The organism is Streptomyces sp. NPDC127106, assembly GCF_042677605.1.
GTDB lineage: Bacteria > Actinomycetota > Actinomycetes > Streptomycetales > Streptomycetaceae > Streptomyces.
In genome coordinates, this window is the sequence record NZ_JBHXTC010000015.1 from 86,298 (window position 1) to 135,173 (window position 48,876).

A 48,876-nucleotide genomic window follows, 5' to 3' on the forward strand; every position below is an offset into this window, starting at 1 on the left:
GCCCGGGGGGGGCGGGGCGCGGCCCCCCCCCCGCGGCCCCCCCCGCCGGGCCCCCCCCCCCCCCCGCCCCCCCCCCCCCACGGCTCACCGACCGGATAGCCGACCTGACCGCCCGGCGTGACACGCTGCGCCAGCTCGCCGACGCCGACCGGCTCCTGCTGCCCGGCCGCGCCCTCGCCATCCTGGACCGGCTCACCGAACTCGGCTTCGACCCCGACTACACAGCCGGCCAACGGGAAGCCCTGGTGCTGGCCAGGGTAATGGCGCCGGAGGTCTTCGACAGCTTGCTGCCCCAGCTCGAACACCGGCTCGGTGACCCCGAGTACGTCGAGCTGACGAAGCGCTGCCGGGAGGCCGAGAGCTGGCCACCGGACGACCCGCGGATCGAGGAGCTGGCGTCCGCCCTGGCCGACAACCTGCTCGCCAAACCCGAGCTCCTCGCGATGTCGACGGACTTCCTGGCCCAGCCCGACGCCGCCGCACGCTACCGGCTGATCAACTCCCACCGGGGGGACGAATGGCCCACCTCGGCCCGGCTGACCGCGCTGGTCGAGGCCAAGCTCCGCGCGGCCGGCTTCGGTGTTCCGCGCCCCTGACGGCGGTGCCGGCCGCGCGAACGGCCGGCGGTGGTCGCCAGGTGGTCCCGGGAGCGGGCGGCGGGCGGGTCAGCCCGTGGTGTCCTCCAGGGTGCTGTCGGGGATCCAGGAGCCGTGGATCCCGGCGGGCACCCGGTGGGGCAGGTGGACGGTGGCGATCCGGTCGAGGTCGGAGGCGTCGAGGACCAGCAGCTGCGAGGCGTCCTGCTTGAGGTCGGAGACGACGGTCAGGAGATAGCCGTCGTCCTCGGACGTGGCCCGGTCGGCGGGGACGAAGACGGCCTCGCTGGGCAGCCGCGCGTCGCCGGCCCGGTGGATGCGGCGGGCGCCGGTGGTGCGGTCGTACTTGACGATGCCGTAGCCGCCGAAGCCCTTCTCGTCGGGGAAGGAAATGGCGTACTGGTAGCGGTTCTCGGCGCCGAGGTACGCCTCGTTGAGGGTCGGGAACTCCACGGGCAGGTCGTCGATGATCTCCTCGCCGACGGTGCCGTCGGTCAGGTCGACGATCCAGCGGCGGGTGTAGGAGCGGGCGGCGGGCTCGCTGCCCCGCCCGGGGGCGCCGACCCACCAGCTCCAGGAGAGCCGGAAGCCCTCGCGGTCCACGGTGGGGCCTTCGAGGACGATGCGGCCCTGGCCGTCCTCGTAGGCGTTGGAGACGTGCAGCATGTTGCCCGGTTCGACGGAGAACCAGCGGATGTGCCGGGAGCCGTCGCTCCCGCGCGGCATGACACCGATGCGCGCGGGCTGCCGGTCGCTCCAACCGTACGGGATGCCGGAGCGTTCGACGGGGTCGAACGTGACGTTGCCCTCCATGAAGACCACGTGGTGGCGGGTGACGGCGAAGTCGTGCTTGAGCGAGGCGGTGGCTCCCGGAACCTCACTGGTGTGGACGATCTCGCCCTTGGCGTCGGAGACGTAGTACGTCAGGAACGGCGGGAACGGCGAGGACCCGAAGAAGTGGAGCTCCCCGGTCCGCGGGTCCTCCTTGGGGTGGGCGGTCATCGCGCTGCGCAGCTTGCCGTCGAAGTCGTGGGCGCCGACCGTGTCCAGCTCCGGGGTGAGCTCGAAGGGGAGGTTCGCCTCGCACAGGGCCAGGAGGCGCCCGGCGTGTTCGATGACGTGGGTGCCGGCGGTGCTGGCGGTGAGGTCCGGGCCGTTCTCGGTCAGGTAGGGCGCGCCGTCGAGGGCGGGGGTGTGGACCCAGCGGTTGCGGTACCACTCGGCCCGGCCGTCCCGCAGGCGGATGCCGTGGACCATACCGCTGCCCTTGAACCAGTGGGTGGGGGTGACGCCGGGCTTGGGGTTGTGCCCGTTGCGGAGCAGCCGGCCGGTCAGCTCGGGCGGGAGGGCGCCCTCCACGGTGAGGTCGGTGGCGGTGACCTCCTCGACGACGGGGGTGTAGTGGCCGGTCAGGTACGGCTTCGCAGCAGTCATGGCAGGAACCTCTTCCAGTGGGTGTGATGTCTGTTCAGGCGTGCTGCTCGGCACGGGACTTGAGGTGGCCGAGCCAGCTCTCCAGCGAGTCGTGGAGGGCTTTGCGGAGTTCGTCGACCGCGGCCTCGACCGGGTCGCCGCTCCAGGACTCCTCGGTGCGTACGGTGACGTGGTCACCGTCCTGTTCGAACGCCCACACGTGCACGCCGGTGATGCCGGACGCGGGGCCGCCCCAGACGATCCGCTGTCCGGGGACCAGCTCGTGCACGGTGGAGGTGATGTCCAGGCCGCCGGTGCGCCAGCTGAACGAGCTGCCGAGTGCCAGCGGGCCGTGGGGCCGAGCCCGGTCGATGTCCGGATTCCAGGTGGGCCAGGCGGCGATGTCGGTGTGCAGCTCCCACACCGTCGCGAGCGGGGCGTCGATCACGGTGCTCAGCCGGACGATGGCCGGAGCGGTTTCGTCGATGGTGACCACGGGGGTCCTTCCTGTTCGGATGACATGAGTGGGTGGTGCGCGGCTGACCTAGCGGTTCAGCCGCAGTCGGGAGAGCCGGGAGGCTTCCGGGCCGGAAGCCCGGCGGGGGGCCGGGGCGGTGGCGCGCGCCCCGGCGCGGCGGTTGAGGAGCAGCGCGAGGACGGCCGTTGCGGCCAGGACCGCGGACGAGACCGCGAAGGCGGTCCGGTAGCCGGCGGTGAGGGCCTCCAGAGGGAGCCGGTCCCCGGCCGCGTGGGCCGTGACGGAGCCGGCCAGGGTGGTCAGGGCGGCCAGGCCGATGGCGCCGCCGACCTGCCGGGTGGTGTTCACCAGTCCGCCGGCCAGGCCCGCGTCCTGCGGTGGTACGCCGTCCACGGCGAGTGCGGTGAGCTGGACGAAGGCGACGCTCAGGCCCAGCCCGACCAGGACGCTCGGACCGAGGACGTCGGCGGCGTAGCTTCCGTCGGTGCTGATCCGTGACAGCCACAGCAGTCCGGCGGCCTCGGTGAGCAGGGCCGCGGTCACGGCCGCGGTGGCACCGATGCGCCGCGAGACGCGCGGGGCGAGGGAGGCACCGAGCACATGGGCCGCGGCGAGGGGGAGTTGTCCCGCGCCGGTGGCCAGCGGGCCCGATCCGAGGACCTGCTGCTGGTACAGCGGCAGGAAGAAGAACAGGGCGATCCACACGGACCCCAGCAGGGCCATCAGCACGTTGCCCGCGGCGACCCGGCCCGTGGTGAACAGCCTCGGCGGTATCAGCGCGTCCGGCCGGCGGCGCTCGAACACGGCGAAGGCCGTCAGCAGCGCGGCGGCGGCGCCGAGGGCGCCCAGCACCCGGGCGTCGGCCCAGCCGGTGCCCCGTGCCGTGGTCAGGCCCCAGACCAGGCAGGTCAGGGCAAGGGTGACCGTGACGGTGCCCAGCAGGTCGAACCGCCCGGCCCGCTGCCCCGCCGCAGTGCGCGGTACGAGCGCCACCACACCGGCGAGGACCAGCGCCGCCCCCACCGCGACCGAGTGGAAGATCCAGGGCCAGCCCCACGCCTGGGTGAGCGCACCGCCCAGCAGGACCCCGCCGGCCCCTCCCGCGCCGGACACCGCCCCCCACACGCCCAGTGCCCTGCCGCGCCCCGACCCGGACGGGAACAGGGCCATCGCCAGGGCGAGCGAGGCCGGGGCGATGGCGGCGGCACCGAAGCCCTGGAAGGCGCGCGCCGCGATCAGAACGCCGGGGGACGCGGCGAGGCCCGCCGCCAGCGAGGCCACCGCGAACAGGGCGAGCCCGGCGATCAGCACCCGGCGGCGGCCGAGCAGGTCGGCGACCCGTCCGCCCGCCAGGAGCAGCGCCCCGAACGCCAGGCCGTAGGCGTTGACCACCCAGGTGGTCCCGCCGTCAGAGAGGCCCGCCCCGGCCCGGATCTGCGGGAGCGCCACGTTGACGATCGACGTGGCGAGCATGACGGTGAACTGGGCGGCGGCCAGCGCCGCGAGCACCGCCCCCGGCCGGGGAACCCGGGGTGCCGCCCGACCCTTCTGTGTGCGTGCTGCGTTCATGGCGCACACACTCGCGTCGGACGCTGTCCACTCTCCAGGCCGGACGGGGCCGGCCACTGTCCACCCCTGTCCGCACCTGTCCACCCGGCCCTGCCGGCGTCATGCGTCCGCGGCGGCTATCGGGGGTCGTGCAACTCCTGTTGCCACAGGGCATCGCAGAGCAGGTCCAGGCCCTGACGCAGGTGGCGGCGGTACGTCCCGTACGGAAGGCCGAGGCGGCGGGCGGCGGCCTCCTGGGTGGGCGCCCCGGAGAAGTAGCCGGCGGTCAGGGCCTCGCGGGCGCGCACTCCGCGCGGGTCGCGGGCGAGGTCGTCGACGGCCCGGCGCAGCAGGGTGCGCAGCTCACCGACGGGCTCGTCGAGGTCGGCCGCGATACGGGCGCGCATCAGGGCACAGGCGGCGAAGGCGCCCGCGTCGCGCCAGTGCACCAACGCCTCGCGCACGGCCTGGTCGAACGCGGAACGCGAGACGGGCGACGGTCCCGACCGGACGGGTACGGCTTCGTCGGTGGCCGAGACGAACCGCATGAGCCACGCCTCCACGGGTACCTGGCGCCAGTCGACGGCGAACAGCCCGTAGGCGTGCGCACCGACCCGAGGGCGCGCCCCGGTGTCGACGAGCGTTCCCCGGACGCGTTCGGCCCAGGTCTCGGCGTCCCGGAAGACGGCGAAGCCGTATGCGCGCCCGCGCGCCCGGGCGCTCTCCGAATGGGCCCGGGAACTGCTCAGGTCGATGACGCGCGAGGGAACCTGGTACCGCTCGGGGTAGATCGAGAAGCGGCTGATGCCGATGTGCTCGCCGGGTCCCACCGGCGCGGTGGCACCGGTGTACTGCCATGCGGCGGCGACGACCGGGTCGGTGGCCAGGTCCTGGGGGTCGGGAGGGGCCGGCAGGGCCAGCCGGGCCGTGAACGCCACGATCCGGCCCGTGCTCACGAGGCGGTAGACGCTGAAGGCCCGTGGCTGGCGCTGCGCCCAGTAGCGGACCAAGTCCGCGGAGGCGGCGCCCTCGGTGTCCTCGGCCATGCGCAGGACGACGTCGAGGTCGTCCGGGTGCAGCGGGCGGTCGTGCACCTCGTCCTCCCGGGACCAGGTGCGCAGCCTGGCCAGGGTCTTCCCGTCCCGGAAGAGGTAGAACAGCTCGTCGGTGACCGTCCACACCCGGTCCTCGGGGCCCTCGCGCAGGATGCGCAGGTATTCGTCCGTCAGACGCCGGCGCATCGACTCGAAGGCGTTGGGCGCCCGCCAGCGCAGGTCGGCGGCGAGCGTCTCACGGGCGGCGTCGTGCGGGTGGAGCCCTCGGAGCGTGGACTCCATGAAGGGCAGGTCCCGCAGCCACGAGAAGAGCAGATGTGCGTCTTCCCCGGGCAGCACCGCGGCCAGCAGTTCCTCGGAGGTCGAGTGGGCCTGTGCCGCCACCTCCAGGGCACGGCGGTGGGCTGCCGTGGGCACCTCTCCGATCAGCCCCGCCAACAGGGTGCGCAGGACGTCGGCCGAAGGGGCCCAGATGAGCTCCTCCCTGCTGCAGCCCGCCGATCCTGCCGCGGCCGCGAGGGACAGGGCCAGCGGGTTGCCGCCGGCGAAGCGGAGCACCCGGTCCCGCAGTTCGGGTCGGATCCCGGCCGCGACCAGCAGCCGCCGGGCCTGTTCCGTGGAGAACGGCTCCAGCTCGGTGACGTGGAGGAGCCGGTTCCAAGCGGGATCGGTGGTCCACTGCGGCTCCGGAGCGCGCCGCCCGGCCAGCACGACCAGCGCGTCGTCCGCGGCGCGCGGCAGGAAGTGGTGCCACAACCAGCTCTCCAGCCACTGGCAGTGCTCGAAGGAGTCCACGAACAGGACCGTGCCCGGAACATCGAGGAAAGGACCGGCAGCGCGCTCGAAATCGGCCGGGTCCCGGCTGACGAACCGGCCGTCGAGTTCGACGAGCAGCCGGCCCGCCGCGCGGGCACGGTCCGCCAGCCGCCGCAGCAGCGTCGACTTCCCGATGCCGCCCGGCCCGTACACGTAGAACGCGAACGGTGCCTGCGGCTCGCCGGCCAAGGCCTCCCCGAAGCGCCCGAGTTCCTCGTCCCGGCCGATGAAGGCCCGTACGCGCGCTCTGCTCAGTCTCTCCCCGACGGACGCCACGGCGGCTCCCCACTCTCTCGTTCCCAGGTGTCGTGGAGGCGGGTCGCGCCTCCGGGGCGGGCTGTTCCGCCCGAGGTCGTCACGGGGCCGGGGCCGTCACCGACCGGAGCGGTGTGCAGGCCCCGCGCCGCGTCACTTGACGGTGCCGAGGTTCCTGTCGTCGGGGTGGCCGTCGACCAGGAGGGTGGTCTCCTCGACGCGTCGGAAGCGGCCGTCGGGGGCCGTCTCGGCGAAGAGGTAGACCTCGGTGCGAGAGGTGCGGCCGTTGTTCCGGCTGACGGTGACGGTGTGGCGGTCGGCGTAGCGCAGCCCCTCGCGGAGTTCCTCGTGCACCTCGATGTGTCCGCTGCGGACCAGGGTGCGCAGCCGTGCGATGTGCTGGGCGAAGGCGGCCCGGTCGCTCCACTCGCCGTTGGTGCGCTGGCGGTAGTCCGGGGTGAAGTGCCGGTCGAGGGCTTCGTCGAGGTCGAGGCCCGGGGTGAACAGCAGGTCGTTGATGGCACGGGTGATGTCGGTCGATGTCATGGCTGGCCGCCTTCGTCTGGGGGAGTAGGGGCAGATGGGGATCCCGGCTCCTGGAGCCGGGGGTTCAGGGGACCGGTCGCGGGGTGAAGTCCAGCGGCAGGGCGACGGGGCCCCGGGTGTACAGGCCGCTCTCCCGGTACCGGAAGCCGGGGCTGTGGCGGACGCGGTCGAGCAGGGGCAGCAGCATCGCGGCGACGGTTTCGATCTCGGCGCGCGCGAAGGCCGCGCCGATGCACTGGTGGAGTCCGGTTCCGAAGGCCAGGTGCCGGGCGGCTGCGGTGAAGGAGCGGGCGGCGCCGAGGTCCGGGCGGTGGATGTCGAAGGCGTCCGGCGCGGTGAAGGCCTCGGGATCCCGGTGTGCCGCGCCGATCATGCAGAAGACGGTGGCACCCGGCGGCACGGTGGTGCCGGCGAAGACGGCGCCCTGCTCCGCGCGGCGGGGAACGAGCTGGACCGGCGGGGTGTACCGCAGGGTCTCGGCGATCGCGGCGGGCAGCAGGCTCGGGTCCCGGCGGACCTGCGCCATCTGCTCGGGGTGGTCGATCAGATGTTTGAAGAGCAGGGCGAGGGTCTTGTCCGCGGGCTCGGTGGCGGCAGCCAGCACGTTGATGATCAGCGCGATGACGTCGCGATCGCCCAGGGCGATGCCGTCGAACTCGGCGGTGCACAGCTTCGATATCAGGTCCTCGCCGGGCTGGCGGCGCCGCTGTTGGATGAGGGGGAGGAGACGGGCCTCCAACCGCTCGGCGCACTCCAGGCAGTGCCGGCGGCGCTCGGGCGTGAGGCCGAGGCTGGTGATGAACTCGGCGATCCCGCTGTGCCACGCGGCCACCTGCTGCCGGTCCTTCCTCTCCAGACCGAGGACGTCGAGCGTCACCTGGACGGCGAAGGGCTTGCCGAAGTCGTTGACGAGGTCCACACGGCCGCGGGGGAGGAAGGGTGCCATGAGTTCGGCGGCGGTGGCCTGCACGGCGCGCATCTGGTCCTGGAGGGCCCGGCCCGTGAAACCGCGGACGACGATCCCCCGCTTGGCGGCGTGTTCGGCCCCGGTCATCTGGGCGAGGACCCGGCCCCGCATGACGGGCTCGGCCCGCACCTCCAGGATCCCGGTGGTGAATTCCTCGTGGTCGGTCAGGACCCGCTTGACGTCCTCGTAGCGGGAGAGGAAGTAGCTGTCGATCGTCGGCTCGTAGTGCACCGGAGCCTGCTCCCTCAACTGCGCGAAGTAGCGGTAGGGGTCCGCGGCGAAGCCCTCGGAGAGGACGCTGAACGTGTGAGGGAACACGGATGGGGCCTCTCGACGTGCGTGCGGTGCGGGGGAGGGCGGAGCAGGAGGGGAAGCCTCCGGCTTACAGGACGGGCGAACGGCGGTACGGGTTGAGCCAGTTGCACGGCCGAGGTCCGGCGCGGGGGTGGTTTGGCGGGAGGTGTCATGGTGTGCGCGCGAGGAGTTCATGTTCTGTTCATCGCGTATTCTGATGGCATGTGAAATATCACATGCCATACGACGCCTGGGGTCCCCTGGGCGTGCTCACAAGACACGGAGAACCACGATGAACCGCTTAGCCCTCCTCGCGATCGGTGTTGCAGGCCTGACCGCTCTCGCGACCGCCCCTGCCACCGCCGCCCCTGCCGCCGGCGCCGCCACCGGGACCGTGACGTCCTGTGGGAACTCGGGCCTCCAGGCGGGCTTGTCCACCAGGCTGTGCGCGGACGTCACCGGTAACGTCGTCGAGTTCTACGGCCGGGTCGCCCTCGCCGGCCCGCCCTCTCCCGGCAGCCCGGCGCCCGCGCCGAAGGAGCTGTCCACGACGCTGTCCGCCGGCGTCGTGGGCGGCGCCTCACCCGACACGCAGGACATGCGGGTCATCTTCACCTCCACGACGCTCGATGTGCGCGGCCCGGTGAGCACCGCCGCCTGCGGCTCGACCGTCCGCGGCACCTTCGGCGTGGCCTCGTTCCCCTGGGCGGCCCGGCCGGTCGTCCACGAGGTCACGATCACCTGCTGAGGACCCCGGCCGGCCTGTGCTCCGGTGCGAGGGCTGCTTGTACGCCAGCCGGTGCCGACACGGCCACGTCCGGCGCATATGCCAGGACACCGATGAACCGAATGCTAGTGATGTATTGCAAACGCACCGCACACAGGAGGTATGCAATGCGTTCACGTCTTCTCCGGTTCACCGTCGTACTGGGCGCCGCCGCGGCCCTCGGTCTCGGCGGAGCCGCAGCGGCCAGCGCCGACGGCATCGGCAACTCGGGCATCGGGAACTCCGGTATCGGGAATGCCGGTATCGGGAATGCGGGTATCGGCAACGCCGGTATCGGCAATGCGGGTATCGGCAACGCCGGCATCGGCAATGCCGGCATTGGAAACGCCGGCATCGGAAACTCCGGTATCGGCAACTCGGGCATCGGCTAAAGAGTGATACAGAAGGCTCGGCTCGGGGCGTTCTGCCCGTACGGGTGGGGTGTTGCGGGCCGAGCCGTGTGACCGGGCGTGTGGCGCTGCCGCTGCCGCTGCCGCTGCCGCAGCTGCGCGGCACGAAGTGCTCCGCGCGGCTTACGCCGGTGCGCTCGCCCCGGACCCCTCCCGTCGCGCGACCAGCCGGTAGGCATTGGTCAGGCCCCACCGCTGAGCGAGCGGCCGTGCCACCGTCCGGTCCAGCAGGGTGGCGGCCAGCAGCAGCGGAACCCCGGCCAGCAGGGCGGCACCGCGCAGCACGCGGCGCGCCGCCCCGGGCGGTTCCGGCAGCCAGGGCAGGTCCTCGCGCGGTGCCAGCCCGTCCAGGGCCAGCCACGCCGCCGCCACCAGGTCCACGGCGTCGTGTGCCTGGGCGTGTTCCTCCGCCAGCACCGTGAAACCCGTCTCGGTCAGCCGTCGGCGCAGGTTGCCCACCGGCACCAGGTGCAGGTGCTGCGGCTGGAGCCACGGCAGCCACCAGCGGCCCAGCAGCCGGGCCCATCGGCTCTCCGGATCCGGTACGTCGACGACCAGCAGCCCGCCGGGCCGCAGTACGGCCTGCGCCGCCTCCAGTTCGGCCTGCGGGTCGGTCGCGTGCTCCAGGTAATGGAACATGCTGACCACGTCGTACGCCCCGGGCAGCCGCCCCGCCAGCTCCGTGAACGCCCCGCGGTGGCCGTGGCGCACCCGCCCGGCCCCCTGGGCGAGCTCCGCCCCGTCCGACCGGTCGAGGCCGTCGAACACCACGTCGGGCAGGACCTCCCCGGCGCTCGCGCAGAAGTGCCCGTGCCCGGTGCCCACGTCCAGCCACTCGGCCGGGCCGGCCAGGTGCGGCCGCACCGACTCGGCCCGCGCCCGGTAGGCAGCGGTGCGGCCGGCGAACACCCCGCCGAGGCGCTCCTCGCCCAGGCCGTCGTAGAAGTCCCGGTAGTAGAAGGCGAGTCCGCGCTCGCTGAGCCGGGGATTCTGGAAGACGTGCCCGCAGTCGTGGCAGCGGTCCAGACTGAACTCGCCCGGCTTGTGCTGCAGGAGGTCGGTGGTGCGCAGTCGGCCGCCGAGCCGGGCCGAGCCGCACCAGGGGCACCGGTGCTGCCGGGCCTCGAAGAAGACACCGGTGCCCTCCGCGAGTTCCCGCCGGTAGGCGGCGCGCAGCGCGGCCACCCGCGCAGCGCGTTCCCTGCGGCCCGTACGGCCGGCGGCGGGAGGGCCGCCGGTGCCGCGGTCCTCACGCCTGCCCTCTGCCTGCGATGCGGAGCTCATACGGGGTCCTCCTGCCCTGCCAGCCGTTCGAGATGGTCCGCCGCGGCGCTCGCGCCTCCCGCCGCACGGAAGGCGGCAGAGACCTTCGCGGCCGCCGCACGGGCGTGCGGCTCGCCCAGTACGGTGTCCAGCGCCGCGCCGATCGCGGCGGCACCGGCCCGGCCGAACCGGATCCGGACCCCCGCGCCCGCGTCCGCCACCTGTGCGGCGATCACCGGCTGGTCGTCGCGGATGGGCGCCACGACCAGCGGCACCCCGTACCACAACGCCTCGCACACGGTGTTGTGGCCCGCGTGGCAGACCACCGCGGCGGCGCGCTCCAGCAGGTCGAGCTGCGGGATCCGGGGCAGCGCGATGACGTCCGGATCGTCCGTCCGTACGCCGAGCACCCCCTCCGGGTCGGCCACCACGGCCTGGACCCTCCCGGCCCTGGCCCGTACCGCGCTCGCCGCCTCGGTGAGGAAACGCCCGCCGACACCGGCGTTCGCGGTCCCCAGCGTCACCAGCACCAGGGCCCTGCCGGGATCGAGCCGGTTCCAGGGGAACGCGGCGGGGCGGGGCCGGGCGGCCAGCGAAGGGCCGACCCAGCGGACGCGGTCGCCGCCGCGCAGCGCGGGCCCGGCCAGTTCGGGGGTGCTGAAGGCGAGGACGAGGTGGGGGGAGAACCGGGGGTCGCAGGTGCCGCCCGGATGCCCGATCCGGCCGCGCAGGTCCCTCAGCAGGGCGTCGTTCCAGGCGGCGACCCGCGGCATCGAGGCGAGTGCGTCGGCGAACTCCGCCGAGGTCGTCGCCGACGTCGCCCACGCCAGCCCCAGGTCCTCCGCGACCAGCGCTCCAGCGAGCGCCTGCTGGTCGGCGACGACCACGTCCGGCCGGACGACGTCGACCGCCCGACGCACCCCCGGCGCCATGGCCTCGGCGAGCGGGACCAGGAAGCGCTCCCACAGGAAGCGCAGTGCCTCGGGGCCGCGCAGGTCCGGCGGCCGGACGGCGTCGGCCGCGCCCCCGCCCGGCCCGCCCGGTCCATCCGGTCCATCCGGTTCACCCGGCGGGCACGGATGGACTGCCGCGTCCGGTCCGGCCAGACGGTGGATCAGCGTGGGTTCGCCCGCCCAGGCCACCTGGTGGCCGCGGGCGGCGAGCGCGGACGCCACACCCACGAGCGGGTTGACGTGCCCGACCAGCGGCGGCACGACGAACAGGAAGGAACTCACCGGGTGCACCCCTGCGACCCGGCCGTGACCGGCTCCCTCGGGGGCGGGGTCCGGTCGTGGCGCCCGACCCACTCCCGGACCGCGTCCCGCACCCGCCCGGGCGCCTCCACCAGTACCGAATGGCGCAGGCCCGGCAGCAGCACCGTGGTGCAGTGCGGCAGTAGCGCACGCAGCCGGGGTGCTTGTTCGGCCAGGTCGGAGTCCGCACCATAGAGCGCGAGGACGGGGCAGCGGACGGTGCGGATCTGCGCGTCGTCGAGGACGGGGCTGGCCGGGATGTCCCGGGCGATGGTGGTGTCCCGCACGAGCCGCCCGGCGGACTTCGCCAGGCGGGCGGTGTGGCCGCCGTGGTGGGCGGCGATCCAGTCGAGGGCGGCGTTCTCGTTGACGCTCATCTCGTGGCGGACCCGCTCCAGCAGTCCGGCCAGCTTGACCGCCCACGCGGCCGTGGCGGGTTCCGACTCGACCACCACCAGGCTCGCCACCCGCTCCGGGCGACGCCGCGCGAAGGCGAAGGCGACCGTACCGCCGTACGAGTTGCCCACCAGGTGCACGGGTCCGGGCACGTCGAGCCCGGCGAGCAGGGCGTCCAGGTCATCGGTGGCGTCGTCCAGGCCGTATCCGGACGGGGGCCGTCCGCTGCGGCCGTGTCCCCGCTGGTCGTACATGACCACGTCGAGCCCGGCGCCGGCGAGGGCCGGGGCCACGGTGAAGTAGTAGCTGGCGAGGCTGTCGGTGAGCAGGCCGTGCACCAGCACCACCGTGGCCCGCGGCGGCCCGCCGTCCGTCGGTGCGAGGCGCTGCACGTGCAGCCGGACCCGGCCGGTGTCGAGGACGGTCATCGCGGGCCGGCTCCGTCCGCGGCCTTCAGGCACAGGCAGACGTGCTCGACCAGCCGGCCCACGTTCAGCTCGATGATCTCCTCCAGCTCCATGCCGGCCACGAACTCGGCGAAGTTCACCGCACCGCCGTAGCGCTCCTCCAACAGCCCGGCGAGCGCCACCAGGTCGATGCTCTCGAGTTCCAGGTCGCTTCCGAAGCGGGTCCGCATGGTCACCTCGCCCTCCTCCAACTCGTATCCGTCCAGCACCTGTTGGATCATGGAGGTCAGTTCGGCGAGCACCTCCGCCTCGTCGGCGCCCTCGGACGGACTGGGCCGGCTGGTCGTCACGACTCGTTCCCCTCGTCACGGTCGGCGCCCGTACCCGGCGGTTCCGGGTCCGGGCCGTTCGTCCACGCCACGACGTACGCGCGCGGCGGCAGTCCGGGCGGATTGGCGACGCGTACGCAGTGCACCCGGTACACGCGGGCCGGGCCCTCCGACACGTCCGACGCGTCCGGCGCGCCCGACCCCGCCGGCCGGCGGACGCGGACCGTCAACCGGTCTGCCTCCGCGGCCGTCACCGCGATGTCCCTGGGACGGCCCGCGAAGCCGGTGCCCTCGGCCTTGGCGACGGCCTCCTTGGCCGCCCAGAAGCGGGTGAACCACAGGTCCCGCGCCTCCTCGGAGTCCGCCTGGCGAGCCGTCAGGAGCGCGCGTTCGCCCGGTCCGAACGCCGTGTCCAGCGTCGCCCCGGCCGGCTCGGCGATCTCCTCGATGTCGATCCCCGGCCCGGATCGCCCGGGCCGCGCACCGTCCCCGCCCGGTGGATCCGGCGGACCTCCGGCACGGGCGAGCGCGACGCCCGCCTCGGCACGGTGCGCCAACGAAACCTCCAGCGGCGGCAGGGTACGGCCGTGCCGCCCGGTGACCCGGGGCCGTCCCGAAGACTCGTTGTCCACGAGGAGTTCGGCGGGGAAGAGGGGCCCCTCGCCGGCGTCCCACAGCAGGCGGCGTACGGCGTCCTTCGCGGCGATCCGGCCCAGCAGCCACTGGCGGCGGCCGCGCGGGGGCCTTGCGGCGTAGGCGGCACGCTCGGGTCCGCCCAGCACGTTACGCATGATCAACTCGCGGGAGGCCAGGTCCGGCCAGCGCTCGAACACCAGCGACCAGCCGCCGGGCATGGCCACCGACAGCGTGTTGCGGTCGGGGAAACGTTCCACCGGCCGGGTGTGCGGATCGTTGTCGAAGCGGCGGTCCTGCCATCCGGTCAGCTCCGCCCACACCCGGCCCGCCACGCTGAGCACCGCGTCGGCCTCCAGGACCGTGTCCGTGAGGGAGACGATCCGGACCAGGCACTCCACCGGAGTGCCGGGCCGCGGGGACGGGCCGAAGAAGCGCATGTGCCGCATCCGCACGGGGAAGACCACGGTCCGGTCCGTGCGGGTTGCCATGATCCAGTAACCGAGGACCTGGCCGACGTTGTCGAGCAGCGCCCCCGGTGCGGGGGGTGTGGTGAGGGTGGCGCGCACGTGCCGGTCGCCGATGGCGGTGAGCCGGCTCATGCCCTGGTAGGCCGGGCCGTGGAACATCCAGCGCTCGCGGTAGACCTGCTCGGCGGTGTGGTCGGGCTCCCGCTCGGAAGCCGGATCGGGAGGTCCGGGCGGCAGCGGCGGCGCGGGGTGGCAGGCGGCCAGCTCCACGACGGCCCGCGCCTGCGGTCCGAACGACACCGCCACCCGACCGGGCCCGCACGGGGTGACGGCGACCTCGACGTCCACCGGCTCGGATGCCGTCAGCCACCGGTCGAAGCAGGCGTCGTGCACGGCAACGGCCACCTGTCCCGGTACGGACCGCTCCGCCGCCGCCATCATGTGCGCCACGATCGTCGTCGCCGGCACCACCGGCCACCGGTCCGCGACGTCCGGCCAGTCCGCCCGCTGCGGAAAGAAGCAGTGGTCCAGCAGGTACGGCTGCTGTTCCACCGAGACGCGCACCGTCTCGCGCCGGGCGGAACCGGCGGCCGCGGATCGCGGTGCGGCCGGGCCGGACGGGGGTTCCGGCACGGGGCGTGCTTCCGGTAGCCGCCCGCGAGCGGCGGGCACCGGCCCGACCGGGGCCGGCCGTGCGGCGGATCGCTGCGCCGGACGGCGTACGAGCGCTGCCGGACGGGCCGCGGTGAGCAGCGCGGCGGCGGTCTGCGCGGCCTGTGCGGTCTCGTGCAGCAGGGCCGACAGCTCCGCTGCCACGGAGCCGGCCGCCGCCGCCGACGCGGGCGCGGGCGCGGGCCCGGCGGGAGGGACAACCGCCGCCGGGCGCCCGGCGTCGAGCGTTGCTCCGCGCGCGGCGTCCGGTGCGGCGTCCGGCGGGGCGCCCGGCGGGGCGTCCCCCGCGGTGGGAGGGGGCCACGGGGTCAGGGAGGGACGGGCCGACGGCGGCAGGGACACCAGCGCGCCGCCGAGGTCCAGGCGGACCGGACGCCCTTGCCGGAGTCCGACGGAGCCGGGCGGCCCGGCGTGCCCGGATGCGGTCGGGGCGTCCACCGCCTGCGGTCCGGTGGGGGCGCCCGCCGTCCACAGGGCGGTGGCCACCCGCCGGAGCTGGTCCAGCCCTCCGCGCCGGGGCGAGTTGGCGGCCACCACCAGGTGGTCCCGCCCGGCCAGCGAGTCCCCCACCAGGGAGCCGAGCTGCCCGGGCCCCGCCTGGACGAAGACGCGGAACCCCGCCCCGTACAGTGCCTCGGTCAGCAGGCGGAAGCGGACCGGTTCGAGCAGGTGGCGTACGAACAGCTCCCGGATCCCCGCTTCGTCGGCCGGGAACGGCGCCGCCGTGGTGCCGGACCAGACGGGGGTGTGCGGGGCGCGCAGCGGCAGCCGTTCGGCAGCCTCCCGGAACGGCCCGACACAGGGCGCGAGCATCGGGGTGTGGAAGCCGGAGCGGAACGGCAGCGTGCGCACCAGCACACCCTCGGCGCGCAGCGCGGCGGCGAACCGCTCCACCGCTGAGGGCGGTCCGCACACCATGCACTGGTGGGGCGCGTTGTCGTGGGAGACGACCACAGCGGAATGGTCCCCGGCGGCCAGCTCTGCGGCCACCCGGTCGGCGTGCGCGCCCACGGCCGCGTACGCCAGATCGGCGGCCCTGACCGCCTCCGGGTCCAGGGCGGCCACGAACGCGTCCACCGCCTCCTCCTCGTACAGCCCGCCCGCGACCATCGCCGTCCACTCGCCGACGCTGTGCCCGGCGACCGCGTCCGGGACGACGCCGATGCGGCGCAGCGCGGCGTCCAGCAGGCGGCCGACGGCGACGACGCCGAGCCCGTGCCGGCCCAGCTGTCCCGGTCCGCCCGGTCCGGCCGGTTCTCCCCCTCCGCCCGTCCGGCTGCCGGCCGGGGCCGGGGCCGGGGCGGGTGGGGCCGGGGATCGGGGCAGGCCGAACCGGTCGGCGACCTCGTCGACCCGGGGCGCGAACTCGGCCTCCAGGCCGGGGAAGAGGAAGACCGTCCTGCCGGCCCCGGGTGGTGCGCCGGCGCCGAGCAGCGGGTGCGGCCGGAACCACACGTCGCCGCGCCCGTGCCACGGCTCGCCCTTGGCGACGGCCCGCCGGGCCAACGAGAGCCGCTCTGCGGTGGGGCCGACGACGCCCAGCCGTACCGGCCCGGCCCCCGCGGCGGCGCAGGCCCCGGCCGCGGGCCCCGACGCCCCGCACTCGTCGAGGAGGCCGGCCAGGGCGTCGGACGTCGCGGCGGCCAGGAGCAGCACCCGCTCCGGCTCGTCGACCACGGCCCGTTCCCGCGGTGCGGGCGGGGCGGGGAGGCCGGCCGGTGCGGTGTCCGCGCCGGTCGGGGCCTGTTCGAGGACGACGTGTGCGTTGATCCCGCCGAACCCGAACGCGTTGACCGCCGCCCGGCGCGGCCCGCCGTCCGGCCCGGCCTCCCAGGGGGCCGCCTGCGCGAGCGGACGGAAACGGGTCCCGGCCAGCGCCGGATGCGGGTCCTCGCAATGCAGGGTCGGCAGCAGTACGCCGTGGTGGACGGCGAGCGCGGCCTTGACGAGCCCGGCGACCCCCGCGGCGGGCATGGCGTGCCCGATCATGGATTTGACCGACCCGAGGACGGCCCGTTGCGCCGACCGCCCGGGTTCCGCCGGGCCGAACACCTCGCGCAGGGTGGCCAGTTCGGCGGCGTCGCCGGCCGGGGTGGCCGTGCCGTGCGCCTCCAGCAGCCCCAGCGACCCGGGCGCCGCGGGGTCCAGGCCGGCGGCCCGCCAGGCCGCCCGCACCGCTCGGGCCTGCCCGGCCGGATCCGGGTTCACCAGGCCCGAGGTGCGGCCGTCGCTGCTGACCCCGGTCCCGCGGATCACGGCGTAGACCCGGTCCCCGTCGCGTTCCGCGTCGGCGAGGCGCTTGAGCACCACCACACCGGTGCCCTCACCGATGAGGAGTCCGTCGGCGCCGCGGTGGAAGGGGCGGATCCGCTCGCTGGGCGAGAGGGCGCGCAGCTGGGAGAAGACGCTCCACAGCGTGATGTCGTGGCAGTGGTGCACGCCTCCGGCCAGCATCAGGTCGCACCGGCCGGCGGCCAGTGCGGCGACCGCCTGGTCCACGGCCAGCAACGACGACGCGCACGCGGCGTCGACCGTGTAGGCGGGGCCCCGCAGGTCCAGGCGGTTGGCGACCCGGGAGGCGGCGAGGTTGGGCACCAGCCCGATGGCGTCCTCCGGCCGGTCGGGCCCCAGGCGCTCGGTGAACGCCGCCCGCACCCGCTCCAGTTGATCCGCATCCAGGCCCGGCAGCAGCTCGCCGAGCGTGTGCACCAGCTGGCGGGCGGTGCGGACGCGCTGGTCGAGGCGGACCAGGCCGGGGGTGAGGTAGCCGCCGCGGCCCAGGACGATCCCGATGCGGTCGCGGTCGGGCAACCGGTCGGTGCCGCCGGCATCGGCCAGTGCGTTCGCCGCCACGTGCAGCGCGATCAGCTGGTCCGGTTCGGTGCCGGGCACGGACGACGGCATGACGCCCCATCGGGTGACGTCCACCTCCGCGAAGGCGTCCACGAAGCCGCCCCGCCGGCAGTACACCCGGTCGGCCGCCGCCGGCTCCGGTGCGCTGCCGGGGTGGTAGTAGGCGGTGTCCCAGCGTCCGGGCGGGACCTCGCCGATGACGTCCGCACCCGCGCACAGGTTGCGCCAGTACGCGGCCAGGTCGGGCGCGCCCGGCAGCAGCACGGCCATACCGGTGATGGCGACGGGGACCGCGGGGGCTGCCCCGTGGGGAGGGCGGGTCACGTCACCACTCCGAGGCGGTCAGGACGACGGCGCGGTCCGCAGGGTCACCCCAGGCCAGTTCCCGCAGCAGGGCCAGGGCTCCCTCCTCCGGATCGATCAGCCGGACCCCGCGCCGGGCGTAGTGCCGGGCCAGCTCCGGGCCGACCATGCCGCCGTGGCCCTCGGAGGGGGCCCACGGCCCCCAGTGCACGGTCAGGGCGCGCCGACCGGTGCGGGCCGCCCAGGCGGCGCCGTAGACCTCCAGCGCGTCGTTGGCCGCCGCGTAGTCGGCCTGCCCGCGGTTGCCAAGGACGGCGGCGATGCTGCCGAACAGGACGGCGAACGAGGGGTGTTCGGCCTGGGGCAGTTCCTCGACCGCTGCGAGCAGCGCGGCCGCGCCCTCCGTCTTGGTGCCGTGGACGCGGCGGAAGGACGCCTCCGACTTGTCCTCGATCAGTTGGTCCTCGATGACCCCGGCGGCATGGACCACCCCGTCGACGCGGCCGTGCTCGGAGTGGATCTCCTTGACGGCTTGGAGCACGGCGGCTGCGTCCCGGCAGTCGACACTGCGGTACCGGGCCCGGCCGCCGGCGGCCCGTACGGCGTCCAGCGTCGCGGTGATCTCGCGCTGGGCCAGGATCAGGTCGGCGGCGCGGTCGACCTCGGCGGGCGAGGCGCAGCGGCCGCTCCGGGCGAGCGCGCCCCGCAGGGCGGCGCGGTCGGGCGCGGCGGCGGTCACCGGGTCCTCGGGCCCGGCGGGCACTGGGGTGCGGCCGAGGAGTTCGATGCGGCAGCGGGCGGCGGCGGCCAGCACGGCCACGCACCGCGCGGTGATCCCGCGGGCCCCGCCGACGACGAGCACGACGCTGTCGCGGTCCAGCCCCAGCGCCTCCGCCTCGGCGGCGCCCTCGCCGGCCGGTCCCGCGCCGGTGCCGGCGAGCGGGCCGAGCGGCGCCTCGGTGAGCACCGGCGCGAACCGTCCGGCCGACGCGCGTACGACGACGGGCTCGGGGCCGTCCGCGAGCAGCTCCTCCAGTAGCGCCTCCGCCGCCGCCACCGGCCCGGACGGCCCACCCGGATCGAGCGCGACGCAGCGCACCGCGACGTCGGGGTACTCGCGGGCGGCGGACCGCAGCAGCCCGTCCGTCCCGGCAGCCCGCGTCCCGTACCCGGCCTCCCGGGCGACCAGCAGGCGCCGCGGCGCACCGCGCAGGGCGTCCCGTACGACGGTGAACCCGGCCGGCAGGAACGGCGGACCGCCGCCGTCGCCCAGTGCGCTCAGTACGACGACACCGTCCGCAGGGCCGTCGGCCGGCGCCGAGGGGGCCGCCTCCGCTGTCTCTGCCGTCCCCGCCGTCTCAGCCGATGCCACCTGCGCGCCGCGCGCGGTCAGCAGTGCCCGCAGTTCCGCGGCGGTCCCGCGCCAGGTCCCCGCGCCGTCGCCGATCAGCAGCCACCGGGTACCCGAGAGGTCCGCCGTCGTACCGGCCGGGCTCGCCAGCCGCGCCCGCACCACCCGGTACCGCCGGGGGGCGGCCACGACGGGAACCTCCGCCGCCGGCTCCGCGTACGGGCCCGGGGTGGGCTCCGGGCCGTCCGGGACGGGCGGCGCCGGGCTCCCGGATGCCGGGGGGACCTCGCCCTGGGCCGCGGCGGGCGCGGCGGCGGGCATGATGGCGGGCATGGTGGCGGCGACCGGGCCCCCGGCCGGGACCGGCGGCTCCGGGGCCGGGCCGGAGGCCCTCGCGCGGGCCACGAGCCATCGGGCGATCGCGGACGCGGTCCGCGCCCGCGTCAGCTCCTCCAGCTCCGCGTCGTCCAGTGCCGCCGGCACGGGGCCGTCGCCGGAGCCACCGAGGCGCCGCGCGAGTTCTCCCGCGATTTCGGCACGTTTGATCGAGTCCACGCTCAGGTCGGCTTCCAGGTCCAGTCCCGGCTCGACCATGTCCAGGGGGTAACCGGTGCGTTCGCTGATCAGCTCCAGGACCGCCCGCAGTATCGTTTCCTCAGTGAGTTCCGCTGACTTCGGCGCAGGCGCGGAGGCATCCGGTGCACCAGCTCCCGGGACGCCCGCCGGAGGCACCCCGTGAGCCGGCGGGGCCGCGAGCCCCGGTACCCCGGCATCGACCGTCCACCCGGCCCCGTACTCGGGCGCGGGTACCGGCGCCGGCGCCGGAGCGGCACTGCCGGGGACCTTCCCGTCCGGCACGCCGCCGAAGTACGCCAGGAGCACGTCGCGCTGCGCGGCGATCACCTCCCGGCTGCTGCGCAGGAACTCGGCGATCAGCGCGTCCGGTGCGCCGGACGCCTCGTCACCGGGGTTCGTCGTCACGGGAGCCTCCACGACTCGTCGGGCCGGCGCGAGGGCGCCGGGAAGCGGCTCGCCGGACGCGGTCCGGACGAGGTGCCCGTCCACGGTCCAGCCGGGCGCGCGCGGGGCGGCGGCCCGGTCGATGTCCACGGCCTCCCGCCCCCGGAACATCCAGTCGTTGACCACCGGCAGCCCGGAGGCCGCCAGCTGGGCGAGTGCGTCGAGGAAACCCGCGAGACCGCTGTCTGCGCGCGGTTCCACGGCAACGACCGCATGCGGCCGCTCCCCCAGGACCTCCGCGACCAGCCGGGCCAGCACCCTGCCGGGCCCGACCTCGACGAAGGTCCGGGCTCCGGCGCCGTACATCGCCTCGATCTGCGCCGCGAACCGCACCGGCGCCCCGATCTGCGCGGCGAGCTCCCCGCGCACCGCCTCGGGACCGGACCCGTAGGGGAGGGCGGTGCGGTTGGCCCAGACCTCGAACTCCGGTTCCCGCAGGGGTAGTTCGTCCAGGACCCGGCCGAAGGCAGGCCCGGCCGCCGCCACGACCGGGCTGTGGAAGGCGCAGGCCACGGGCAACCGCTTCACCCCCAGCCCGGAGTCCCGCAGCCGGCGCACCGCCGCCTCGACCGCGCGGGTCGGTCCCGACAGGACGCTCTGACGCGGCGCGTTGTGGTTGGCGATGACCAGCCCGTCCGGCAGCGGTGGACCGCCCAGCACCCGCCCGATGTCCTCCGGGGTGGCGGCCACCGCCGCCATGGCGCCGGGGTCGTCACCGGCCGCGTCCAGGATGGCCGCGGCGCGGGCGGAACTCAGCCGTGGCAGCGCTTCGGCGTCGATGACGCCCGCGGCGCACAGGGCGACCAGTTCGCCGTAGCTGTGTCCGGCCGCCATGTCGGGCCGGATCCCGCAACGGGTGAGCAGTTCGTACGCCGCCAGCTCCACCATGCCCAGCGCCGGCTGCGCGGCCCGCGTGTCGGTGAGCGCCCGCCGCGCCTCCTCCCGGGCGGCGTCGTCGAAGGCGGCGGGCGGGTACAACGCCCCGACGGCCCCGCCGTCCGTGTCGGCGCCGAGGAGCCGGCCGAGATCGGGGAAGGCGGTGAAGAGGTGGGCGGACATGCCGGGCCGCTGACTTCCCTGCCCCGGGAAGAGGAAGGCCGTACACCCGGGCCCCTCGCTCCCGTCGGCCGCCCGGTACACCCCGCCCGCGGCACCCGCGGCACCCGCGGCGACCCCCGCAGCCGCAGCAGCCGTAGCCGCAGCAGCCGTAGCCGCAGGCCGATCTGCTCGCGGGCCCGCATCCGCCCCGTCGTCCGCCTCCACTGCCACCCGCAGCAGGCGGCACAGGTCCTCGGTGTCGCCCGCGGCGAAGGCGATCCGGACGCTCCCGCGGGCCCGCGCCGCGCGGTGGGACGCCGTCGCGGCCAGGTCGCGCAGCCGCCACGGGGCGTCACCGCGGACGGCCGCGTCGGCCAGGTCCAGCAGCCCTGCTGCGGCGCGCCGGGCGGCCGCCTCGTCGGTGCCCCGGAACAGGAACAGCTCGGCCGGCCACACGTCCCGGGCATGCGCCGGCGGCGGCCCGTCCCCCTGGTGGGCGGCCAGTACCGCGTGGAAGTTGGTGCCGCCGAAGCCGAAGGCGCTCACCCCCGCGTACCGCCGCTCCGGGGCGGCCGGCCACGGCAGCGCCTCCCGGTGGAAGACGAAGGGGCCGGCCCCGGCCCGCCAGGCGGGGTTCGGTCTCTCCAGGTGCAGGGTCGGCGGCCGCACCCCGGTGTGCAGGGCCAGCGCGGCCTTGATGAGCCCGGCCAGCCCCGCCGCGCACTTCGTGTGCCCGATCTGCGACTTCACCGAACCCACCACGCAACTCCCGGCGCGGGCCCCCGCCTCGCCGAAGACCTCCGTCAGCACGCCCAGTTCGGTGCGGTCGCCGACCACGGTCCCGGTGCCGTGGGCCTCCAGCAGACCGACCTCGGCGGGGGAGACGCCGGCGGCCCGGTACGCGCGTTCCAGGGCGGCGCGCTGGCCGTCCGGCCTGGGCGCGGTCAACCCCAGGGAGCGCCCATCGCTCGAAGCGCCGACCCCCTTGATCACCCCGTACACCCGGTCCCCGTCCCGCTCGGCGTCCGCGAGGCGTTTGAGGACGATGCAGGCGACGCCCTCGCCGAGGGCGATGCCGTCGGCCGCGGCGTCGAAGGCGCGGGAGCGGCCGGTCGGGGACAGCGCGTGCACGGAGGTGAAGAGGGCGTAGTCGTTGACGCCGTTGTGCAGGTCCGCGCCGCCGCACAGCATCACGTCGCTGGTGCCGAGAACGAGCTCCTTGCACGCCACGTCCACGGCCGCCAGCGAGGAGGCGCAGGCGGCGTCCACCGTGTAGTTGGGGCCGCGCAGGTCCAGGCGGTTGGCGACCCGGCCGGCGACGACGTTGGCGAGCACGCCGGGGAAGGTGTCCTCGGTGAGCCGGGGCAGCTGCTCGTCCAACCCGGCGGGCACCTGCCCGTAGAAGGAGGGCAGCACGGCCCGCAGCGTGGTGGCGTTGGACAGGTCGCTGCCGGCCTCGGTGCCGAACACCACCCCGGTCCGCGAGCGGTCGAAGGCGCGGCCGTCCGCACCGTAGCCGGCGTCCTCCAGGGCGCGCCGGGACGCTTCGAGCGCGAGCAGCTGCACCGGTTCGATGCTGCCCAGCGACGCCGGCGGGATGCCGTAGCGCAGCGGGTCGAAGGGGATGCGGGGCAGGAACCCGCCCCATCTGGACGCGCTGGCGGGGGCGGAGCCGTCCGGGCCGGGGGAGCAGTGCACGTCGGGGTCCCAGCGCTCCGGGGGCACTTCGGTGACGGCGTCGCGGCCGTCCAGCACCTGCGCCCAGAAGGCCGCCAGGTCCGGGGCCTGGGGGAACATGCAGGCGATGCCGACGATGGCCACGTCCAGCGGAGCGGGCGCCTGGGGGCCGGCCCCGCCCGGTTCCCGGTCCTGCCCGGCCCGCAGGGCGGCGCGGCGCCCTTCCAGGAAGGCGGCGGCCCCGTCGGTGACGGCCGAGTGCAGCGCGGCGATGCTGGTGGTGGCATCGCGCAGCACGGCCACCTGACCGGCCATGAACATCCCCTCGGCGTACTGCCGTTCCTCGTCCACCGCGGCCAGCGCACCGGTACCGGTGCGCTCGACGCCCTTGCTCGCCAGCCGCAGCCGGCCCACGTTCAGGCGCTCCAGCCGCTCCCAGACCTCGCGGTCGGGAACGCCGTCCGCGCGCAGGCTCGCCGCCAGGTCCCGGAAGCCCTCGCTGAACGGGCTCGGCACGCACCGCGTGGCGTGCCCGGGAGCCGTCCGCAGCAGCGCGGTGCCTTCGGCGGCCAGCACCTGCCGCTGGAACAGGGGCCGTACGGCGCCGTGGGCGACGGCCTCCCGGGTGAACAGGTAGGCGGTGCCCATCAGCACGCCGACCGCACACCCGCGGGCGGTGAGCCGTGCCGCCAGGACCGCCACCATGGCGGCGGAGCGGGCGTCGTGCACACCGCCTGCGAAGAACACCTCGATGTCGGGGGCGGAGCCGGGATCCTGCGTCACGTGGTCGAGCAGGACGCCGGTCTGTGCCTCCCACAGCGGAAAGCTGTTGCGCGGGCCCACGTGGCCCCCGCACTCGGCGCCTTCGAAGACGAACCGGCGCGCGCCCTCGCCGAGGTACTGGCGCAGCAGGCCGGGGGAGGGCACGTGCAGGAAGGTCCGGATGCCGTCGGCCTCCAGGGCCCGGGCCTGCGAGGGCCGGCCCCCGGCGATGACGGCGTGGCTGGGCCGGTGCGCGCGCACCGCTTCGAGCTGTGCGGTACGGGTCTCCTCCGGCGCGAAGCCGAGGATCCCCACCCCCCAGGCGCGGCCCTGGAGCGCCGCGGCGGCTTCGGCGAGCAGGGCGTCGGCCCGCTCACGTCCTGCGAGCGCCAGGGCGAGGAAGGGCAGGGCTCCGCCGTCGGAGACCGCGCGGGCGAAGTCCACCCCGTCGCTGACCCGGGTCATCGGGCCCTGGGCGACGGGCAACAGGGTGCCCAGGGCCCGGCTCATGGGTGACCCGGCGCCGAGGCTGCGGGCGGCGGTGTCGTCCTCGGTCGCGTTCCGGACGGCTTCGGTGACGGCGCGGACCGTGCCGGCTGCGTCCCGGTGGCGGTCGGCGAACCGAGCGGCGAGGAAGGCGTCCTGCCCGACCGGCAGCAGCTGGTCGTCCGGGTCACGCGCACCCAACAGGCCGGCGATCCTGTCCGCGTCGTCGGGCAGGTCCGTGACCGGCAGGGCGCCGGGACCGCGGCGGTGCAGGAAGCGGTGGCCGCCCAGCACGGTGGTCTCGGAGCCGTCCACCGACCGCAGGACGGTCGCCACGGACGCGGGGAGCGCCGACTCCGCGAGGAGGGCCAGCTGGGTGTCGAGCACCACTCCCGCGGCTCCGCCCACGACGGCGGCCGCGGCCGTGTCCGGCGCCATGCCCCCGCAGGCCCACACGGGCGGCCCGTCGGGGCCGGTGGCGTCGAGGAGCTGCTGCAGCAGCACGAACGTACCCAGTTCGCCGATCCGGCCCCCGGATTCGCTGCCCCGGGCGACGAGGCCGTGCGCGCCGTCGTCCAGGACGGCCCGGGCTTCCGCCAGGCCGGTGACCTCGGCCAGCACCCGCACGCCGGACGGCAGGTCGCCGCACCGCACGGTCGCCCCGACACCGAGGAGCACGGTCCGAGGCCCGTCGGGCCCGGCGAGCAGTCCGGCCATGTCCCCGGGGTGTAATCGGCACCGCGGCCCGATCCGCACCCCGTACCGGCCGGGGAGCCATCGCCGCAGGTCGCGGAGGGCTTCACGGGCCGCCCGGTCGCCGGGCCCGAGGTCCAGGACGCCGAGTCCACCGCCGCGGGTGACCGCGGCCGCGAGGCGGGCGTCGGGTTCGCCGAAAGGGGTCAGGCCGATGACTCGCTCTACCGACGTCATAATTCTCCGAATGTGCGATGGCGTTGCCCGGTGGGGGGATTTCGGCCATGACTAAGGCCGCGGGAAGGCACGAGGTCGCGCGGGCCCGGAACGGGAATTCGGGCCTTTCGGTGAACGAAGCGAAACTAGCGCCAAGTTACTGAAGGGTCAACGCTGAGTCGCTGATCCGGACGCCATGGCGCCGAACCGGCCACGAGAGCTGGAGGTCGCCGGGAGAAAACCATGCGACCGCGCCCCGCGAATTGAACGGCGCAATGACGTCGTTCCCGAGCGGCGCGGACGATCGAAAGTACTGGTCAGTAGCGTCAGAGGTCGCCGGGCCCGCTCCGGCGCGACCCACGGATGTCCGAAGACCGCCGCTGCTCCGCCGCGGGGCGGACTCCGAGGTGGCCGGAAGCTGGAAGCCGGACGCGGTGGCGGGCGGCGACGGCGGGTCCGCCCGGACCTGATGTTCGCTAGTGCATCGTGAAGTGACGTAGATGTGTGCGTCGTTCGAAGAGTGTGATCGTTTCGAGGTGCTGACGAGGAGATCTCCTTGAGAAACCTTGTCGAACACGGCTGACGGCCCGGGCGGCCTTGAATCGCCTCTGCGAATCGGTCAGGGTTTCGAACCAGCCCCAGAAGATCCTTCGGCTCCAACGGGGTTGCACGACAACGCTTTGACGCCCCACACGTCAACACAAGGAGAACCCTCCTCATGTCAACTCACGGGCAGGCCCGCGCGCGTTCACGCGGCCTCCGCATCCTGGCAGTGACCACGGGAGTCGCCACCACGGCCGGCCTCTGCATGCTGTTATCACCCTTCGCCGGCGCAACCGCGCCCGCCGAGGGCACGGTGTACGGGCTCGGCGCCCCCGGAGCGCTCCCCGGCAGCTACATCGTCATTCTCGACCGGAACGCCGACAAACAGGCCCTCGCCAAGAAGTACGGCGGCGAACTCAAGCGCACGTACACGTCCGCGGTCAACGGCTTCTCCGCGGCCGGGCTCTCGGAGACCGGAGCCAAGCGCCTAGCGGCCGACCCGGCGGTGGCCAAGGTCGTCCAGAACAAGAAGTTCTCCATCAACGCCACCCAGGACGACCCTCCGTCCTGGGGCCTCGACCGCATCGACCAGACGGAGACGGCCGGGGACAAGAAGTTCACCTACCCCGACGCGGGCGGGGAGGGCGTCACGGCGTACGTCATCGACACCGGCGTCCGGATCACCCACAAGGACTTCGGCGGCCGGGCCGAGCACGGCTTCGACGCCGTGGACAACGACCAGAGCGCCGACGACGGCAACGGGCACGGCACGCACGTCGCCGGGACCATAGCCGGCCGGTCGCACGGGGTGGCGAAGGCCGCGAAGATCGTCGCCGTCCGCGTCCTCGACGACAACGGGTCGGGCAGCACCGAGCAGGTCGTGGCGGGGATCGACTGGGTGACGCAGCACCACAGCGGCCCCTCCGTGGCGAACATGAGCCTCGGCGGCGGTGCCGACGAGGCGCTCGACGAGGCGGTGCGCCGTGCGATAGCGGCGGGCGTCACCTTCGGGGTCGCCGCGGGCAACGAGTCGAGCGACGCCGGACAGGGCTCGCCCTCCCGCGTCCGGGAGGCGATCACCGTCGCCTCCAGCACCGCCGCCGACGCCCAGTCGTCCTTCTCCAACTTCGGCTCCGTCGTGGACCTCTACGCACCCGGGTCGGACATCACCTCCACCTGGAACGACAGCGACACGGGCACGAAGACGATCTCCGGTACGTCCATGGCGACCCCGCACGTCGTGGGGGCGGCCGCGCTGTACCTGGCCGGTCACAAGGGCGCCACCCCCGCACAGGTCGCGGAGGCCCTGACCGCGGCCGCCACCCCGGGGAAGATCACCAACCCGAGCAGTGGTACGCCGAACAAGTTGCTGAAGGTATCCGACCGGTAGCCGGATCAACCCCCGTGGCCTGATCCGCCCGCACGAGCACCGAGGCCGCCGCACCCGAGGGGGGATGCGGCGGCCTCGGCCGGCGCGGGCGGCCGGTGACGGTGGTTCAGGAGCCGGTGGCGCGGGCGGAGCCGGTGCTCGTGCCGTTGGGGTTGCCCAGGAAGCAGGTGATCGAGCGGTCGCCGAGGGTCCAGCTGCTGGCCTGCGGGTAGTAGAAGAACACCTCCAGCGTCTTCGGGAGCTTCGCGGCGTTGCCCACGTAGTCGGTCAGTGCCTTTCCGCCGCACTTCTCCTCGGCGGTCGCGGCGACCTTGTCCGTGCCGGGGAACGGGCCGTCGTCCAGGTCGAAGACGGCGTACGCCTCACCTTCGTGGTGCTGGTCGCAGGGCACGGTCCGCACCGAGAAGCGGGCCTGGGTGCCCTCCTTCTCCTGGGTCTTCGCCAGATCGTCATCGGTGTTGAAGCAGTCCCCCTTGCGGATGTCCTCCACCTCGCTGGAGCCCGGGGTGGTGACCTGGCCGCCGGTGTCGCGCCGCGGCGCAGGGCCGTCGTCCAGTGCTCCGGACAGCCCGAGAACCAGCATGACCGCGGTGAACGTCAGCGTCACGGCGTGGATGGCGATGGCCGCGATGGCCAGCCCCCTGCCCTTCTCGCCGTTCTTGCGGATCTGGGAAAGGGCGATGAAGCCGAGGATCAGCGGGACGAGCGGCACCGCGCAGACGAGCGACATCACGAACGCCACGACGGCGGGCACGTTGGTCTTCTGCGGCGGCGCGTACCAGCCCTGCGGACCGCCGTACGGCGCCGCCTGTCCGGGCAGTCCGGGATGTCCCGGCTGGCCGGGCTGCCCGTACGGCCCCGGCTGCGGATAGGGCGGTGGGGACGACGGTGGCTGCGGGGGTATCGACATGCGTGTGGTGCTCCTCGCGAGAGGGTGGGACGTGACCAGCAGCCGGGCGGTGACGCCGCCGGGTGGGGGACTGATGGGCGGATGATGTTCGGATCGGCCGCGCCCCAGTATGCCCCGGCCGCGCGCAGGGCCCGGCGCCCGGTCGCCCGGTGGGTACGGGTCGACGATGCGGCGGTCCGAAGCCTTCGACGCGTTGTTCGGGTTGCGCCACGGGTCGAGCCTAGACCGCGGGGCGGGCCGCCTCGCGGCTGATACGCCCTGCCTGCCCCGGGAGATGACCGCCTCGCCGTACGCTGCCTATATGCTTTAGGTAATCTCCTAAACATCATAGGCGTTGCTTGGGGAGGAGATGCGCATGGCGGGACGTGTCGGTCTCACGGCGGACCGGTTGGTGCGTGCCGGGGCGGAGCTGGCGGACGAGATCGGCTTCGAGCACGTGACGCTTTCCGAACTCGCCCGGAGGTTCGACGTCAAGGTGGCGAGCCTGTACTCGCACCTGCGCAACTCCCAGGACCTGAAGACCCGGATCGCACTGTCCTGCCTGGAAGAACTCGCCGACCGGGCCGCCGACGCCCTCGCCGGGAGGTCCGGCAAGGACGCCCTCGGTGCGTACGCGGACGTCTTCCGCGACTACGCCCGACAGCACCCCGGCCGCTACACCGCGACCCGGTTCCCACTGGACACCGAGACCGCTCTGGCGAGCGCCGGAGTACGCCACGCGCGGATGACGCGGGCCGTTCTGCGCGCCTATGGCCTGGCGGAACCGGAACAGACCCACGCCGTCCGCATGCTCGGCAGCGTCTTCCACGGCTACGTCAGCCTGGAGAGGGCCGGCGGCTTCAGTCACGGCCCACCCGACAGCCAGGAAAGCTGGGAGCGCATCATCGATGCCCTCGACGCCCTCCTGCGCGACTGGCCCACCCCATGAGCGCCCACCCGCAGTCCACCCCGCACCAAGCCGCAGGAGCCCGTGCCATGCACTCACATCCCTTAGATCCCTCAAAGTCCTCCGAACCCCTCATGCCGAACTGGGTCACCACCCCCCTCACCGACGCCCTGGTGCGCGGCGCCATCGAGCTGGAGCGCACCGCGCGCGGACTGCTGCCGCACCGGCTGCCCGCCCGGGCCCGGGCCCAGTGCACCGACGGACAGCTCGCCATGGCCGAGGCCCAGCCGTCCGGCGTACGCCTCGCCTTCCGCACCCGGGCCACCGCGGTCGAACTCGACACGGTGCCCACCAAGCGCGTCTACCTGGGTGCCCCGCCCATGCCGGACGGCGTGTACGACCTGCTGGTCGACGGCAGACTCACCGCACAGGGCAGCGCCGACGGCGGCAACACCCTCGTCATCGACATGACGGACTGGAGCACCGAGCACCGCCCCGGCCCGCCGGCCGCCGTCCGCTTCGCCGATCTGCCCGCCGGAGCGAAGGACGTCGAGATCTGGCTGCCGCACGACGAGACCACCGAACTCGTCGCGCTGCGCACCGACGCCCCAGTGGAGCCGTCGCCCCGCCGCGACCGTCCCGTCTGGCTGCACCACGGCAGCTCGATCAGCCACGGTTCCCAAGCGGCGAGCCCCAGCACCACCTGGCCCGCCCTCGCCGCCTCGCTCGGCGGCGCGGAGCTGCTAAATCTGGGGTTCGGTGGCGGCGCGCTCCTCGACCCGTTCACGGCCCGCACGATCCGTGACACCCCCGCCGACCTGATCAGCATCAAGATCGGGATCAACGTGGTCAATTTCGACCTGATGAGGCTGCGGGCCTTCGGCCCGGCCGTGCACGGCTTCCTCGACACGATCCGCGAAGGCCACCCGACGGCACGGCTGCTCGTCGTCTCGCCGATCCTGTGCCCCGTACACGAGGACACCCCGGGTCCCTGCGCGCCCGACCCGGATTCCCTCGCCACCGGGCAGCTGAAGTTCCGGGCGACGGGTGACCCCCGTGGGGTCGCTGACGGAAAACTGACCCTCGCCGTCGTCCGGGACGAGCTGGCCCGTATCGTCCGCGAGCGCTCCGCCGACGACCCGAACCTGCACCACCTCGACGGACGCGAACTGTACGGACCGTCGGACGAGGCCGCAGTGCCGCTTCCCGACAACCTGCACCCGGACGCCGCGACCCACCGCCTCATGGGTGAACGCTTCGCACGGCATGCCTTCAACCCCGGCGGCCCCTTCGCGTAACCCACCGGTCCGCAGCGCGGGAGCACGCCCCCGGGTACCGTCTAGACGGCCGTGGCGTGCGGAAGCCCCGCCAGTCGAAGCGGACCGGCGGGGCTTCGAGGGCGTCAGACCATGAGCAGGAGCCGCGTGTGCGGAACGAGCTTCCGGTTCACACTGGTGCTCTGCACGAAGATGGTGAAGTCGTCGTTGTGGTCCGGCTTGACGCGGACCTCCGAGTCCGGCAGGCCGAGCAGGGCGCGGGCCTCCGGCCCCGTGTACACCCGGTCCGTCTTCTTCTCCAGGACCGCGATCTGCTTCCGTGCCTGGACCTTCTCCGACTTGCTCAGCTGATAGAACGCACAACCGGTGCGGTAAGTGTGCCCGCATTCGGTGACCCAGTCCCGGATCGCCGTTTCGCGAGCCACGGGAATCAGCTCGTACTCCGACGGATTCACCGGGGTGAGACCGGCCGCCTGGATGGTGTCCTTGTTGACTGCCTCTGCCCCCGTGGAGAACACCGCCCGCGATCCCCGGATGCCCTTGGTGCGGCCCACCATGAATTTCTCGGTGGCCTGCTGGATGACCTGCCCGGCCTCCTCCAGACCCTGCGTGCTCGTGGCGTCCCAGATGGCTATGTTGTCCTTCGGGAAACCGCACTGCATGGCCTCGCGCTTGCCCATCTGGTCCGGCACGAGGACGGCCAGCGTCCAGTTGTCCCCCTGCGTCTCGATCATCGTGGCCACGGACTGCACCAGTTCCCGCTGGTTCCTGGCAGGGGCGTCCGGGGAGCGATGGCTTGCGTTCTCCTGCCCGTCGGTCAGCACGAACGTCAGGAAGCTGTGGTCGCCGTACAGTTGGGCCGTCTGGGCGAGCTCCCGCTGCGACTTGAGCGTGGCCGCCAACAGAGCCGTCATTCCACCGACCCGGTACAGCTCCTTCAAGGACGGCATGCGCAGCACGTCCTTGTCGTAGATGACGCATTCCACCTTGTCCGCGAACACGTACACCGTGACGCGGGTTTCCTGGTCCAGTTCCTGCGACCGGCGGGCCAGATAGGCAATTTGCTGGTCCGCTACTTCGACGACCTTGCCGCTCAGCTGTGACATGGACGAACTGGCGTCCAACACAAGAGCAACGTGATTGATGTAGTTCTGGTTCCCGGACATGAACGCTCCCCCTTTTCCGACTTGATGCTCCGATCCTGCCACCCACCACTGACAATCGGTCGCCGAGCAGGGGCAGCGCCGGTGGTCACCGCATCCGCTCGGTAGCAGGGGTCCGTCGACACGCAGTGGTGGGGCGATCTCCTTGAGGCGCACTGCGACGCCGGGTTCACCACGCGGCTGGCGGCACTGGGGGACCGATTGGGGCATCCGGTGCAGCAGGTCCGCGCCCGTGTCTGAACCGGCCCACCGGGCCGGTCACCTGCCGTGCAGGAAGAAGCGGGCCGGGACGAAGAGCTCGTGGCCGGTCAGGAAGCGGACGCGCACCCCGGACTCCGTCCACGTGGTGGTGTCGATGCCCTTCGAGCCCAGAGCGGTGTCCACGTCCACCCAGTGTCCGTAGGAGAGGCCGGAACCCCTGCCGATCACCATCCGGTAGGAGTCCCGACCGGACAGGCTGTGGCGGTGCACCAGTCCCAGGAAGTGCGGCGACCCGTCGTCGTAGGCCAGGGACGAGGGAGCGCTGCTGCGGTACGTCACCTCCGTCCGCGGCCACCACAGAACGGTCATGAGCGCGGCGGTCAGCAGCGCCCCCGCCACCCCGCCCAGCAGGAGCCTGCCGATTCCGGCTGTCCGGCGGGGGCGTTCGGTCCGGCCGGGTCGGTCAGGGGTTGACGTCTGAGCGGTTGACGTCTCGATGATGCCCTCCAGGGTCGGCGTTGCTCCGCGCCGTCGGCCGGAGATGACTCTGCTGCGCAGGACGCGGAACCGGGCCGATCGGTTGTCATCCGTGCTGCACCGGTCGGGCAGGGCTCGTCCGCACGACCCGTTGGTTCACGGGGTCAGGACGATCTTGCCGGTGACCGTGCCGGACTCGGCCAGGCGCAGCGCGTCGGCGGCGCGGGTGAGGGGGAGCTGAGCGGCGATGCGGGGGGTGACTTCGCCGCGGCCGGCGGCGGCGAAGACCTCCGTCAGGTCGGCTCGCAGGCGGGCGCGGAAGGCGGCCTTGCTCAGGGCGCGGCCGGCCCAGATGTTGTAGAAGGAGGCCCGGCGGCCGTTGGGCAGGGTGTTCCACAGCAGCGTGCGGGCGAGGATCTTCAGTACGGGCAGCTGCTTGGAGCCCGTGTCGTCACGGGTGGAGGCGCTGCCGTAGGCGACCAAGGCGCCGCCTGCGCCCAACAGGTTCCAGGAGTCGGTCACGCTGCGGCCGCCGAGGTGGTCGAAGACCGCGTCCAGACCGCCCGGCGCGAGCTGACGGACCCGTTCCGCGACGTTTCCGGCGCGGTAGTCGACCGGGAGGACACCCAGCTCCCGCAGGGCTTCGTGGTGCCGGGCCGAGGCCGTGCCGATCACCGTCGCGCCCGCCGCCCGGGCCAGCTGGGCCAGGACCGAACCCACTCCGCCGCTCGCACCGTGCACCAGGACGGTCTGCCCGGCGCGCACCCGGGCGGTCCGGTGGAGCATCTGCCAGGCGGTGATGCCGTTGACGACCAGCGTCTCCGCCTCGACCGCGGTGAGGTGGTCCGGCACGGGTACGACGTCCTCGGCGTCGACCAGGACGTGGCTGGCCCAACCGCCGACCTTCACCAGTGCGGCGACCCGCCGCCCGACCAGGCCCGGGTCGACTCCCGCCCCGGCCGTCACGACCCTGCCCACCAGGTCGTACCCGGGCACGAACGGGAACGGCGGCTGGTCGTAGTACCGCCCGCGGCGCATCTGCTGCTCGGCGAACGAGACCCCGGTCGCCTCCATGGCGACCACGACCAGCCCCGGGCCCGCCTCGGGCACCGCCCCCCGCCGGACCTCCAGGTCCTCCGGCGCCACGATGCCCGGCAGCACGACCTCGACGAGACCTTCGTCATCCATGACCGAACCCTTTCGGTGGAGGTGATTGCGTTCGTTAGAAGTTATAACGCCAGCGGTTGATGAGAGTCAAGAAGGAAAGTGATAGCCTCTAACTGTCGTTGGATGCACAGCTGAGAGGCAGGGCCGTGGCCGAGCCGGACGCGAAGACCCCGCGCGAGCGATATCGCGCCCAGGTGAGGGACGAGATCAAGGGGCACGCCTGGGCCCAGATCGGCGCGGCCGGCGCCTCCGCCCTCTCCCTCAACGCCATCGCGAAGCAGATGGGCATGAGCGGGCCCGCCCTCTACCGGTACTTCGCCAACCGCGACGAGCTCATCACCGCCCTCGTCAAGGACGCCTACCGCAGCCTCGCCGACCTCTTCCGCAGCCGCGCCGAAGCCGGCGCCGCCGACCTCCGCGGCCTCGCCGACGCGCTGCGCCAATGGGCCCTCGAAGACCCACAGCGGTACTTCCTGGTCTACGGCACCCCCGTTCCCGGCTACCGGGCGCCCGAGGACACCTCCCGCATCGCCTCCGAGATCATGGCCGTCCTGCTGGACGCCTGCGACGCCGAGGGACCCCTGCCCGCAGCCGCCGAGCCCCTCGACACCGACCTCGCCGAACATCGCGCCCGGGCAGGTGAACACCCCGCCCCGGCGCCCGCGCTCCGCCGGGCCCTCACCTTCTGGAGCCGCCTGCACGGCGTGCTGTCCCTGGAACTCGCGGGCCACTTCACCGGGATGGGATTCGACCCCGCCCTGCTCTACACCGCCGAGACGCAGACCCTCCGTGTTGGGCGCGCCTGACCGTGAAGCACGTCGGCGGGGCGCATGGTGGCGGTCATGGGCATGGACGTGGACGCGGTGGTCGCGGAGTTGTACGGGCTGCGGCCGGGCGAGTTCATCGCTGCTCGTGACGCGTACGCCGCCCGGGCGCGCCGGGAGAAGGACACCGCGGCCGCGCGCCGCATCGCCGCACTGCGCAAGCCGACCCTCGCCGTGTGGACGGTGAACGTCCTTGCTCGGGCCCGCCCGGAAGAAGCCGAGGCCCTGCTCGATCTGGGCGGCGAGCTGCGGCGCGCACACCGCGAACTCGACGGCGCCCAACTGCGTACGCTCTCCCGCCGGCAGCACCAAGTGATCGCCGGCCTCGCCCGGGATGCGGCGACCCTGGCGGCCGCCGCGGGAGAACGCGTCAGCGATTCCGTCCAGAGGGAGGTCGAGCAGATCCTCCACGGCCTCCTCGCCGACCCGGACGCCGGCAGCGACTGGATCGCCGGGCACCTGAACGCAGCGCCCGAACCCGCCGGCGGGTTCGCCGGCCTGGAACCCGCTCCTGGCGCCCGCCTGGCGCAGGAGGCACCGGCTCCTGCTGCCCGCCCGCGGACCGAGGAACCGCCCGGGCCGGGACAGCAGACGCCGGATGACGGCCGTGCCCCCGCCCGGCAGGCCCGCCGCCGGGCCGCGGAGCGCGAGGCCGAAGTGGCCCGTACCGCCGAAGCACAGGCCGCGACCGAACTCGCCGAGGCCGAGGCCGAACTCGGCGCAGCTCGGGCGAACGCGGCGGACCTCCGCGCACGGCTCGCCGACCTCCGTGAACGCTCGACGGCAGCCGACGAAGAGGCCGCCGCGGCCGCCGGACGACACCAGGAGGCGGAGAAGGCGGCGCGGCGGGCCCGCAAAGACGTCGAGGCGGCCTTGCGGCGCTTGGCGGACTCGGCATGACGGCGTACGCGCCCGAGCAGACCGCCGGGATGACCGACGTCGACCGCCAAGCCCAAGCCCGAGCCCGAGCACGAGCACGTGCACGAGCGGGGCCCGTGCACGTGCTCAGCTGGGTCTTCCAGGACCGGCGCAGCGGCTGGTCGGGCCTCGACGGCCCTCAGGGGCCTGTCGGGCGGGCGTCGGGGGAGGGTTCCAGGATGCTGGTGTCGCCGTAGAGGGCCCGTACCCAGTTGTCGTGGTACACGGTGTCGAGGTAGCGCTCACCGAAGTCGGGCGCTATCGCGACCGCCGTGACGGCAGGGCCGTCGTGGCGGGCGAGCCAGCTCATGGCGCCGCTGACCACCGTCCCCGTCGAGCCTCCGAAGAGGAAGCCGCGGTGGGCGAGTGTCCGGCAGGTCCGGACGGTGTCGGCTTCCTCGACGTGGACGGCCTCGTCCACGAAGGACGTGTCCAGCAGGGGCGGGCGGACGCCCATCCCCAGGCCGGGGATCATGCGGCGTCCCGGAGGGCCGCCGAACGACACCGAGCCGACGCTGTCCACGGCGACGATGCGGACCGGCCGGTGCCAGTGCCTGAAGTAGCGGGCACAGCCCATCAGGGTGCCGGTGGTCCCGGCGCCGACGAAGAGGACGTCCAGCTCGGGGAACTCGTGGGCGATCGCCGGCGCCGTACTGCGGTAGTGCGCACGCCAGTTCGCCGGGTTGGTGTACTGGCTGAGCCAGACCCAGCGGCTGTCGGACGCGCACAGCGCCTGTACGTAGGCGATCCGCGCCGCGAGGTAGTTGTCGTAGGGCTTCGGGTTGTTGATGACGTGGACCTGGCTGCCCAGTGCCTCCATCATCAACCGGGTCGCCAGGTTGCAGCGGGAGTCCGTCACGCACAGGAACTGGTAGCCCTTGCTCGCCGCGATCACGCTGAGGGCGACGCCGAGGTTTCCGGAGGAGGATTCGACCAGCGCGGACTGCGGGGTCAGGACTCCGTCCCGCTCGGCGGCCTCCACCATGGCGGCAGCGGCCTTCAGCTTGATCGAGCCGGCGAAGTTGAACCCCTCGCACTTGAGGTAGAGCGGGCAGTCGAGAACGGGTTTGAGGTCGACGTAGAGGTCGTCCTCGTTGAAGGCGTACGGAGCGGAAATGACGGGCACGTCGGTCTCCTCATCCGTAGCGGGTGACTTCGTGGAAGAAGCCGTCGATGGTGTTCAGGTCCCCTGCGGAAGCGACCGCGTCGTAGACGTACTTGCCGACGGCCAGGTCCAGGATCCCGAGGCCGAAGGGCGAGAACACCACGGGCCGGTCCGACGGGATCCGGACCCGGCCGGATATGACGTCGTCCAACGTTCCGTGCAGGAACCGGTGGTTGCCGGTGAGCTGCTCGGTCAGCTGTGTGGAGGTGGCGGCGCGCAGGCAGTGGTCGACGTCGTCGACGATGTTGGTCGAGGCGAGCAGCACCTCGGGGGCGAGGTCCCTCAGGGAGATGTGCAGCACCACGGGACGGTGGCCGAACCAGGCCGGGTCGCCGACATGGGGTTCGGCGGCGACGGTGGCGAAGACCACCAGGTCGCTGACGCGGATCAACTCCTCCGGGTCGTCGTGCACGGCGATGAGGCCGGTGCTGCCCGACTGTTCCAGGTACGTACGGAAGGAGGCCGCATTGCGCGGGGAGGCGTCGTGCACGCCGATCGCTTCGAAGTTCCAGCCCGTGGCGGTCAGGAAGCCGTGGATGTAGCGGGCGATCAGGCCCGCTCCGAAGAACCCGACGCGGGTGGGTCGGGGGCGGCCGCGGGTGAGCCGGTCCGCGGCCAGGACCGCCGAGGCGGCCGTTCTGGTCGCGCTGATGATCGAGCCTTCGAGGCAGGCGAACGGGTAGCCCGTCACCGGGTCGTTGAGGATCAGCACGGCCGATGCCCGGGGCAGCCCGAACTCGGTGTTCTCGGGGAAGCTGGAGACCCACTTGAGCCCGTCGACCCGGTTCGCTCCGCCGAGGTCGGCGGGCAGCGCGATCATGCGCGAGGAGGGGCGGTCGGGGAAGCGGAGGAACAGCGAGGGCGGGTTCACACTGCGGCCCGCTCCGTGGAGGCGGTACGTCTCCTCCACGAGGTCCACGATGTGCTTCTCGTTCCCCTCCAGCGCCCGCCGGACCTGCTCGCCGGGGACCACTGCGAAGGGCGGCACCAGTCGTTCGGTGGTCATGGCAGGGTCACCTCGATCGTCGGTTCGCAGTCGGCGGTGCGTCGGGGGTCGGCCAGGGCGACCACCACGTGGCGCGGGCCCTGGAACGCCTCTCTGGCATGGGCGGTGCGCAGGTTGTCGACGAGCAGCAGGTCTCCGGCCTCCCACGGGCGGCGGACCGTGTGCGCCTCGTAGACGTCGTTGATCACCCGGACGGTGTCCTGGTCGAGCGGGTCACCGTTGCCGTAGTGGGTGTTGAAGGGCAGGCCTTCCGGTCCGTACTCGTCCACGAGGTACTCGCGGATGGCGGGGTCCAGCGTCCACTCGTTGAGGAACGCGATCTGGTTGAACCAGCAGCGGTGGCCGGTCTCCGGGTGCCGCAGCACGGCGCTGCGGCGCTGCCGGGTGCGCAGGGTGCCGTCCGGGAGCCATTCGTGGGCGATGGCGTGGGCCCGGCAGTACCGCTCGACGGCGTCCCGGTCCTCGGATCCGAACGCGTCCGCCAGGGAGGCGCCGATGTCGTTGCCGTAGGTGCGGGTGAGCAGCCAGCCCTCGCGCAGGAAGCGTTCGGTGAGCTCGGCCGGGAGCGCGTCGAGCACCGCTGCGGCATCGGCCACGGTGGTGGCCCCGCCGGTGGCGGGCGGGGTGATGCACGCGAAGAGCATCAGGGAGGGGAACTCCGTGGTGTAGCTGAGCTCGTGGTGCATGCACATGGGCTGGTTCGGCGGCCACGTCGTGGAGGAGTAGACCCCTTCGGAGTGGGTCTCGCGCGGAGCGAAGGTCTCCTTCTCGGTCAGCGGGACCGCGCCGAGCTGCCGCAGCGTGCGGCCCACGTCCGCCGGGTCTGCGATGCCGAGGCCGCGGACCAGGACGGCGCCGTGGTCGAGGAGGGCGGCACGCAGTTCGTCGCGCTGCTCGCCGACCCAGGTGGTGGTGTCGGCCGCGTCCGGGACGTGTAGCAGCGGAAGACCGTCCGTCGGCCCCTGTCCCGGCCCCGGCCGCGGTTGCGCCGTCTCCTGTCGGCCCGTGCCGGATATCGCGGCGGAGGGTGTGGAGGCGGCGGATGGTGCTGAGGTCATTCTGGGCTCCTGTCGGTCTGGTGGGCGGACGGGGCCGTCTGGGGGGACGGGGTCGTGGGGGCGGTTCCGGTTCCCGGTTCGGGCCCGGACGGGGTGCGCGCGGAGCGTTCCTCGACCAGCCGCGCGAGGTCGGCGAGGACCGGGTGGCCGACCAGGTCCTGGTGGGTGATCGTGCGGTCGAGGGCGACCGCGACCCTGAGGGCCGTCAGTGAGGTGCCGCCCAGGTCGAAGAACCGGTCCTGCCGGTCGATCCGTTCCTCGGGAAGGTCCAGGGCCGCGGCCCAGGCCGCTGCGACGCGGCGTTCGGCAGGTGTCTCGGGCGGGTGCCGGCGGTCTTCGGCCGCGTCCGCCCGTGCGGGACGGTCGGTCGGTGTGCCGGGCGCCGTCGTCACGGTCAGGGCGGTCAGGGCCTTGGTGTCGGTCTTTCCGTTGGCGGTCAGGGGCAGCGCCGTGATCCGGTGGAAGACGGACGGGATCATGTACGCGGGCAGCATGCCGCTCAGCGCCTCGCGCAGCAGGGACGTCTCCAGCGGCGCGGCGGCCGTGTAGAAGGCGGCGAGGTGGCGGCCGCCGCCGGCGGCTCCGGCCGCGATCACGGCGGCGTCCCGGATGCCCGGCACGCGCAGCAGGGCGTTGTCGATCTCCGCGATCTCGATGCGGAAGCCGCGGATCTTGACCTGGGTGTCCCGTCGGCCGAGGTACTCGACCGTTCCGTCCGGCAGCCAGCGGCCGTAGTCGCCGCTGCGGTACAGGCGGCTGCCCGGGTGGTGCGGGTCCGGCCCGAAGGCGAGCCGGGTCCGTTCGGGGTCGTTGACGTACCCGCGGCCCACGCAGATCCCGGACAGCACGATCTCGCCGGGTGCGCCGAGCGGGACGGGGTTGAGGTGGGAGTCGACCACGTACAGGCGGACGTTGTTCACGGGGCGGCCGAGGGGGATGCGTGCGGCGTCGGGCACCCGGTCCATGATCTGGTGGTTGGTGTCGTCCGAGGTTTCGGTGAGGCCGTACGCGTTGACGAGCCTGATCCCGGGCTGGGCCGCGAACCAGCGTTCGACGAGCTGCTTCTTGACCGCCTCGCCCGTGACCGACACGCAGCGCAGGTCCGGAAGGGCGCGAGGGGTCCCTTCCAGGAGGTGCAGCAGCGTTTCGAGGTACGAGGGCACCACCTGCAGGACGCTGACCCTGCCGTCGCCGACGGTGTCGAGGAAGCGCCCGGGGTCGAGTACGTCCTCCTGGCCGACGATCAGGGTCCGGGCTCCGGTGAGGAGCGGGGACAGCAGCTGCCACAAGGAGATGTCGAAGCACTGGGGCGCGGTCTGCGCGACGGTGTCCGCCTCGCCGATGCCCAGGTCGTCGATCTTGGCGTAGAGGTGGTTGAGGAGTCCGGCGTGCTCGCACATCGCCCCCTTGGGCTCGCCGGTGGAGCCGGACGTGAAGAAGACGTAGGCGAGCGACTGCGGCGGGACGCGGACGCCGGGGTTGTGCGCCGGACGGGCGTCGTACGGGCCGTGCGGACCCTGTTGCGGCGGGGGGAGGGTGAAGACCCGCATCTCGGGCAGGGCGTCCAGGGCCTGGTTGAGGCCGGCGGCGCTGCCGGCCTCGGCCAGGGCGAAGCGGCAGGCGGCGCGGGTGAGCATGGTGGCGATGCGGTCGGCCGGGAAGTGCGGTTCGACCGGCAGGTACGCGCCCCCGGCCTTGAGGACGGCGAGTACGGCGGCGAGCCAGCCCGGGTTGCGCTCGCTCACGACGGCGACGACGTCCTCGCGCCGCAGCCCGTGCGCCAGGAGGGCGTGGGCGAGCCGGTTGGCGTGGGCGTTGAGCTCGGCGTAGGTCCACCGCAGGTCACCGTGGACGACGGCGATCCGGTCGGGGTGGGCGTCCGCCTGCTGTTCGAAGACCTCGTGGGCGCGGTGGTTCGGGAGTTCGCGGGCCGGTCCGGCGAGTTCTTCGAGCTGGTGGTGGAGTTCGGCGGCGCCGAGCAGGCTCTGGTGGCCGGGGGTGGCGTCCGGGTCGGCGGCGATCAGCCGCAGCGCGGCGAGGTGGTAGCCGGCGATCCTGGCGGCGCAGTCGGCGTCGATCAGATCGGTGCGGTAGTGCAGTTCCAGCAGGTGCTGCTGGTCGCGGCCGGCCAGCGCCACGTGGAGCGGGGTGCCGGGGGCGGGGCGGGCGTTGCCGTACGGGTCGAACACGATCTCGGGCGGGGGTTCGGGCGGCCGGGGTGCGGACTCGGGTCCGGGCGGGGCCGGGGTGCCGGAGGCAGGGGGTGCGCTCGCCGCCCCGTGCGTGTCCTGCACGAGCTCCCGCCACGAGCCGGGGGCGCCGGTCGTCAGGCGGCAGTGCCGCGGGGTGCCGTCGGCTTCGGCGACGTGGCCGCCGGTGATCCCGTCCTCGCCGGAGAGGGCGCTGAGGACCTTGAAGTGGGCGGCCAGCACCACCGTCGTGAGCTGCGTTCCGAGCTCGCCGGCGAGCCGGTCCAGTGCCGCGACGAGCGGTTCGGGGATCGTGGTGCGGTGGTCGGCTGTTCCTGGTACGGGGGTCCGGGTCCAGCGCGGGAGGACGGTACCCGTGGAGGGGGTGTCGGCGTGGGCTGCGGTGTGCGTGGTGGCGGTCATCACTTTCACCTCCGTGGGTCCGTGTCGGGCAGGCTCAGGTTGCGGGCCGGGTTTCCGCCCCAGACCTCTCCCTGCGGGACGCTCTCGCCCTTCATGAGGAAGGAGTCGGGCGCGAGCACGACGCCGTCTGCGACCGTCACCCCGTAGTGCATGAAGGCGTTGATCCCGAGCGTGCAGCGGGCGCCGATCACGCTGACGTCCGATTTGAAGGCCCCGTCCTCCTGCGAGTGGCACTGGACGACGCATCCCGCGTTCAAGGTGCACTCGTCGCCGATGGTGACCATGGGCCGTTCGGGTAGGGCGCAGCCGTCGTCGAAGACCCGGCGGCCGATGCGGACGCCGAGCAGTCGCCACAGCAGCGGCTTGAACGGGGTGCCGTTGAACATGCGCACGAACGTCTCCGAGGGGACCTTCCAGTAGCGCTCCCGCTGCCAGAACCGCCGGTCGTAGATCGAGCAGAACAGCGGGCCGGGCCGGTTCCGGGCCGCGACCAGGCGTTCCATGAGGACGAGGTAGGCGACGCTGAACAGCAGGGCGGCGAAGTTGGCCAGGATGACCGCCACCCCGCCGAGCACGTCGTAGGCCTCGGCAGCGACCGCGAAGATCAGCGTGACCACGAAGAACTGGAACCAGCGCACCGCCAGGTAGTGGCTCATCGTGGCCACGTTGTGCCGGTTCTTGGCGGGCAGGAGCCGGTGTGCCGCCTCGGCGGCCTCCGGGCCGGCGAGGTCCCCGTCCCTGCGCACCGACCGGGGGATCTCGAAGCTGGGCGAGCCCAGCAGCCCGACTCCCTCCCGGATCTCCCCGTCGACCGGCACCATGACCTTGGTCGCGAGCAGGCAGTTGTCGCCGGTCCTGCCCCGGGAGGGGTAGTGGATCCGGTTCCCGAGGAAGTTGCGCGCGCCGATCGAAACCCGGGACACCCGGAAGGACGAGCTCGAGAAGTCGGCGTTGTTGATCGACAATCCGTCGGCGATCATCGTGCCGCGCCCCACGGTCGCCAGGTGCGGGGTTTCGTGCCGCACCTCGGTGCCGAAGTTCGAGCCGGTCTGTTCGACGGGGGAGAGGTCGTAGCCGATGCCCCCCAGGTAGTGGACGATCGCCGAGCTGTCGCCGAACAGCCGCGTCAGGAAGCGCCGGTTGCTCAGCAGTGTGATCACCCGGTACACGCCGTAGTGGACTCCGTACAGGGGGTAGACCCGGTCCGGGGTGAGGGCCCGGCTGAGCAGGCGCGGCACGGTGGCGACCATGAGGAGGGCGAGGGCCACGCCGCCGAAGAACAGCAGCGCGGACGCCACCAGGGACTCGATGTAGAACTGCCAGGTCGCCAGGGCCGTCGGGCCCGTCGCCAGGGCGAAGGTGAACTGGGGGAGGTTGTCCAGGATGATCCACGCGCCGCCGACGGTGGCCGGGAGGTAGACCAGCAGGGCGGTCAGGATCTGCAGGAGGCCGTGCAGGGCCCTTCGTACGGTGCCGCACCGGGCCGGAGCCACCGCCAGGAAATCGGTGTCGGTGGGGACGGCGGGCGATCCGTGCCAGCGCTCACCCGGCGGCACCGCCTGCCCGGTGTGGAGTGAGGAGGCGTGGCCCAGCTGGGCGCGGTCCCCGAGCGACGTCCCGATGTCGAGGACGGATGCCTCGCCGACCACCGCGTCCCGGCCCAGGGCGACCGGGCCGGTCTCGATCAGGCCGTCGTGGGCCCGGTAGCAGCTGAAGTGCACGTCCTTGCGGATCACGGAGCCGCTGCCGATGGTGAGCAGGTCCGTACACACGGGCACGATCCGGGAGAAGACGGTGACTCCGGGGCCGATCCGTGCGCCGAGGGCTCTGAGGTAGAGGACGTACAGCGGCGAGCCGACGAAGAGGACCAGGGGGTTGGCCCGGACGAGTGTCCGGACGATCCAGAAGCGGAAGTAGGCCAGGCTCCACAGGCGGAGCCGGACGGGCTTCCATCTGCCGACGAGGGTCCACTTCACGAGGACCGGGAAGGCGCAGAGGAAGAAGAAGACCACGGCACCGGCCACGATCGCGCGCAGGTACTCCGAGACCACGTTCTCACCGGCGGCGACCCAAAGGTAGCCACGGGCCGCTGCGTAGGTCAGAAGGCTGGAGTAGGCGAGGAACACCATGAGCTGGAGCACGCCGCAGAGGTGGAAGCGGGGCTTCCCGCGTGCGGTCGGGGGCGGGGCCTCGAACGAGCCGTGCGCGGTGGCGGGCGTGTCGGGTGCGGCGGTTGCGGCAGCTGCGTCGGATGCGGCCGAGAAGGCGTCGGATATTGCGGGTGCGGCCGGTGCGGCCGGTGCGACCGCCGTCGCGAGGCTGCTGACCGTGGGGTTGCGGTAGACGTCCTTCATGGACACGGACGGCAGTTCGGGATGCTTCCTGACCAGGGCGCAGAAGTGGGCCATGACCAGGGAATCGGCCCCCAGGTCAGCGAAGAAGTCGGCATCCACGGACACGGGGTGCACGTGGGTGACGTCGGCGAGCAACCGGGCGAAGGACTCTTCCACGTCCGTGGAGGGACTGGTCGGCTGCCCGCCCGCTTCGGCTGAGAGCTCCTCCGCCGGAGGGGGTACTTCGCTGACCTGCTTTCCCGTCATATCTCGCTCCCTGAAGATCGTCTCACAACCCATGTTCGAAGCAAAACGGAAAAATAGCCACCTAAACCCAGAAAACGTCATTCTTTGTGCCAAAACACATGCTTCGGCACGATCCGTGGTCGTGCCCACACCTTGCGGAGCCTTGGTGGTGCTCGGCAACCGCCGCGCGAGCACGCCGTGGACTCGCGTCGGGGCCGCGCCACCAGGGCATATGCCGCGCTCCGCCCCGGGTTTGGCGGTGAAGTCGTCTCACGGTGCGCAGCCCGCCGGGGAGGGGTAAACGGTCCGCTCACGCCCGCGGTTCCGCCCCCGACGGGGCCGTTCAACGCGGGCGTTCCGTAACCGAGTTCGGCGATCGCCTGGTCGAGTCCGGGTCGGTCGCCGTGCGGGTGCCCGGGCTCCCGGAAGGGCTCTGCCCGATCGGCGCGCGGCGATCGCCCATCCGAGTGAGCGCATCCCTATGCCGGGCGCGACCCGGTGCCGTGACCACGCGCTGTTCGCTGGTTGCCGACCGTGCAGCTCCCGGGTCGAGTCCCGGGCGCCTCGGTCGGATGCCCCTCTCGGCGCCGACCCGCGCGCGCCCCGCGCTGGGGGGTGGCGCGCACGTCGGGGTGAAGGGCGCACGCGTTCCGCGGCCCCGGTGCGCGAGAGGCGGCGGCCGTCGCGTCCCCGGTGGCGACGCGACCCTGCCGACTGGGCCGGGCCAGAACGGGAGATCGGGTCACATCGGGCCGGACGGGATGGGTTTGACGGCTCCGCCAGGTCCCGCACCCGGGATTCCGGCCCCAAGGGTCGAGCAAAAGGGAGCAGACGGCGGCAGACGGGTCAGGTCCGCGCCCGTGGCTCGTGCGCCCGAGGGCGCTCCTCCCACGCGGTCGCCGGCGTCACACGGCTGTGCCGCCGTGACGCCGGCTCCGGGGCGCCGGGTTCAGAGGCCGGCGACCTTGGCGCTCGCCGACAACTCGTAGACCAGGGTGACGGAACGGCGGCCGCCGGGCGGGAGGGCGATGTCCCAGCGGGCGATGCCTTCGGCGTCGACCGCGTCGGGCGGCGCGGGCGAGCAGGCCTCCTTGCGCACGCGCACCTCCACGGCCGAGACCTCGGAGACCGGGATCCGCTCCCGGACCGCGATCGTCCGTTCGCCGCGCTCCCCGGGGGCGGAGAACCGGGACAGGTGCACCCGGACCGTACGGGTGACCACCGTCCGCTGCGTGATGCCGGCGGTGTCGCGGGACTCCTCGGCCTGCCGGACCACACGGAGGTCGTCGCAGCTGCCGAAGGCGAGCTCGACGGGGGCACCGGGGGCGGTGAAGTCCAGCGTGCCGCGGCCGCTGGATCCGCTGCCGCGCACCAGGTCCACGGGCCCGGCGAGCAGCGCGTGCCCGGACAGGTTGCCGAACCGCACCAGTTGGGTGATCAGCGGGGACAGCTCGGGCGAGCAGGCGTACTCGCTGGTCGCGGCCGTGGTGAACGCGGACAGCGGCACCCGGTGGGCGCGGCCGTCGGCCGGCACGGAGACAGGGGCGGGGGCGCCCAGCACGCGCGTCTCGCCGCCGTCGTCCACCCCTGGCAGGCCGAGCACCGGGGACGGGCCGAGGTCCCCGATCTCCTCCTCGCGCAGCTCGACGTCGACCGTGCGGCGTTCCGCGGCGGTGCGGTCCTTGAGCGTCAGTCGGTCCTCGTCCAGCCGCGGCGGATCGCCGGCCAGCGCCGACCGGGCCGTCGACAACGTCAGGCGTACCTCCGACCAGTCCTCACCGGTGCGCTGCCAGACCACCGCGTCGCTCTCCAGCGTCAGGGTGTCGCCGTCGAGCACGGCCCGGTAGGCGGGCCGCCACAGCGCACACGCGGTGAGGTGGGTCAGGCGCAGTTCCACCGGCCCGGCGAGCGCGGTCTCCACGGTCAGCTCGATGTGGCCGACCAGTTCGGTGGGTTGCTGCTCGGCAAGGGCCATGGCCCGCTCGACCTCGCCGAGTTCGGCGTCGAGCGCGGTCAGCCGGGCCGCCGTGGCGCGGAGTCGCTCGGCGTGCGCGTCGCGCTCGGAGTCGACCCGGTCCAGTTCGCCGGCCCAACGGGGCGCATCGGGCTCCCCGGAGCCGGCCCCTTCGCCTATCTCCCTCAGGAGGTCGGTGGCGAGGCGGCCGAGCAGGTCGAGGCGGGTGTGCAGGCGGTCGCGGCGCTGCTGCAGGGCGAGCCGCTCCTCTTCGAGGGCGTGGACGCGCTGTTGCAGGGCGGAGTCGTCGTCGGCGGACGGCAGCGGCCCGCGGGGGGTCCAGGTGCGGACGATCCGTACGTCGAGGACGGTCGCGGGGTGACCGGCGGTCAGTTCGGCATGGAGGGTGCGGTCGACGGCCAGCGCACTGACCGGTCCGAGACGCAGTCGTTGGACCCCGGCCTCCAGGTCGAGCACGACGGTGCGCTCGATGTGGGCGCGGTCCTCCAGGCAGGTGACGGCGGTGACGGGGAGGGCGATCGGCTTCGGTGCCGTGGACATGGGTGTGTCAGCTCCTGCGGTTGCCGCCGACCAGGGCCTTGCCGGCCGGGATGCGGATCTCGTAGCGCCCGTCGAGGGCGGCGGTGCCGCCGGCGGGCAGGTCGACCCGCCAGACGCGGGTGCCCGGGGCGTGGCGTTCCTGCCCGGCGTCGGTCTCGGGCGCCGTCCAGTCGGCGCGCTCCTCGATCCGGACGTCCGGTTCGGAGGTGACCGGTACCCGCTCGCGGACCTCGACGGTGACCGGCCTCGGGAGCCGGTTGGCCAGCTCCACGTGGACGCGGTGGTCGAGCACGGTGGTGTTGTTGCGCAGGCCGGCGGTGGACTCGTGCAGGTTCGTGCGCCGGGTGACCCGGACGCCCTCGGCCGGCCCGAGCCCCACCCGGCAGACGCCTCCGGGGGCGAGCGTGGGCAGTGCGGCGGTCCGGAGGAAGTCGTCGCCGACGGTGACCTCCACGGGACCGGCCAACAGGGCCTGGTCGGTGGCGTTGGAGAGCACCAGCGTCGCGTACACGGTCTGCTCCACGGACGGTGCGCAGAGGTACTCGGTGCGCAGCCCGACCGGGACGTCGGCGATGGTGACGGTGTGCCAGGTGCCGTCCGACGGGACGTCGGCCCGCGCGGCGGCGTCGTAGCGGTGGTCGAAGGAGCCCGCCGACTCGCGGGGACGCACGGAGTGTCCGGGCAACGGCAGCCCGGCCACCGCTTCGGCGCGGCGGCGGTACCCGTCGGCCGCCGGGTCCGCGGGAGCGCCCGGGAACAGCCTGCCCCTGCGACCGCCGTGCTCGTCGGGGCCGCTGAGGACGAGGGCGGCGTAGTCGAGGTCGGCGTCGCTCGGCTGCGGGGGACCGGCAGGCGGTGCCGGTGCCGGCGCCGGAGAAGGGGCCGGCGCCGCAGCCGGCGCAGCCCGGCCGGGAGCCGCAGGCGCAGCGGGGGCCGGGACCATGCCGAACCCGCCACCGGCGCCCGGTCTGCCGCCCGGCTGCAACTGCCTCGACAGCGCGAAGCCCGGCTTCGCCTCGTCGACAGCCAGGAGTGCAACGGGCGGCGCGCCGTAGCCCTGCGGTGCGGGCGGGGGCGGCGGAGCCGGAGCGAGCGGCGGCGGAACGGGAGCGGAGCCGCCCGCCACCGCCACGGGCGCGGAGCCGGCCCCGACCACGGCAGGTGTGGCGGTCGTGGCCGGGCGGGGGCCGGCTGCCGCGTACCCGGCGAACAGGTCGGCGAGCCCGGCCGGCGGTTCGCGCCAGCCGGACGGGGCGGGCGCGGGCTGACGGCGCCCGATCCGGATCGAGCGGAGCCGCGGCAGGTCGGTGCGGCGCCGGAGGTCGGCGGTGGCCAGGGCGATGCGTACGCCGTTCCAGTCCTCGCCGGTGCGTTGAGCGACGGAGGCGCGGAGCACCAGGCGCCCGGTGTCGTCGCCCTGACGGTGGGTGAGACGGTAGGCCGGCACCCAGACGGCGCCCGGCACCCCGTACTCCAGCTCGAGCTCCAGCTCCAGCTCCAGCTCCTGATCCTCCGCCGCGCCGCCGGTGCCGTCGAGGCGCAGGACCGCGGAGACGGTGGTTTCCACGTGCGTCGACGGCGCATCCGTGGAGGCACGGGCGAGCCGGTCCGCGGCGACGGAGAGCTCGTGCTCGACGCGCAGCAGTGCCTCCTCCAGCTCGGCGAGGCGGGTGTGCAGTCCTGCCAGCCGCTCGTCGACGAAGTCGGTGAGCTCCAGCCACGCGTCGACCGGGGTACGGCGGTGCGGGTCCTCGCGCCTACGCGGCGGCGGCACCGGATGCAGCCCTCTGACCTCCTCGATCAGACCCAGCTGCCGGTCCCGGCGGCCCCGCGCGGCCGCGCACTCGTCACGCAGCCGTTCGACCTCGCGCCGCAACCCGTCGGGCGTGCCGGTGCCGAGCGGTTCGGCGTCGACCTCCACGCGGGCCTCGGTGACGCGCACGCCGGGGGAGCCCAGGACGCGCGCCCGCAGGGAACCCGGGTCGAGCGAGCGGGGCAGCCCCGTCACCCGCAGCCGGCCGTCCGGCGGCACGATCCCCCGGGCCAGCCGTCGGCAGAGGGCTCCCTGCGCGTACACCACGACGGAATCGAGGGTCGATCCCCACCTCTGGTCTGTCTCAGCCGCCGTCATGTGCCTTGCCGCCCCCCGTGCTTCGCGTCCGTGCTGAGCGAAGCTTACGCCCGAGCGGTTCGCGCGCCGCGTCGAGGTCGGGGCGAGGAACGGTCGTGCAGCGGGGACGCGTTCTCCGTACGCCGGAACCGGTTCCGCAAACAGGTGCGAAGGGCCGGCAGGCGCGACCGTTACACGTGCCTGAATCCGTTCGGCCCAAGAGCGGGTCGGGGGAGCGCGGCCGGACGTCCGTCGCCGGGACGCGCGGTTCGTAGATCCCCCACCGCCCCGCCCCGCACTGCTGCGGACACTGCGTCAACAGTGCTTGACCCGTGTCCGATACAAGGGAGTGTTACGGACATATCCGGATTGAGCAACACGGCCCGAATGAGCCGTGTTCGCGGGTCACAGGACGTCAGAGTGTGGCTGCCCGGCAGGACGCCGGGAACGTCTGGAGACCGTCCGGCTTCCATGAGGCCGGGCTGTAACGTCTGTTGAAGGAGTCATCTTCATGTCTGCTTCTCTCGCCGCCCGCCGCGCCCTCGTCGCGCTCCTGGCCGCCGGCACCCTGATCGGCGCGGCCGCTCTGCCGGCCGCCGCCGACGACTACCGGCGCGACCACCGCAGCGCCCGCTCCTCGCTCGCCATCGGCGAAGTCCAGCACGACGGCCCGGGCCGCTACGACCGCTCCAGCCGCGCCCTGAACCGGGAATGGGTCGAGGTGAAGAACACCGGCCGCCACAGCGTCGACCTGCGGGGCTTCACCCTCACCGACCGCGACGGCAACCGCTACCGCTTCGCCGACTTCCGCCTGGACGGCCGTTCCAGCGTCAAGGTCCACACCGGCCAGGGGCGCGACAACCGCCACGACGTCTACTGGAACCGCCGCCACAAGGTGTGGGACGAGCGGGACACCGTCACCCTCCGCGACAACCGCGGCAACGTCATCGACACCGAATCCTGGGGTGGCCGCGGCTCCCAGCGCCGCGGCTGATCGGACGGGCACTCACACCCGCGGCGCCGGTGGACATCCGACCCCCGCGGTGGGGGGGTGTTGGGGAAAGGCCCCCGCCCCCCCCCCCCCCCCGCAACCCCGGGGGGGCGGGGCG

The 48,876-nt window shown here is 73.6% G+C and carries 32 protein-coding genes; 9 read left to right on the forward strand and 23 right to left on the reverse strand.

Annotated features, from left to right (window positions below):
• Nucleotides 1-596: hypothetical protein (locus ACFVGY_RS15975; protein ID WP_385676909.1), on the forward strand; the 596-nt coding region annotated here is incomplete at its 5' end.
• Between the two features lie 69 nt (nt 597-665).
• Here the strand turns inward: ACFVGY_RS15975 and ACFVGY_RS15980 are convergent.
• The 6 genes from ACFVGY_RS15980 to ACFVGY_RS16005 form a co-directional block, all read right to left on the reverse strand.
• On the reverse strand, nt 666-2,030 hold the full coding sequence (locus tag ACFVGY_RS15980) for a carotenoid oxygenase family protein (protein ID WP_385676912.1): 1,365 nt from the start codon (nt 2,028-2,030) through the stop codon (nt 666-668).
• 34 nt (nt 2,031-2,064) lie between these two features.
• Entirely contained in the window at nt 2,065-2,505 is a 441-nt protein-coding gene (locus ACFVGY_RS15985) for an SRPBCC family protein (RefSeq protein WP_385676915.1), read from the reverse strand.
• 48 nt (nt 2,506-2,553) lie between these two features.
• On the reverse strand, nt 2,554-4,056 hold the full coding sequence (locus tag ACFVGY_RS15990) for an MFS transporter (RefSeq protein ID WP_385676917.1): 1,503 nt from the start codon (nt 4,054-4,056) through the stop codon (nt 2,554-2,556).
• Nucleotides 4,057-4,172: 116 nt separating this feature from the next.
• Entirely contained in the window at nt 4,173-6,182 is a 2,010-nt protein-coding gene (locus tag ACFVGY_RS15995; protein ID WP_385676920.1) for an AAA family ATPase, read from the reverse strand.
• A 132-nt stretch (nt 6,183-6,314) separates the two neighbouring features.
• Entirely contained in the window at nt 6,315-6,707 is a 393-nt protein-coding gene (locus ACFVGY_RS16000) for a nuclear transport factor 2 family protein (RefSeq protein WP_385676922.1), read from the reverse strand.
• A gap of 64 nt (nt 6,708-6,771) precedes the next feature.
• Nucleotides 6,772-7,992 carry a cytochrome P450, cyclodipeptide synthase-associated gene (locus ACFVGY_RS16005; RefSeq protein ID WP_385676925.1) on the reverse strand — a complete coding sequence of 407 codons (1,221 nt, stop codon included), beginning with the start codon at nt 7,990-7,992 and terminating at the stop codon, nt 6,772-6,774.
• A gap of 268 nt (nt 7,993-8,260) precedes the next feature.
• Between ACFVGY_RS16005 and ACFVGY_RS16010 the strand changes: the two genes are divergently transcribed.
• Both ACFVGY_RS16010 and ACFVGY_RS16015 read left to right on the forward strand, forming a co-directional pair.
• A complete protein-coding gene (locus tag ACFVGY_RS16010; protein WP_385676928.1) occupies nt 8,261-8,716 on the forward strand; it encodes a hypothetical protein in 456 nt (151 codons plus the stop codon).
• 146 nt (nt 8,717-8,862) lie between these two features.
• Nucleotides 8,863-9,126 (forward strand): pentapeptide repeat-containing protein, encoded by a 264-nt coding sequence (locus ACFVGY_RS16015; protein WP_385676930.1) that lies wholly within the window; start codon nt 8,863-8,865, stop codon nt 9,124-9,126.
• A 141-nt stretch (nt 9,127-9,267) separates the two neighbouring features.
• Here ACFVGY_RS16015 and ACFVGY_RS16020 read toward each other — a convergent pair whose 3' ends face one another.
• The 6 genes from ACFVGY_RS16020 to ACFVGY_RS16045 all read right to left on the reverse strand — a co-directional run bounded on the left by ACFVGY_RS16020 (nt 9,268) and on the right by ACFVGY_RS16045 (nt 24,987).
• Nucleotides 9,268-10,329 (reverse strand): class I SAM-dependent methyltransferase, encoded by a 1,062-nt coding sequence (locus ACFVGY_RS16020; protein WP_385676997.1) that lies wholly within the window; start codon nt 10,327-10,329, stop codon nt 9,268-9,270.
• 95 nt (nt 10,330-10,424) lie between these two features.
• Nucleotides 10,425-11,642 carry a glycosyltransferase gene (locus tag ACFVGY_RS16025; protein ID WP_385676933.1) on the reverse strand — a complete coding sequence of 406 codons (1,218 nt, stop codon included), beginning with the start codon at nt 11,640-11,642 and terminating at the stop codon, nt 10,425-10,427.
• Entirely contained in the window at nt 11,639-12,484 is an 846-nt protein-coding gene (locus ACFVGY_RS16030) for an alpha/beta fold hydrolase (protein WP_385676936.1), read from the reverse strand. Before ACFVGY_RS16030 ends, ACFVGY_RS16025 begins: the two co-directional genes overlap by 4 nt.
• Nucleotides 12,481-12,813, reverse strand: a complete 333-nt coding sequence (locus ACFVGY_RS16035; RefSeq protein ID WP_385676939.1) for an acyl carrier protein — start codon at nt 12,811-12,813, stop codon at nt 12,481-12,483. The genes ACFVGY_RS16030 and ACFVGY_RS16035 overlap by 4 nt, the downstream gene beginning before the upstream one ends.
• Complete coding sequence (locus ACFVGY_RS16040) at nt 12,810-17,744, reverse strand: beta-ketoacyl synthase N-terminal-like domain-containing protein (protein WP_385676942.1); 4,935 nt, start codon at nt 17,742-17,744, stop codon at nt 12,810-12,812. Before ACFVGY_RS16040 ends, ACFVGY_RS16035 begins: the two co-directional genes overlap by 4 nt.
• 1 nt (nt 17,745) lies before the next feature.
• Complete coding sequence (locus ACFVGY_RS16045) at nt 17,746-24,987, reverse strand: SDR family oxidoreductase (protein WP_385676945.1); 7,242 nt, start codon at nt 24,985-24,987, stop codon at nt 17,746-17,748.
• Between the two features lie 697 nt (nt 24,988-25,684).
• Between ACFVGY_RS16045 and ACFVGY_RS16050 the strand changes: the two genes are divergently transcribed.
• Nucleotides 25,685-26,899, forward strand: coding sequence for a S8 family serine peptidase (locus ACFVGY_RS16050; RefSeq protein ID WP_385676947.1), 1,215 nt, complete (start codon nt 25,685-25,687; stop codon nt 26,897-26,899).
• A gap of 106 nt (nt 26,900-27,005) precedes the next feature.
• Here the strand turns inward: ACFVGY_RS16050 and ACFVGY_RS16055 are convergent, their stop codons facing one another.
• Nucleotides 27,006-27,809 carry a DUF4190 domain-containing protein gene (locus ACFVGY_RS16055; RefSeq protein ID WP_385676950.1) on the reverse strand — a complete coding sequence of 268 codons (804 nt, stop codon included), beginning with the start codon at nt 27,807-27,809 and terminating at the stop codon, nt 27,006-27,008.
• 355 nt (nt 27,810-28,164) lie between these two features.
• Between ACFVGY_RS16055 and ACFVGY_RS16060 the strand changes: the two genes are divergently transcribed.
• Entirely contained in the window at nt 28,165-28,737 is a 573-nt protein-coding gene (locus tag ACFVGY_RS16060) for a TetR/AcrR family transcriptional regulator (protein ID WP_385676953.1), read from the forward strand.
• A gap of 92 nt (nt 28,738-28,829) precedes the next feature.
• Complete coding sequence (locus tag ACFVGY_RS16065) at nt 28,830-29,993, forward strand: GDSL-type esterase/lipase family protein (RefSeq protein ID WP_385676956.1); 1,164 nt, start codon at nt 28,830-28,832, stop codon at nt 29,991-29,993.
• A gap of 104 nt (nt 29,994-30,097) precedes the next feature.
• On the opposite strand, the gene ACFVGY_RS16070 is transcribed toward ACFVGY_RS16065, so the two are convergent.
• The 3 genes from ACFVGY_RS16070 to ACFVGY_RS16080 form a co-directional block, all read right to left on the reverse strand.
• Nucleotides 30,098-31,138, reverse strand: a complete 1,041-nt coding sequence (locus tag ACFVGY_RS16070; RefSeq protein ID WP_385676959.1) for a vWA domain-containing protein — start codon at nt 31,136-31,138, stop codon at nt 30,098-30,100.
• 255 nt (nt 31,139-31,393) lie between these two features.
• Entirely contained in the window at nt 31,394-31,705 is a 312-nt protein-coding gene (locus ACFVGY_RS16075; protein WP_385676962.1) for a hypothetical protein, read from the reverse strand.
• Between the two features lie 264 nt (nt 31,706-31,969).
• The gene (locus ACFVGY_RS16080; protein ID WP_385676965.1) at nt 31,970-33,001 is read right to left on the reverse strand and encodes a medium chain dehydrogenase/reductase family protein; all 1,032 of its coding nucleotides are present in this window, start codon (nt 32,999-33,001) and stop codon (nt 31,970-31,972) included.
• 125 nt (nt 33,002-33,126) lie between these two features.
• On the opposite strand from ACFVGY_RS16080, the gene ACFVGY_RS16085 reads away from it, so the two are divergent.
• Both ACFVGY_RS16085 and ACFVGY_RS16090 read left to right on the forward strand, forming a co-directional pair.
• The gene (locus ACFVGY_RS16085) at nt 33,127-33,786 is read left to right on the forward strand and encodes a TetR/AcrR family transcriptional regulator (RefSeq protein ID WP_385676968.1); all 660 of its coding nucleotides are present in this window, start codon (nt 33,127-33,129) and stop codon (nt 33,784-33,786) included.
• Nucleotides 33,787-33,822: 36 nt separating this feature from the next.
• Nucleotides 33,823-34,704: a hypothetical protein gene (locus ACFVGY_RS16090; RefSeq protein WP_385676971.1), complete on the forward strand. Its 882-nt coding sequence runs from the start codon at nt 33,823-33,825 to the stop codon at nt 34,702-34,704.
• Between the two features lie 157 nt (nt 34,705-34,861).
• On the opposite strand, the gene sbnA is transcribed toward ACFVGY_RS16090, so the two are convergent.
• The 7 genes from sbnA to ACFVGY_RS16125 all read right to left on the reverse strand — a co-directional run bounded on the left by sbnA (nt 34,862) and on the right by ACFVGY_RS16125 (nt 47,788).
• Nucleotides 34,862-35,848 (reverse strand): 2,3-diaminopropionate biosynthesis protein SbnA, encoded by a 987-nt coding sequence (gene sbnA, locus ACFVGY_RS16095; RefSeq protein WP_385676974.1) that lies wholly within the window; start codon nt 35,846-35,848, stop codon nt 34,862-34,864.
• 10 nt (nt 35,849-35,858) lie between these two features.
• Nucleotides 35,859-36,893, reverse strand: a complete 1,035-nt coding sequence (gene sbnB / locus ACFVGY_RS16100) for a 2,3-diaminopropionate biosynthesis protein SbnB (RefSeq protein ID WP_385676976.1) — start codon at nt 36,891-36,893, stop codon at nt 35,859-35,861.
• Nucleotides 36,890-37,951 carry a TauD/TfdA family dioxygenase gene (locus ACFVGY_RS16105; protein WP_385676979.1) on the reverse strand — a complete coding sequence of 354 codons (1,062 nt, stop codon included), beginning with the start codon at nt 37,949-37,951 and terminating at the stop codon, nt 36,890-36,892. Before ACFVGY_RS16105 ends, sbnB begins: the two co-directional genes overlap by 4 nt.
• Nucleotides 37,948-40,563 (reverse strand): amino acid adenylation domain-containing protein, encoded by a 2,616-nt coding sequence (locus ACFVGY_RS16110; protein WP_385676982.1) that lies wholly within the window; start codon nt 40,561-40,563, stop codon nt 37,948-37,950. Before ACFVGY_RS16110 ends, ACFVGY_RS16105 begins: the two co-directional genes overlap by 4 nt.
• Nucleotides 40,564-40,568: 5 nt before the next feature.
• Complete coding sequence (locus ACFVGY_RS16115) at nt 40,569-43,163, reverse strand: Pls/PosA family non-ribosomal peptide synthetase (protein ID WP_385676985.1); 2,595 nt, start codon at nt 43,161-43,163, stop codon at nt 40,569-40,571.
• Between the two features lie 928 nt (nt 43,164-44,091).
• Nucleotides 44,092-45,657, reverse strand: a complete 1,566-nt coding sequence (locus tag ACFVGY_RS16120; RefSeq protein WP_385676988.1) for a mucoidy inhibitor MuiA family protein — start codon at nt 45,655-45,657, stop codon at nt 44,092-44,094.
• A 7-nt stretch (nt 45,658-45,664) separates the two neighbouring features.
• Complete coding sequence (locus ACFVGY_RS16125; protein WP_385676991.1) at nt 45,665-47,788, reverse strand: DUF4139 domain-containing protein; 2,124 nt, start codon at nt 47,786-47,788, stop codon at nt 45,665-45,667.
• 490 nt (nt 47,789-48,278) lie between these two features.
• Here ACFVGY_RS16125 and ACFVGY_RS16130 point away from each other — a divergent pair, with 490 nt between their 5' ends.
• A complete protein-coding gene (locus ACFVGY_RS16130) occupies nt 48,279-48,761 on the forward strand; it encodes a lamin tail domain-containing protein (RefSeq protein WP_385676994.1) in 483 nt (160 codons plus the stop codon).
• The last annotated feature ends 115 nt before the right edge of the window (nt 48,762-48,876 follow it).

Bases quoted from the DNA above. Each gene is read 5' to 3' on its own strand.
- ACFVGY_RS15980 (WP_385676912.1), bottom strand. From the start codon at position 2,030: ATGACTGCTGCGAAGCCGTACCTGACCGGCCACTACACCCCCGTCGTC.
- ACFVGY_RS15990 (WP_385676917.1), bottom strand. From the start codon at position 4,056: ATGAACGCAGCACGCACACAGAAGGGTCGGGCGGCACCCCGGGTTCCC.
- ACFVGY_RS16000 (WP_385676922.1), bottom strand. From the start codon at position 6,707: ATGACATCGACCGACATCACCCGTGCCATCAACGACCTGCTGTTCACC.
- ACFVGY_RS16010 (WP_385676928.1), top strand. From the start codon at position 8,261: ATGAACCGCTTAGCCCTCCTCGCGATCGGTGTTGCAGGCCTGACCGCT.
- ACFVGY_RS16015 (WP_385676930.1), top strand. From the start codon at position 8,863: ATGCGTTCACGTCTTCTCCGGTTCACCGTCGTACTGGGCGCCGCCGCG.
- ACFVGY_RS16030 (WP_385676936.1), bottom strand. From the start codon at position 12,484: ATGACCGTCCTCGACACCGGCCGGGTCCGGCTGCACGTGCAGCGCCTC.
- ACFVGY_RS16045 (WP_385676945.1), bottom strand. From the start codon at position 24,987: ATGACGTCGGTAGAGCGAGTCATCGGCCTGACCCCTTTCGGCGAACCC.
- ACFVGY_RS16050 (WP_385676947.1), top strand. From the start codon at position 25,685: ATGTCAACTCACGGGCAGGCCCGCGCGCGTTCACGCGGCCTCCGCATC.
- ACFVGY_RS16055 (WP_385676950.1), bottom strand. From the start codon at position 27,809: ATGTCGATACCCCCGCAGCCACCGTCGTCCCCACCGCCCTATCCGCAG.
- ACFVGY_RS16060 (WP_385676953.1), top strand. From the start codon at position 28,165: ATGGCGGGACGTGTCGGTCTCACGGCGGACCGGTTGGTGCGTGCCGGG.
- ACFVGY_RS16065 (WP_385676956.1), top strand. From the start codon at position 28,830: ATGCCGAACTGGGTCACCACCCCCCTCACCGACGCCCTGGTGCGCGGC.
- ACFVGY_RS16070 (WP_385676959.1), bottom strand. From the start codon at position 31,138: ATGTCCGGGAACCAGAACTACATCAATCACGTTGCTCTTGTGTTGGAC.
- ACFVGY_RS16075 (WP_385676962.1), bottom strand. From the start codon at position 31,705: ATGACCGTTCTGTGGTGGCCGCGGACGGAGGTGACGTACCGCAGCAGC.
- ACFVGY_RS16080 (WP_385676965.1), bottom strand. From the start codon at position 33,001: ATGGATGACGAAGGTCTCGTCGAGGTCGTGCTGCCGGGCATCGTGGCG.
- ACFVGY_RS16090 (WP_385676971.1), top strand. From the start codon at position 33,823: ATGGGCATGGACGTGGACGCGGTGGTCGCGGAGTTGTACGGGCTGCGG.
- sbnB (WP_385676976.1), bottom strand. From the start codon at position 36,893: ATGACCACCGAACGACTGGTGCCGCCCTTCGCAGTGGTCCCCGGCGAG.
- ACFVGY_RS16105 (WP_385676979.1), bottom strand. From the start codon at position 37,951: ATGACCTCAGCACCATCCGCCGCCTCCACACCCTCCGCCGCGATATCC.
- ACFVGY_RS16110 (WP_385676982.1), bottom strand. From the start codon at position 40,563: ATGACCGCCACCACGCACACCGCAGCCCACGCCGACACCCCCTCCACG.
- ACFVGY_RS16115 (WP_385676985.1), bottom strand. From the start codon at position 43,163: ATGACGGGAAAGCAGGTCAGCGAAGTACCCCCTCCGGCGGAGGAGCTC.
- ACFVGY_RS16120 (WP_385676988.1), bottom strand. From the start codon at position 45,657: ATGTCCACGGCACCGAAGCCGATCGCCCTCCCCGTCACCGCCGTCACC.
- ACFVGY_RS16125 (WP_385676991.1), bottom strand. From the start codon at position 47,788: ATGACGGCGGCTGAGACAGACCAGAGGTGGGGATCGACCCTCGATTCC.
- ACFVGY_RS16130 (WP_385676994.1), top strand. From the start codon at position 48,279: ATGTCTGCTTCTCTCGCCGCCCGCCGCGCCCTCGTCGCGCTCCTGGCC.